Consider the following 55,359-nt stretch of genomic DNA (forward strand, 5'->3'; position numbering starts at 1 on the left):
GTAGGGGAGTAGGGGAGTAGGGGAGTAGGGGAAAAGTGTACACGCCGGAGACTGCAAACCTACTACCATACTCCCGTAACTCTACATCTTGTCGATCACCGACTGGACGCCTTCCGTCGGCGCGTCGACCGAGGACCCGGCCACCATGATGGCGGCGACGATTGCCTCCGGATCGTTGACGACCAGCGGCTTGACCCGTTGCGCCGTGTGAATGAAGCCCTCCGCCGCCATGTGGTCAAGCATCGCCGTCATCGGGTCCCAGAATCCGTTGATATTGCCGAAGACGATCGGCTTGCGGTGATGGCCGAGTTGCGCCCAGGTCATGATCTCGACGATCTCCTCGACTGTGCCGATGCCACCGGGCAGCGCCACAAAGGCGTCGGATTTCTCGAACATCTTGTGTTTGCGCTCGTGCATGTTGTCGGTGATCAGCAACTCGTCGAGCCGGTCAAGCGCGGTTTCGGTTGCTTCCTTGTTGATGAGGAAGCGCGGGATGATGCCCGTCACCTTGCCGCCGGCCTTGAGCGCGCCTTCGGCGACGGCGCCCATGATGCCTTTGGTGCCGCCGCCATAGACCAGCCGCAGTCCTGACTTGGCAATTGAGCGTCCAAGCAGGTGACCGGCCTTGACATAGATTTCATCGCGGCCCGGAGACGAGCCGCAATAGACGCAGACGGATCGAATCGTGTTCATACCGATGATTGGTGATTGGGTCTGAAAGCGCGGTCAAGCCCCAAGGGCTGAGAAGGCCGGGCTTTTTCTTGTCGGTCATGGCAAAACACGCTAGACCGGCGTTAGGTGGCTAAGGGGCAGGGAAGTACATGGCGATCAATCCATTGAAGGCGTTCTTGTTCGCGGCGGGTGGGACCGTCGCGGCCGCGGGAACCGCCTATGTATCGGGCGCACTCGACCCGTATCTTCATCGCACGCCGCCGGCGGAAGTCGCGGCGTTGACGCCGCCCGCGACGCCGAAGCCGGCCGATCCGGGCACGGAAGGGCGCCTGCCGGCTCCGGCGGTGCCGGCCGCTCCGGCCACGGCACCCCAGGCAGCAGCCCCGGCGGCGCCCGCAACCGATGCGGCGGCGCCTGCGGCGCCCGCGACGGCGGGTCCGATCGCCCCGACTTTCGACGTCGTGCGCGTCGAGGGCAACGGCTCGATCGTCATTGCCGGCAACGCGGCGCCCAACTCGAAGGTCGAAATCCTCAACGGCACGACGGTGATCGGCTCCACGGTGGCTGGTCCCGATGGCGCCTTTGTCATCGTGCTCGACGATCCGCTGAAGCCCGGCGACTATACAATCGCCTTGCGTTCGACGGTCGGCACGGTCGTGACCGCCTCGGCGCAGACCGCCGTGGTCTCGGTGCCGGCGAATGCGGCCGGCCAGGTGCTGGCCATGGTCGAGGAGCCAGGCAAACCGGCCGAACTGCTGACGGTCCCGGCGCCCGAGACAAAGCCTGCGCCGGCAACCGGCGACCAGGCTGCCGCTCCAGCGCCCGCCGTGCCGGCGGCGACCGCGCCAGGCGTGGTTGAAGCAAAGCCAGCTCCGGCGGCACCGGCCGCGCCCGCTGTGACCGAACCCAAGATCGTCGTCGAGGCGGTCGAGATCGAAGGCAACAAGATCTTTGTCGCCGGCCTCGCCGATCCGGGCCGCAAGGTGCGCGCCTATGCCAACGACATTCCGCTCGGCGACGCACAGACGTCGTCGGACGGCCATTTCCTGGTCGAGGCGACGCGCGACATTCCGGTCGGCAGCTACACCATCCACGTCGACGGCCTCGATGCCGACGGCGTGAAGGTGGTGGCTCGCGCCGCAGTGCCCTTCGAGCGCGAGGCGGGCGAGGCGGTCGCCGCCGTTGCACCCGCCGAGACCAAGCCTGCGGCCGCCGCTGCTCCGGCCGAGACCGCACCGGCCACCGATGCCCCGGCCGTCGTCGCGGCTGCCACGCCGCCGAGCGACGTGCCTGAAATCGTGTCGCCCAAGCTCGAACATGCCGCCGGCGCGGTCATCATTCGTCGCAACGATACGTTGTGGCGGATTTCACGGCGCGTCTATGGTCACGGCACGCGCTACTCCACCATATACCTCGCCAACCAGGACCAGATCAGGAATCCGAACCGCATCTGGCCGGGGCAGGTGTTCAAAGTCCCGGAAAAGTCGAAGGAAGGCGAAGCCGCCGACTTCAAGGCGATGGGTGAACAGGCGCCCACTGCACGGACGAAGACGGAATAGCGAGAGACCGGCAATTCCGGCGATCTACCCATCGGTCTAGCTTGCCCTGTCATCGGTCATCGTCTATCGCCGATGAACGATGACAGAGTGCATCCCCATACCAGACCACGCCGTCTCGGCACTGTCCGTCTGCATGCCGGACAGCCGCGCTGTCGCGGCGCGGTTCGCAGCACTTTCGCATCCGGCGCGGATCGAGATACTGAAGCATCTGTCCGCCAGCAATTCCTGCTGCTGCCGTGAGGTCGTCGACCATTTCGATCTGGCGCAGTCGACCATCTCCCAGCATCTGAAGATATTGGTCGAGGCCGGCCTGGTTCGGTTCGAGCCCGATCGTCAACGATCGCGCTATGCTGTCGATCGCGCGGCACTTGCCGATGTATCGGCATCACTGAGCGCACTCATCAAGTCCTGCTGCTCCGGCCGCTGACCCTCTCATCCAAAAGGCAAGAAAAGTGGCCGAAAAAACCGTATCCGCCGACACCTCGACACTCACGACATTGCGCAATCTCTGGCCCTATATGTGGCCGGCCGACCGCGCCGACCTGAGGGCACGGGTGACCTGGGCGACGCTGCTGCTGGTCGTGGCCAAGGTGACGCTGGTCGCCGGTCCCTATTTCTTCAAATGGGCAACCGATGCGCTGGCGGGAGGTTTCAAAACGCCCCCGCCGCTGCCGTCGTTCATGCTTGCCCCGGTGATGCTGGTCATTGCCTATAATGTACTGAGGCTCGTCCAGCTCGGCTTCAACCAGCTGCGCGACGCGCTGTTTGCCCGCGTCGGCCAGCATGCGGTGCGTCAGCTTGCCTTCCGCACGTTCGTGCACATGCATCAGCTGTCGTTGCGCTTCCACCTGGAGCGCCGCACCGGCGGCCTGTCGCGCATCATTGAGCGCGGCACCAAGGGCATCGAGACGATCGTGCGCTTCATCATGCTCAACACGGCGCCGACGATCCTCGAATTCGCGCTGACCGCCGGCATATTCGGCTTCACCTATGGCTGGAAATATGTGGCCGTGGTGGCGATCACCGTCTGCGTCTACGTCTGGTTCACCGTCAAGGCGAGCGACTGGCGCATCTCGATCCGCCGCGACATGAACGACAGCGACACCGACGCCAACACCAAGGCGATCGACTCGCTGCTCAATTTCGAGACGGTCAAATATTTCACCAATGAGCGCATGGAGGCCGAGCGCTTCGACCGCTCTATGGCGCGTTACGAGATCGCCGCCACCAAGACCTGGACCTCGCTCGGCTGGCTGAACTTTGGCCAGGGCTTCATCTTCGGTGTCGGCACGGTCGTCGTCATGTGCATGTCGGCGCTGGAGGTGCAGGCTGGCACCCAGAGCGTCGGCGATTTCGTTTTTATCAATGCCATGCTGGTGCAGCTTTCCGTGCCGCTCAACTTCATCGGCTTCATCTATCGCGAAATCCGGCAAGGGTTGACCGACATCGAGCACATGTTCGACCTGCTCGACGTGCCGCAGGAGATCATCGACAAGCCCAGCGCCAAGCCGCTGTCCGTCGGTGCCGGCAAGGTCGAGTTCCGAGACGTCCACTTTTCCTATGATCCGAACCGCAAGATCCTGAAGGGCGTCTCCTTCGAAGTGCCGGCCGGCAAGACGGTTGCCATTGTCGGGCCGTCGGGCGCGGGCAAGTCGACCATCTCGCGGCTGCTGTTCCGCTTCTACGACGTACAGGGTGGTCAGGTGCTGATCGACGGCCAGGATATCAGGGATGTGACGCAGGACAGCCTGCGCGCGGTACTCGGCATGGTGCCGCAGGACACCGTGCTGTTCAACGACACCATCGCCTACAACATCCGCTACGGCCGTGTCAGCGCCGGCGAGGAAGAGGTGCGCAAGGCCGCCGAACTCGCCCAGATCGGACCGTTCATCGAGAAGCTGCCCGACGGCTACAAGTCGATGGTCGGCGAGCGCGGGCTGAAGCTCTCCGGTGGCGAGAAGCAACGCGTGGCGATCGCCCGCACCATCCTGAAGGCACCGCCGATCCTGATGCTCGACGAAGCCACTTCGGCGCTCGACAGCCACACCGAGCAGGAGATCCAGGCCGCGCTCGACCTGGTCAGCAAGGGCCGCACCACCATCGTCATCGCCCACCGCCTGTCGACGGTGATTTCGGCCGACGAGATCATCGTGCTCAAGGATGGTCAGATCGCCGAGCGCGGCACCCATGTCGAGCTGATGCGAAAGCACGGCCTCTACGCCTCGATGTGGGACCGCCAGCGCGAGGCGACCGAAGCCGAAGAGCGGCTGCGCATTGCCCGGGAAAGCGACGAACTGGGTGTCGTAGTGCGCCGGCGCACGTCGGAGATGTCGTAGCTCGAAAAAAACCTCTTGACCTCAACTTAAGTTGAGATTGTAGACCGTGCCCGAGAGCCGAAAAACAGCATCCTCGAGGACGGAATCAAATGGATATCAGCGTTACGGATCAAAGTGTTAATGGCGGAAGCGTGTTTAGGGTCGACAAGTTCGTCGTACCCGCCAATGCTCGCGATGAGATCCTCGCAAAGGTGAAGATGACGCATGAGTTGCTGCGTCTGCAGCAAGGCTTCGTCCAGGATTTCCTGCTCGAGCAATTCTCCGGACCGGGGGAATTCAACCTCGTCACCATCGTCGAATGGGAAAGCCAGGCCGCCGTCGACAATGTGGTGCCGATCGTCAAGGCGGCGCACGAGCGCATAGCCTTCAACCCGCAGGAGACGATCGCCCGGCTCGGAGTGCGGGCTGATATCGCCAACTATCAGCGCGTGCCTGGACTCTAGGGAAAGCGCTACGCGCTTTTCCCGGGAAAACCGCTGCGCACTTTTCCTGGAATTGCCCTAGCCAGGCCAGCCCACGCCCGGTGCCGGCGCTTCAATGGCGAGCACCTGGCCGGTGCGGGCGTCGCTTGTCATATGCTCGAAGCCGCGCCACTCGGCGGCGGTGATGAACAGCGTTTTCCTGCCCGCACCGCCCAGCATGCAGGCAAAGCAGCCGCGATCGGCGATGACGGTCTGCAAGACGTCACCGCCTTCGCGCACCCGCACGCAGTGCTTGTTGGGAACATCCGCGTACCAGACAGTCCCTTCGGCATCGAGGCAGATGCCGTCGGGATATCCGTCGAGTTCAGCCCAGATGCGTCGGTTGGACAAAGCGCCGTCGGCGGCGATGTCGAAAGCGGTCAGCCTGTTGGCGTGGGATTCGGCGATGATCAGCGTCTTGTTGTCAGGGGTCACCGCCATGCCGTTGGCGAAGGCGATGGTGTCCGCCACTTGCCTGACCTTTCCATCCGGTGTGACCAAGACGATGGTGCCGGAGCCGAAATGCTGGTCGTGTGCCGGCGCGGGCCCGCCGCCATTGACATAGATGTTGCCCCGCCCATCGACGACGATCTCGTTCCATGGACTCTTCGACAGGCCGCGCAGATCGGCGTGGGTGACGAGCGAGCCATCGGCTTCCTGCCGCAACAGCAGGCCCTCGCGGCCTGAGACAACCAGCAGACGACCATCCGGCAGCCAGTCGATGGAGTAGGGCAGCACAGCCGGAACCCTGAGCATGATCTCGCTGTTGCCGTGCGCATCGACGGCAATGATCTCGCCGGTGCCCCAGTTGCAGACCCACAGGCGTCCATCATGCCAACGCGGCGATTCGCCGAAGGCGAGACCTTCCATGACGATATGCGCTTTGTTGCCGGATGATATTCGCATGATCAGGAACCTCCGTTGCGCGCGTCATCAGCCCTGTGATGAGGCGCTTCTCACCAAGGACGGGCGAGAAGACGATTTGCCGACAGCGGGCTTAATGTTTTTCGCTCACGAAGAAACACTCCATCGGCGTGACCGTTGGCGCCGCATGATGGCGGGTCTCAATTGCCATCCTTGATGACAAGCGCCTCGCCATCGCGGCGGAAGCTGAAGACAAACCCGCGCCGCCCATTGTCGCGTTGCGGGCAGGGGGTGTTTCGGCTATTGAGGCCGGACCTGAAACAGGGACCGCCCCATGAGCCTTGTCGACACGGTCAAGAACGCGTTCGTACCGATCCATCGCGAAGGTTATCCCTTCATCGCCGCCTTTGGCGCGGCGACGCTGTTCCTCGGCTATTTCTCCTCGATCCTCTTCTGGATCGGCCTGATCCTGACCGCCTGGTGCGTCTATTTCTTCCGCGATCCCGAGCGCGTCACGCCCGTCGATGATCGTCTCGTGGTGAGCCCCGCCGATGGCATCATCTCGGCGGTGGGACCTGCCGTGCCACCGCGCGAGCTTAGCCTCGGCAATGTCGAGATGACCCGCATCTCCGTGTTCATGAACGTCTTTTCCTGCCACGTGAACCGCTCTCCGGTGCGCGGCCGCATTGCCAAGATCGAGCATCGCCCCGGAAAGTTCCTCAATGCCGAGCTGGACAAGGCGAGCACCGAAAATGAGCGCAACGGCCTTGTCATCGAGAGCCCCAACGGCACGGTGGCGGCAGTCCAGATCGCCGGACTGGTGGCGCGCCGTATTGTCTGCTGGACCGAGGCCGGCGCTTCGATCGGCACAGGCGAGCGTTTCGGCCTGATCCGTTTCGGCTCGCGCGTCGACGTATTCCTGCCTTTGACCGCCACGCCGCGCGTTGCCGTTGGCCAGACCGCGGTCGGCGGCGAAACGGTGCTGGCCGAATTCGGCGGGATCGCCGGCACGCCCCTCGTGCGGATTTCCTGACGGTGGGCACGCAGTATAAAAAATTCGAAGCCCATGCCAGCGGCGGTCCGCGCATCCGCGAGATCCCGATGCGCATGGTGCTGCCTAATCTCGTCACCGTGCTTGCCATCTGCGCCGGCTTGTCGGGTATCCGTTTCGCTTTCGAAAATCGCTTTGAAACTGCGGTGGTGATGGTGCTGCTGGCCGCTTTTCTCGACGGCATCGATGGCCGCCTGGCTCGCATGCTGAAGGCGACCTCCAAATTCGGCGCGCAGATGGATTCGCTGGCCGACATCGTCAATTTCGGTGTCGCGCCGGCCCTGGTGCTCTATGCCTTCCTGCTCGACCGTGCCGGCTCGCCGGGCTGGATCGCGGCACTGCTGTTTGCGATTGCCTGCGGGCTTAGGCTCGCGCGCTTCAACGTGCTCGACGACGAGAAGACCGAACGCCCAATATGGCAGTCCGAATATTTCGTCGGTGTGCCGGCGCCGGCGGGCGCCGTGCTGGTGATGCTGCCGCTCTACCTCTATTTCCTGCGCCTTGGAGTGGAGCCCAGCAGGCCGGCCGCCTTCGTCGCCACAGGCTTCACCATCCTGGTCGCCTTCCTGCTGGTCAGCCGGTTGCCGGTCTATTCCGGCAAGAGCATCAAAATCCCCGGCGACAGGGTGCTGCCGGTCATCCTCGCCGTCGTGCTCTACATCCTACTGCTGATGACCTACCCCTGGTACACGCTGACGGCATCGGTGGCGGGCTACCTGATCTTCCTGCCGTTTTCCGTGCGCGCCTATTCCAAGCGCGCCAGGCTGGAGGGCGAGAAGGTGCCGCCTTCGGATATAGGTTAGGGCCTCAGGCCCCGGATCAGCAAATCGGTCCAGGCGGACGCGAAGCGGTCGTCGCTGACCTCGATCGAGCGCTCGGTCCAGATCGCTTCGAAGACGCGGAACATGGCGACGCTGCCGACGATGACGGCGGCGACCGCGTCGCTGTCATGGGGGCGCAGTTCGCCCTGGCGCTGACGCTCCCGCAGCCATTCGGCGACTGCGTGGTAGGTGTTCTGCATGATCTCGCCACGCGCCGAGGCCTTCAATTCCGGGAAGTGCTCGAGATCGCGCCACAGGATTCTGAGCATGTCGCGATTCGCGCCGAGTTTTTCCAGCATGCCCTCCACGACCCGGCGCGCCCCCTGATCGACAGCAAGCGCCTGTTCGCCAAGCTCGGCCCGTCCCTCCCGTGCCGTTCCGACAAACCGGTCGATAGCCGCGGCAAGCAGCGCTTCCTTCGAGGGAAAGTGCTTGTAGAGCGCACCCGAGCCACGCGACAGGCCGGCGGCCTCCTGAATTTCGGGAACGCTGGTTCGGTCATAACCGCGCTCGGCGAACAGGCGGATGGCTTCGCGTAGAATGCGCTCGCGTCCTGCGGATGGCGGCTTCATGGCTGTTCCTGTTCACTCCGATCCTGGTGGCGGGGATTCGGCGTCCGACAATAACATCCCCGTGCGAAATCAAGGATCGCTCACGGCGCGCCTCCGCCCTGCTCGGAAAGCCATGCCTTCCATGTTCTTTCTCCCAGCCGCTCGCTGGTTTCGACAAGGCCCAGGGCAAGGCTTATCTTTCGACTGACCGGAAACGGCAGAATGAGACGCCGCAGCCCGAGCACATCGCGATATTGTCGAGCGAATGTCGAAAACGGCATCACTTCGGGTCCGCCAATCTGCGGGCGGACGCCGCGTTCTCCATCGCTGACAGCCTGGGCCAGATAGCTGGCGACGTCGCGCGTATCGACGGTATTTGAGGGCGAGGTCGGCAGCGGCCAGACCGGCAGCCATCTCAGCCCGGCCAGCATCTGCGCCAGAAGGTAAAAGAATGGGGTCGCGCGGATGACCGACCACGAGAGCGGCGACGTCCGCACAAGCTGCTCGCCCGCCAGCTTCACGCGGCTATAGGGCAGGGTGCTGAAGTCGAGGCCGACGATCGACACGAAGATGAAATGTGAGACATCGGCGCGCTGCGATGCGGCAAGCAGCCGCCGCGTGCCCTCGACGTCGACATCCGACGGACTGGAGAAGAAATCGATCGGCCGCATACCGCGCCTGGCGATCGGCGACAGCGTCGCTGCATGGATGACCGTATCGATGCCGCCAAGGGCTTCTTCGACGCCTTCGCCCGTTGCGAGATCGCCGAGCGCCCATTCCACGGAGCGGTCCGGCCCGGCTTTCCTGGCCAGCAACCTGACGGCGTGCCCGGACGCAGTCAGTGCCGGCACGAGATCGCGTCCGAGATGTCCGGTGCCGCCGGTGACGAGGACTTTTGCCATTCGGGATCTCTTTCCCGTGCAAAGGAGGTGTCATATCGCGCTGGCTGAAACAGGCATGCCCAGCGTCTCTTGGCTCGGTGAGTGAGTAATCCCTCACCGATGATTTGTCCATCTGAATGGCTGCGTCACGACGGCGCAGTCTCGGTCAGGCGATCCCGAAAGGGGGCGTTTATACGAGTCTGGCGTGGGCGATCACTAAGCTGCGACGCCAAACCCCAGCCGGTCGATCGCCAGCTTCCTGGTCGACACATAATCGGTCTTGCCCGAACCGAGCACCGGGATTTCTTCGACCTTGACGATGTCGTTTGGCACCATCAGTTCGGCCGCTCCGGCCTTTTTGCCGAACTGTCGCAGTTCCTCTGCGCTCGCATCGTCAGCGGTGGTGACCAGCACGATGCGCTCGCCGCGCCTCTTGTCCGGCACCGCCACCGCCGCGTGGCGTTCTTCCGGCCAAAGCGACTGCACCAGCATCTCGACCGCGCCCAGTGACACCATCTCGCCGGCGATCTTGGCGAAGCGCTTAGCGCGTCCGCGAATGCTGATGAAGCCTTCGCGGTCGACGGCGACGATGTCGCCCGTGTCGTGCCAGCCGGTCAGGGGCTGTAGCTCGCCGGGGCGATCCGCGGTCATGTAGCCCATCATCATGTTCGGTCCTTCGAGCCACAACTGGCCGGCATCATTGATGCCTTCGACCGGCTCCAGCTTCATGCGGATGGCCGGCAGCAACCGCCCGACCGTGCCGTCGCGCCCATGGATCGCGGTGTTGACGGCAACCACGGGTGCGGCCTCGGTCAGTCCGAAGCCTTCGATGATCTCGGCCTGGAAGCGTTCGCGATAGACGCGGCGGGTATCCGGCTTCACCGCCTCGGCGCCGGCGACGACGAAGCGCAGGCTGGAGAAATCCCCGTCCTTGGCGGTGCGCGCATAGTTGGCGAGGAACGTGTCGGTGCCGAACATGATGGTCGGTTTCACCTTGCGCGCGATCTCGGGGATGATCTTGTAATGGAGAGGCGAGGGATAGAGGAACAGTTTTACCCCGGTGACCAGCGGCAGGATGGTGCCGCCCGTCAGGCCGAACGAATGGAACACCGGCAGCACGTTGAGCAGGATGTCCGCCGGCGAGATGGTGATGCGCGCCTCGGCCTGCATGGCATTGGCGAGAAGGTTCTTTTGCGACAAAACGACCGCCTTCGGCGTGCCCTCGGAACCCGAGGTGAACAGGATCACGCCCGGCTTGGCTGCATCCTGCCGCTGCAGCGGCAGGCGCCACAGCAAGGCGGCCGCAAGCTTGTCCAGCGTGGTGACGCTGGTCCGCAGATCCTCCAGCCACAGCAGCCTGGCGCCGCCCTTTTCGACCGCCGCGACGACATCGGCGAGATCGGCCTTCTCGACGAAGGCGCGTGAAGAGACGACGGTGCGGATGACGGCCGTGCGGACCGCCGCGGTGACGCTCGCCGGCCCGGCCGTGTAGTTGATCATCGCCGCCACTCGGCCCGCCGACAGAAGGCCGACGAACGACAATACGACGCCGTTGGCGTTGGGCAGCATCACTCCCACCGCTTCGCCCGGCGCCGTCACCGCCTCGAAGCGCCTGCCCAGCACGCGCGCGCCGATGAACATCTTGCGGTAGCTCAAGGCCCCCGAGATGACATCTTCGATGATGGTGTGCGAGGCGCCGACACGGTCAGCGGCATCGCGCATGGCCAGGAACAGGCCGCGATCGAGGTCGGTGCCGAAAAGCCGGGCCTCGGCGACGCGGTCGAACAGCGCATTGGTATTCGAGGCCTGGTCCGGGTTGCGCGCCACCAGTTCGGCGATCGTCATCGGCTCCAGAACACTGATCGAGAGCCGTGGAAACCAGTGACGCGGTGCCTTGTCCCTAGGTGTCAGCGAGACCGGCAGATTGCGTGCACCGGCGACGAAGATCGGCACCATGCGGGCATCGGCCTGCATGGCGATGCGGGTGACGGCGCGAAACAGCCGAAACGTCTTGACGTCGGGCTCGACCGCGTCCGGCAGGTAGACGGCCAACCGGCCCTTGCCCTTCAGCACGCGCACCAGCCGGCGGCTGACGAAGACATGTTCGGCGTTGAAGGCAATGGTGCGGCCAAGTTCGCGCCAGGGTTCGAGCCAAGGCGAGCGCGCCGAAACCTCGTCGAGTATATGCAGCGTGTCGTCGGGCAGCAGCGACAGCATCAGCGCCGGCTCGAAGCGCGACTGGTGCGAGATGACATAGATGACCGGCACCTGCGCCTTGCGGGCGACCCTGATGCGATTGTCGCTGATCCGGTAGGCGAGCTTGAACGGCACGTAGAGCAGCGCCTGGGTGAAGCGCAGGCCGAGGCGGAATTTCTCAACCGCCCCGATCAGCAGCAAGGCCACAACCAGACCCGCAAGCAGCGCCAGTGTCAGGATCATACCGCGTCTCTCCCAACGATTTTGTCATTGCGGCTCTTGTACGGCCGCTTCCGGGGGCAGAGCCTAGCGGAAGTCGAGGCAAGGTCAATGCGGAAGGGGCGCCCTCACGCCGCCTTCAGCCGCCCGCTGATGAAACGGAACTCCTGCGTCTTGCCGCCATAGCCATAGGCGGCTGCCGGGACCTCGTGCACGAAAGCATAGCTTTCCTGGTGCACGCCGCCCAGCAGGCGGCCAAAGGCGTCGAAGATCGTCTTGAGATAGGCCTCCAGTTCGAGCTTGGTGTTGGTGCCGTCGACCACCTTGATGTCGAGCCAGAATGTGTTGGTGCCGTGCTCGGCGAGCGACTTGCCGCCGGCGAACCAGTGCTGTGGGTCGAGATAGGAAACGGCAACCGCGGTGAGCGTCGGGTCCTTGCGCAGATGCGCGGCGGTGATCTCGGTTATTTCTCTGGCGATCTCGGCGGACAGGGTGGCGTCCGGCTTGCCGGTGACGCCGACATTGATGATGGGCATTTTTCTTCTCCTTTGTTTGACCGGCGTCGGTCGCCGTCGGAGAGACCGTGCCATCATTCCAGGATCAAAAAAATCGAATTGTTTTCAACTTAAGATTCGATAGTATCGAATTATGGAAACGCTCGATCCCGACCTCCTCAGAACCTTCCTTGCGTTCGTCGACAGCGGTTCGCTGGCGCAGGCGGCGGCCAATGTCGGCCGCTCACCGTCGGCGGTAACGGCGCAGATGCAGCGTCTGGAGGAGATAGTCGGCGAGCCGCTTCTGGCGCCGCAGGGCAGGGGGCGCGGCCTGACGCCCACAGGCGAGGACCTCGTCGGCCACGCCAGGCGCATTCTTGCGGTACATCGCGAGGCTTGGCTCGCGCTGAAAGGCGCACGCGCTGCCGGGCGCGTCGCCATCGGCACGACACAGGATTTCGCCGATAGCGGCCTGCCGGACCTGTTGCGTGCATTCGCCACCAGCCATCCGCGCGTCAGGCTCGAACTGCGTGTCGGCCGCTCCGCCGAACTGGCGCAGGCGCTGGAGGCCGGTAGCCTCGATCTGGCGACCGTCATGCGGCGGACGGCGGCGCCGGACGAGGTCGGCGTGCTGCGCGAGCCGATGATATGGCTGTGTTCGAGCAAGGGGCTGGCCTCGCGGCAGGAAGAATTGCCGCTGGCGCTGCTCGATCCCTATTGCGGGTTTCGCGAGGCGGCACTCGCCGCGCTCGATGCCGCGGGCCGCCGCTATCGCATCGCCGCCGGCAGTGCCAGCCTGGCCGGCCTGCGCACCGCGGTGAATGCCGGCGTGGCGCTGACCTTGCGAACCCCCCGCTTTGCCCATTCCGGCATTGTCGAGGCGCCCCGCGAACTTGGCCTGCCGCCTGTTCCGATGGCTGAGTTCGCGATCCGGCTGCGCGTCGGCGCCGATGCGTCCGCGAACGATCTGGCGGCGTTGCTGGCTGCCAACCTGGCTCTCTCCGGATCGCCTGGTTGATTTCAGCGAGGCCGCATTCCGCTATCAGCCTGTTGGCAAGGAAAAGCCGACCTGCGGTCGAGCCGGTCTACACAAAGAAAAAGCCGACCTTGCGGTCGGGCTGGTCTTGGCAAAGAAAAAGCCGACCTTGCGGTCGGCTTGGAGGTAGGACGGGCCGAGGGGTTTGGGGGGACTTGGGGGGTGGCCCGTCGCACCAACAATGTCCGGGCAAGGTGATGGTTCCGTGACTTCCGAAATTTTTTAAGAAATATCTGACGACGCTTGCCGGGAGCGTGCCATCAGCCAGTCGCGGCCGGCGTGGGCAAAGACCGCGCAGAGCACGATCGCGCCGCCGACCATGCTGGCCACCGGGGGTATTTCGGCCAGGAACAGAAATGCAAACAAGATCGCGAACGGCACTTCCGCCGAGCCGAGCAGGCCGGATTCAGGCGCCGGGATAAGCCGCGAGCCTTCCGTCCACAGGATGGAAGCCAGCGCGAAGGACGCGCCGAACGTGGCAAGCAGAACCGAGTCCCTTGCTGAGACCGCCAGGGGATCGGTGACGAACCAGCCGAGTATGAACAACAGAAAGGCCGAAACCGCGCCGGCCCACACCACAGGCGTGTCGCGGAAGGCGCGCACCATGATCATGTAGAGCGCACTGCCGGCCGTCATCAGCAGCGCCAGCCCGTCGCCGAACAGGTTGCCGGTGCCGAAACCCGACCACACCATGATGGCGACCCCGCACAGCGACACGGCCGCGGCCACCATCGTTTGCAGGCGGAAAGGCTCGCGCACCAGCATCCAGGCCAGTACGGCGGCAATGAAGGGCGAGGTCGCGTAGATCACCGCGACATTGGCGACGAAAGTAAACTTGAAAGCCGAAATGAAGGCGATGCTGGCCAGCGCGCCTTCTACCGCCAGCAGCCAGCCGCGCCAGCCAAGCCGCAGCGGTTCGCGGTTGCCGGCACGGCGGCGGCGCCACAGCACGTAGAGGCTGATCAGGATCGCGCCGACAAAGCCGCGCCAGCAGGTGATCGTCAGCGGATCGGCATGGATCGACTTGGTCAGCACGCCGGTCAGGCCGAATACAGCCGCCGAGGATGACACGAGAATGATGCCCAGCGTGCGCTCGGCGACAGTGTCGGTGGTGGCTGTCAGATCAGTCATGCCGCAAGACTACGCCACTCCATCCTGACATCGTAGCGTCAGCAATAACGAACATCAAAGCCGCTTGCGAAAATGCTCGCCGCCGACGATCAGCAGGCCGGCGGCGACGATAAGGGCAGCACCCAGAAAGACCTCGCGGCGCGGCACGTCGCCCCAGATCGCGAAGCCGAGCGCGAACGCCCACAACAGTGAGGTGTATTCCAATGGCGCCAGGATCGATGCCGGCGTGCGCTTCATGCCTTCGAAGAGAAGATATTGCGCCATGCCGCCGAGTGCACCGACGCCGGCAAGAAGCAGCAATTGCGTCGGGTCCGGCGTATGCCACCACAACAAAGCCGGCACCGCCGAAAACACCAGGAAATAGAAATTGTTGAGGAGCAGCTGGATCATCGAGCGCTCGGTAAGCGCGGTCTTGCGCAGGAGCACGATGGCGATGCCCCACAGGAAGGCCGCCGTCAGCACCAACAACACGGGTACCGACAGGCCGAGATGGGCGGGGTCGCAGGCGACAAAGACGCCGACAAAGCCGATCAGAACCGCCAGCCAGCGCAGAACAGGCACCTTTTCGCCGAGCAGGGCCACCGAAAGCACGGTGACGATGATCGGGGCCGCGTAATAGACGGTGGTCAGTTCGGCGAGCTGCAGGCTGCGGGCGGCATTGTAATAGCAAAGCCATGCGGCAAGCGTGAAGGCACTGCGCACCAGCATAGGCCGCACGATCGGCGAGCGCACCGTGTCGGCGAACAGCGCCCGCCCACCGATGGCCGCGCAGGCACCAAGAATGGTGATGCTGCGGAAAAACATGATCTGCCAGACGGTCATGCCGGTGACCAGCAGCTTGATCGAGGCATCCTGCGTCGAAAACAACAAGTAGGCGGCGCCGGTCAAAAAGATGCCGGCGAGAACCCTTTCGCGTGTGTCGAGAATGGCGATATCGGCCATAAGGCGTGCGCCTGCTTGAGTGAAGGCGGCTCCAGCCCCAGTCGGCTCCGCTCCTGCCAGCTATACGGGCGAAATCCCGCACGGCGCTGCTCCAGCGCCGTGCTTGCGTTTGGGGCAGGGAACGGCGGCGCGAAATACAGCCTGTCCCGGATGCGGCTTCTGGCGCGGCACGGCTGATTGGTTTAGCATCGTCGCATAAAGCGAAGGCCGAAGGGCAGGCGCGCAGACGCCGGGGAACGGACAGGGAGTTGGCGCTCAGCTCATGCCAGATGTAGCATGTGCAGGCGCGGCCTGACGGCCCGCCTCTGCCAGAGCAGATATTTCGGGGGAGAAGGCCGATGCAGAAATTGCAGTCGCAAGGCGTCCATCACATCACGCTGGTCGGTGCCGGCCGCCAAACCTCTATCGATTTCTGGGAAGGTGTGCTGGGCATGCCTTTCATCTTCGAGCAGCCCAACCTCGACAAGCCGACCGAAAGCCATCTGTATTTCGATCCGGGCGACGGCCGCCTGATCACCATCTTCACCGACGAGACCCGCACGGCCGAGAAGCGTCGCACCCCGACCGACCCGGGCTGCGTTCATCACATCGCCTTTTCGGTGTCGCGCGTCACCTTCCTGCAGGCGGTCGCCCGGCTCGACGAGCGCGCCATCAAGCACAGCGGCGTCAAGGATCGCGGCTTCATGGATTCGATCTATTTCGAGGATCCGCTCGGCCTGCTGATCGAGCTTGCCTCCTACCGTTTCGAGCCGCCTGCCGGCTTCACCCATGCCGACGTCCTGATGAAGGCGCATAAGCTTCGCGTGTCGCGTGGCGACTACAACATCGCCGAAGTGCATCTGGCTGACGCCATCCAGGCGCTGGTGGAACACGCGCGCGCGACATTGTCGGCCGACCGGGCACCCAAAAATCCATATTGAAGACTGAACAGGCAAGGGGAGGAATACGTGGCAAAGGCAGTGACGAAGAGCGCAAGGAAACCGGCGGCCAAACCAGCGCCAAAACCGGCGGCCAAAGCCGCCGCGAAGCCGGCAGGGAAAGCAGCGGCCAAACCAGCGGCCAAGACGGCGTCAAAGGCAGCCGCCGGCAAGACCGCGGCCAAGGCCAAGGCAAAACCGGCACTGACCATCAGCATGCTGAAGCCGAGCGTCAACAACATGACCGTTCGCGTCTTTGCCCGCGCCGCCGGGCTCGACCATGCCGAGACCGATGCGTGGGGGCTCACGCGCTCGCCGGAATACATGGCGCGCAATCCGGCCCATCTGACGCCGATGATCGAGGACAAGGGCCTGCCGCGCGGCGTGCTTTGGGAGAGCTGCGCCATCATGCAATATCTTTCCAACAAACATGGGTTGGAGAAATTCTACCCCAAGGCGCCAGCCAAGCGGGCGATGATAGACAGCGCCATGTTCTATCTGATCGGCACGCTCTATCCCTATGTGGCGCGCGCCACCTATCCGGCGCTCGGCTTCCCGCAATATGCCGGCGAGGTTGGTCACAGTGACGCCCACCCGGACAGGAAATCGGAGGCGCAGAAGGCGGCGGTCGCCGCCATTGCCGAACCGCTCGAGGTCTTCCATTCCTTCTTCCGCGACGGCAAGCCGTTCATCGGCGGCAAGACCCCGTCGATCGCTGACATCCGCCTGGCAGCGACCCTCGAGTTCCTCGCCGTCATCGACTATGCGTTGCCCAAATGGGCGAGCGAATACATGGCGGCAATGGAGAAGAAGCTCGGAAAGGCCTATGCCGGCCCTGCCGGCGACGTGCGCGGCTACATCGCCCATGTGAGGTCGCAGGCCAAGGCGTGATTCCAACCATCGATGGGCCATGAGCTGCGGAGGCGGCCGCAGGACTGATTTCACCGGTGGCGTCGCGGTTCCCCGCCAGCTTGAAGTTGGCGGGGCTTGCGTTAGTCTGGGTGCGGATGCAGTCGAATTTTTCTCTCGACCGGCTTGAACGTTGGAGCGGTGGCGTGGCCGCCGCGGCCCTGGCGGCAACGCCCGAAGACTTGTCCGCCCGCTTCAGCGCGGCGGCAAGCATGCTGCTTGGCTCGGATCGTGTCTATGTTGGATTCTATCGTCGCGATATAACGTCCGTGACCATCGACGATGCCGGACCCGATCGCTGGAACCGCGACTATGATGCACGCATCTATCGCCAGGATCCCTTCTTTCAGAGGTTCGCCAGCACCAGACAGGATTTCCTGCTGCCGTTGTCGGCTCTCAGCCACGCCGATTTCCAGCGCACTCCGTATTATCGCGAATTCTATGGGCCTTCCGGCAGCTTCGATGAAATAACCGGCGTGTTCAACCTCGACGGACTGACCGCCGGCTATGTGACCTTTCTGCGCCGCGACGGCGCGCCGCGTTTTGGCGAGCATGATCTGGCGGTGGCCGGCGCGGCGAGCAGCGCGACAAAGCTCATTCTGCAAAGGCTGCTTCATTTGTGCCGTCTTCGAGACAAGGGGTCTGCAATCGAAGCCGCAGGGTCGCAACTCAGCGGCCGGGAAAGGCAGATCGCACGGCTCTTGGTCGAGGGCGGCAGCGCCAAGACGATTTCGCGAAACCTGTCGATTTCACCCGGCACCGTGCGCAACCACATCAAGCAGGTCTACCGCAAGCTCGGCGTGCACTCCCAGGTCGAGTTGCTGGCCGCCGGCTGGGAGGCTCCGCGCGACTGACGTTTCGCCAGCTTCACTGTCCCGTCACGACGCGTGTCCACATGCGGTTTTGCAGTCGCAGCAACTTTGCGTCGTTGTTCTCGACCACGAACAGCTTGGCCTTTACGTCATCGGGCGGGAAAACGCCGGGATCCCTGGCGACAGCCTGATCCATCAGCGGCAGGGATTCCGGAATCGCATTGGCATAGGAAACATAACTGGAATTGGCCGCTGCGATATCGGGCCGCAAATTGAAATCGATCCAGGCCTGGGCATTCGCCGGATGCGGCGCATCCTTCGGCACCGCCATCGTGTCGAAGTTTATCAGCGTGCCTTCCCTGGGAATGGAATAGGCAATCTCCAGCTTCTTGGCGGATTCCGCCGCACGGGTCTTGGCCTGCAATATGTCGCCCGACCAGCCCAGCACGACACAGATGTCGCCATTCGCCAAGTCGTTGATGTATTTCGACGAGTGGAAGTAACGGATATAGGGCCGCACCTTGCCCATCAGGTCCTCGACCTTGGCGAGGTCGTCCGGACTGGTCGACCTGGGATCGATGTGGAGATAGTTCATAGCCATTGGAATGATCTCCGCCGGAGCATCGATCATGGCGACGCCGCAATCGGAGAATTTCTTGACGACGTCGATGTCGAAGACCATGGCGAAGGAATCTATCGGCGCGTCCGGCATCCGTTGCTTGACGGCAGCGACATTGTAGCCGATGCCGTCCGTGACGGCCATGTAAGGCACGGCGTGCAGGTTCTGCGGATCCGCGCCCGCGATCAGCGACAAGGCTTGCGGATCGATTTTCGAGTGGTTTGAAAGCTTCGATCTGTCGAGCTGCAGGAAAACGCCCGCCTTCACCTGGTTCTTGAGGAACGGAAAGGCCGAGGGATAGACCACGTCATATCCCGAGCCGCCGGTGAGCAGTTTCGTCTCAAGGACCTCGTTGCCGTCATAGACATCGTAGCGGACCTTGATACCTGTCTCCTTCTCGAATTTCTCAGCCGTGTCCGGTGCTATATAGTCGGACCAGTTGTAGACGTTGACGACCTTCTCATCGTCCGCCCGAGCGACGCCGAAGCAGATGTCGCAGGCAAGCGCAACAGTCAGGATTGGGAAGAGCAGAGCGCGCATTGGGGGCCTCCTTTCGCTGGCGGCGGCCGATGCGGCGCACCGTTCCAAGTTTCACTTTCGGCACGCTTGCCGCTCAACGCCGCTGCGGCGCATAAACGGGTAAGGTGATACAGGCGACGTTGCCGCCGCCGAGCAGGATTTCGCGGGAGTTCTCGATGCCGACCACCTTGTGGTCGGGGAACAGCGTGGCCAGCTGCTGCTTTGCCTGCCGGTCGAGATCGCAGCCGAATTCCGGCACGACCACGACGCTGTTGCCTGGATAATAGTTGATGTAACTCGCCGCGATCCTGTTGCCGGCCGGCCGCGCCCAGGTCGAATCGACCCGGTCCACGCTCTCGCTCTCTTCCATCGTCGTCTCGATCGGCAGGGGATGATGCAGCCGATGCACCTCCAGGCTGCGGCCCCGCGCATCACGGGCCGAGCGCAGCACCTCTTCGGCTTCGCGCACGATCTCATATTGCGGGTCGTCCCGGTCTTCGGTCCAGCTCAGCGCGACCACGCCAGGGCGCACGAAGCAGCAGAGGTCGTCGACATGGCCATCCGTCTCGTCGAAGGCAAAACCACGCGGCAGCCAGATGACGTGATCGACGCCGAGATAGTCGCCAAGCCGGCTTTCCACCTCAGCCTTGCCGAGATGGGCATTACGATTGCGATTGAGCAGGCACTGCTCGGTCGTGATGAGCGTACCTTGGCCATCGCATTGCAAACCACCACCTTCGGCGATCAGCGGCGCGCGGTAGCGATCCATTCTCTCGACCTCGAGTACTTTTTGTGCAGCGAGGTCGTCCAGATCCCAGGGCGAATAGAGGCCGCCGTCGAAACCGCCATAAGCGTTGAAGATCCAATCGACGCCGCGCACTTCGCCTCGATCATTGACGACGAAATTGGGGCCACTGTCGCGGAGCCAGGAATCGTTGGTGGACATCTCTACGACGCGCACATGGCTGGGCAATCGCGCTCTTGCGTTCTGCCACTGGCGGCTGGATGCCGCCACCGTCACCGGCTCGCTTTGTGCGATCGCGGCGGCGACGTTGGCGAATAGCTTCTGCGCCGGCTTGGCGCCCAGACGCCAGGTGTCCGGCCGTTCCGGCCAGATCAGCCAACAGCCTGATTTGGGTTCGAATTCGCCAAGGGCGCGAAACCCATCCTGTCTCGGTGTGGTCGAGAGCGTGTGTGACATTGCGAACTGCCGGAAAAATGGAACGACGAAACCTTCCCGGATCAGACGGTTTTGGGGCCTTGTCCGTCAATGTCCCATTTGGGATAGCTTGATCACTGCGCCAGCCACTGGACCTGCGTTCGGCTGGGGCGAGCACCATTGGCGCCGGCCTTGGTTGCCCGCAAGTTCGATGCCCCTATCGTTTACTGCGTCGCCTGATAAAGCTCCGAAGCGGCCTCTTTCAGCGCGCGCCGGCCGTCCGGCCCGAGATACATCATGTGCCCACCTTCAACGACGTCGAGGCGGATCGGCCTGGCGCCGGCGAGCGAGGGGATCTGGCCGACCAGATAACGCGACGCCAGGTAGGGAGTGACGAGATCGGTGTAGCCGTTGACGATGACGACGCCCAGGGAAGGATTCAAGGAGCGCGCCCGTTGCAAATCGTCCATCACGCCGGCGTAGCCTTGGCGCGAGGCGCTCGTGCCATAGTCCCAGTTGTGGCTGATATCGCCGTTCAGCAAGCGGTAGCTGACGTCGGTGCGAAAGTTCAGCTCGTCGCGTGCGTAGCCGACAAAGGCTGAGGTCAGCGCCGGCACACTGCGGTCCAGCACCGGATCGGGACCGGCGATGCGGGCGCTCTGGGGAGCGATGTCCGCCGTCGCGATCATGCCGTCATAGGGGCTGAGCACCTTGCCGGTGGCACGGGCAAACTCCCTTGCGAAGAGCGAGGTCGGGACGCGGGCGAAGTTGCGGTGAACGAGGTCGGGCGGCAGATCGGTGATCTCGGCCACGCGATCACTCGCCAGCCGCCCCCCTTGCTCCAGCCCACTGCTGAGCGCGGTGAGGTACTCGCCAAGTGCATAATGCTCGATCCCGGCGAGCTTTTCCCGCAGTGTATCGCCGCTGACACCCTCGCTGCGCAGGCGGACCGCCGCGAGCGAGGGGAGTTCGAGAGCCCAATGAAGCGGCTCGAATTCGTCGGGCTGGACGAGGGTGAATTCCAGCGCCGGCGAGATCAGCACGATGCCGCTCGGGCTGATGCCGATATCTTCCTGCAGCGTCCTGGCAAGCAGCGCCGCCCGGAACCCGCCATAGCTCTCACCGGCGAGGAACAGCGGAGATCCCGTGCGGCCGTTTTGGGCGAGATAGAGCCGGATGAAGGCGCCGATCGAACTGGCGTCCTGGCTGACGCCCCAGAAGTCGTGCGTATCTTGGCCAGGCGCCTCGCGACTGTAGCCAGTTCCCACCGGGTCAACGAAGACGAGATCGGTCATGTCGAGCCAGCTGTCGGGATTGTCGATGAGCTTTTGCGGCGAGGGGAGGAATTCCCCGTCGGCTCCGGTCGCCACGATGCGCGGTCCGAGCGCGCCGAGATGCAGATAGGCTGAAGCGGCACCCGGGCCGCCGTTGAACACGAAGGTGATTGGCCGCGGCGCTACCGTCGCGACGCTCTCCCGCGGTTTCAGCGTATAGGCTACATAGAAGATCTCCGCCGTGACCTCGCCTTTGCCGGAGAGCAGCGGAAGCGTGCCAGCCTTTGCCTGGTACTGCAGACTGCGCCCGGCAATGGTGATCGAATGGTCGGTGATCGCGGGCGGCGGCAGCAGCGACAGCACGCCGCCCGCGGGTGCCGACCGCTCTGGCGTTTCGGCCACGAGTGGCTGCACGAAGCCGGCAAGCAGGAAGAGGGCAAGGGGGACGAGTTTCAGCTTGGAATGCATGAGGCCTCCGCGGGAACGACTCCCGCATAGGTATGGCCGAGGCGAATGAAGTCAAAAAGAATAGGGATGGCGAGCCCTCTGCTGTCCCGCCGACACCAGTTACTGATAGCTCGGGTCGCCCTGCTCGGATTGGCTCACACGTCTTGCACGACCGTGCTATCAAGGCAGAAAGCCGTTCGAAAGGAACGAAAATGGACGCAACCGAGCTCAAGGCCATCCAGGCGCCGCTGAAGCAGGCCTACCGCGACGACGCCGCGCAAGCACTGATCACGCTGAGGGCGAAGGGCTCGATCGACGAACAGTCGGTGGCCTGCAAGGTCGAGACGGGCAGGGCGTTGGCAATCGCCGGCCTGCATCCGGCAACAGGCGGTTCGGGGCTCGAACTGTGCTCCGGCGACATGCTGCTCGAGGCGTTGGTGGCGTGCGCCGGGGTGACGTTGAAAGCGGTGGCGACGGCACTCGAATTCAAGCTCGGCGCCGCGACCGTTGAGGCCGAAGGCGACCTTGATTTTCGCGGCACGCTCGGCGTCGCCAGGGACGCGCCGGTAGGCTTTCGCGCCATCCGGCTCAATTTCGATCTCGACACGGATGAGCCGCAGGAGCGGATCGATTCGCTGCTGAAGCTGACCGAGCGCTATTGCGTGGTGTTCCAGACCATCAACCAGAAGCCTGACCTGACGGTGAGCGCGCGGTGATGAATCACACGGCCCGCGGCGGAGGCCGCGGGCCTTGTGATTCCTGATGCTTACTGAGCTGACGGTGCTTCGGCGTCGCCTTCGTCGGTGAAGGGCGAGGCGCTCGGCACGCACTGCACGGACCAGCCGGCGGGTGTCGGCTGCTTCTGATACTCGGTGATGGCGGCGGTGCATTGTTCGCGCTTGTCGAAGGTGCTGGGCAGCACGACCATGCCGCCCTGCGGGCCGGCGATTACCAGATACCAGACCAATGCTGCGGTCGTAGCCATGGAGTTTTCCTTGTCTGCCCAGCAGGGCGCTTGGTGTGGGAGTCGTCCAATGCTAACAACTCCTCGGAAATGACGAAAGCATGACCACCGCCTTAGATCACAGGCGCGTCATGATTCGGCAGGTTTTCGGGCTGGGCGTGTTGCAACCGCCACAATTCAATCGGTCGCAAAGCAATGGAGCATCGAGAACTGTGCGGTCGTGATGACCCGTCATGGCCGCCTCTTCGGCACCGTCAAAGGCTCGAGTTTTATTCCGGTTGCCGGTAGGCGACGAAGCGGTTGTGCTTGGCCTGGAAGATCAGCCCGGTCTCTTTGAGGTCCGGGCTGGCCAGCGGCACGATGCGTTTGGCGATCTCGGAGGGGTGCGGCAATGTCTCGGGATCTTCACCGGGCACGGCTTGCGCGCGCATCGCGGTGCGGGTGGCGCCGGGGTCGGCGGCATTGACGCGCAGCGGCAGGTTTTGCGTCTCATGCGCCCAGGAGCGCATCATGGTCTCCACTGCCGCCTTCGATGCAGCGTAAGGCCCCCAGAAGGCGCGCGCCGAATGCGCGACGTTCGAAGACAGAATAATCGCCCGGCCGGCATCCGAAAGCCGCAGCAGCGGGTCGACGGAGCGGATCAGCCGCCAGGTCGAGGTGACGTTGATGGTCATCACCTTTTCGAAGGTCTTGGCCTCGACATGGCCGATCGGCGAGATGACGCCGAGCACGCCGGCATTGGCGACGAGGATGTCGAGCTTGCCCCAGCGCTCATGGATGGCGCCGCCCAGCCGGTCGATGCCGGCCATGTCTGCGAGATCGAGCGGGACCAGCGTCGCCTGGCCGCCGGCCGCCTTGATCTGGTCGTCGAGCTCTTCCAGTCCACCGACGGTGCGGGCAACCGCGATGACGTGCGCACCGGCGGCCGCCAGTTCCCTGGCGATGAAATAGCCGATGCCGCGCGAGGCGCCGGTGACGACCGCAACGCGGCCGGTAAGATCGAGGGTCATGCGATGGCTTCCGGAAATCTAACTAGCGCTGGTGACGGTCCGGCAATCCTACGCCCCGCTCGTCGCCAGCAGCGACAGCGTGCGCACATTGTCGTGGCCTTCGAAGTCGAGCAGGCGGGTCGGGTACTGGCCGGTGAAGCACGCATCGCAGAACTGCGGCTGTTCGTCGTCGCGGCTGGCCTCGCCGACGGCTCGGTAGAGCCCGTTGATCGACAGGAAGCCGAGCGAATCGACGCGGATGAACTCGGCCATTTCTTCCACCGACATGCGCGATGCCAGCAGCTTCGACTTCTCCGGCGTGTCGACGCCGTAGAAGCACGACGCGCTGGTCGGCGGCGAGGCGATGCGCATGTGCACTTCCTTGGCGCCGGCGTCGCGCACCATCTGCACGATCTTCTGGCTGGTGGTGCCGCGCACGATGGAATCGTCGACCAGCACCACGCGCTTGCCCTCGATCATGCGGCGATTGGCGTTGTGCTTGAGCTTGACGCCCATGTGGCGGATCGAATCGCCGGGCTGGATGAAGGTGCGGCCGACATAGTGGTTGCGGATGATGCCGAGTTCGAAGGGAATGCCCGCCGCCTGGCTGAAGCCGATTGCCGCCGGCGTGCCCGAGTCCGGCACCGGCACGACGATGTCGGCCTCGACCGGATTCTCCTGCGCCAGTTCGGCGCCGATGCGCTTGCGCACCTCATAGACATTGCGGCCCTCGACCGAAGAGTCGGGCCGGGCAAAATAGACATATTCGAAAATGCAGAATCGGGTCTTCTGTGGTTCGAACGGGAACAGGCTCTCGATGCCCTTGGAAGTGACGACGACCATCTCGCCCGGCTTCAGGTCGCGCACGAAGCGGGCACCGATGATGTCGAGCGCGCAGGTCTCGGAGGCCAGGATCCAGGCGCCGTCGAGATCGCCCAGCACCAGCGGGCGGATGCCGAGCGGGTCGCGGCAGCCGATCATCTTCTTGGCCGTCATCGCCACCAGCGAGAAGGCGCCCTCGACCTGACGCACGGCATCGATGAAGCGCGAATTGAGGTCGCGCTCCTTGCTTGTCGCGACCAGATGCAAAAGCGTCTCGGTGTCGGAGGTGGAGGAGAAGATCGCGCCCTGCTTCTGCAAGGCCCGTTGCACGGTCATCGCGTTGGTGAGGTTGCCGTTGTGGGCGACGGCGAAGCCGCCATCGGCCAATTCGGCGAAGAAGGGCTGGATGTTGCGCATGCCGGCGCCGCCAGTGGTGGCGTAGCGCGTGTGGCCGATCGCGCGGTTGCCTTGCAGGCTGTCGATGACGCGCTGCTTGGTGAAGGTGTCGCCGATCAGGCCGACATGGCGTTCGACATGGAACTGGGTGCCGTCGTAGGAGACGATGCCGGCCGCTTCCTGGCCACGATGCTGCAGCGCATGCAGGCCGAGTGTGACGATGGCTGCCGCATCCTGCCGACCAAAGATGCCGAAGACGCCGCATTCGTCATGGAAATGATCGTCAGCCTCAGCGGAAAGCACGTCGTCTGCGTCTGCCATCTGTTCGAGCCTCGCTGCGGAAAGGCGTCATATAGTGCAGTCAGGCTTGTAATGCCACTGGAAATCAGAACGCCGGCTTGTGATCGCCGTCACTTGTCCGGTAGCGTTTCTCTCGCAAAGAGGACTTTGCCGATGAACGATACATCCGACGAAGCTGAAGAGCCCAGTGAGGCCGAAGAAGAGGCGTGGTGCGAATCACAACGCCAGTATGTGATCGCCTATTTGGCACGCGAGCACTTGAAACACGGAAGGGTGGGCGAGTGGCCGGCTTGGCACGTCTATCCCTACGTTGCCATTTGGGCCATTGAGAGCGCCACTCGACCTGAATGGATCGGTTGGTGGGCAATCTCTGGTGATCTCCCCGCCGATTTTATTCCCTGCGGACAGGACCCCACCCCGCGCGCCGCAGTCCGGGAGTTTGGCTTGCGTTGGAAGGAAGCGGCTGCGGCAATGGCCCAAGGCCGGGAGTCCGAGGAATTTGCGATCGGCAGGCCCGAGGATGCCGCAACGCTAGCGCCTCTGCTTGCGTCTAGAGCAAGGATACTCCTCGGTTGGGCTGAGGACGACGAAGCTTGGGACGACGATTCGGACGACCAGTCGGGAACTTGATCCGTCGCTGCGGATCTATCGCCACCTGCCTCAGTTTGCCGGCGCCGGCGCCGGATTGGCTGGAGCCGGGGCGTTGTCGGCCGGCGGCGTTTCGTTGTCGTCAGGCGCCGGCGCATTGGCATCGTCACCTGTTGCCGGCGCATCCGCCGCTGGCGCATCCGGGGCAGCCGGGGTTTCGGCTGTTTTCGGGCTGAGCTTCTTGAGGATTGCGTTCTCGGTGTCGGCGGGCAGCAGACTCTCAATCTTGGCGCCGATCTGTTCCAGCAGCGGCCGCGACTTGGCTTCCGTCACCCAGGCCGGGGCCTTGGCACCGGCCAGCCAGTTGAAGAACAGCAGCGCCACAGCGACGACCAGGATGCCGCGCGCGGCACCGTAGAGGAAGCCGAGCGTGCGGTCGAGCGCGCCGATGCGCGAATCGATGATCCAGTCGGCGAGCTTCATGGTGATGACCGAGACGACGATCAGTGCGACGATGAAGACCACTCCGGCGGCAGCCGCCATGGCGATCTTCTCATTGTCGATATAGGGCTTCAGGTAGGGCAGGACCGGTTTGTAAAAGAAGAAGGCCGCCGCCGCTGCCGCCGCCCACGAAACAACCGACAGGACCTCGCGTGAAAAGCCGCGAACCATGGCGAGCATCGCCGAGACCAGGGTGAAGCCGACCAGAATTCCGTCAAGCAGCGTAATCGGCATGTCTTTGGCCCCACTCCGATCTCATTTTCACGGCTCGGCGAGCCGCGTCATTCTTCATCGTCGGCACGGCTGCGCCGTGAGCCGGCTATGCGCGCCACGAGGTCGGCAAGCTCGGTGGGCTGGAAAGCGCCGGCCCCGATCCCCCCAGCAAGTTCCTCGCTGCCCAAGGGCAGAACCGCGCTACCAAAACCCAGCTTTTCGGCTTCCTTGAGGCGCTGCTGCGCATGCGCAACCGGCCTCACCGCGCCCGAAAGGCTGATTTCGCCGAAATAGACGCAATCGGCGGGAAGGGCAAGGCCGGTGAGCGAGGAAACCAGTGCGGCGGCGACCGCGAGATCGGCCGCCGGCTCGCTGATGCGATAGCCGCCGGCGACGTTGAGATAGACGTCATGCTGCCCGAAACGGACACCGCAATGCGCCTCCAGCACCGCCAGCACCATCGACAGCCGCGCGCCGTCCCAGCCGACCACCGCCCGGCGCGGCGTGCCGAGCGAGGAGGGTGCGACCAATGCCTGGATCTCGACCAGAACGGGCCTTGTGCCTTCCATGCCGGCGAAAACCGCCGCTCCCGGCGATTTCGCGTGCCGTTCGCCAAGAAAAAGTTCGGACGGGTTGGAGACCTCGCGCAGACCCTTGTCCGACATTTCGAAGACGCCGATCTCGTCCGTCGGTCCGAAGCGGTTCTTCACCGTGCGCAGGATGCGGAAGTGGTGGCCGCCTTCGCCCTCGAAATAGAGCACGCCGTCGACCATGTGCTCGACCACGCGCGGACCGGCGATCTGGCCTTCCTTGGTGACGTGGCCGACCAGCACGATCGCGGCCCCCGTGGATTTCGCATAGCGGATCATTGCCTGGGCGGCGGCGCGTACCTGGGTCACCGTGCCCGGCGCCGAATCGGCAAGGTCCGTCCACAGCGTCTGGATCGAATCGAGGATGACCAGATCCGGCCGCTTGCCGTCGGCGATCGTGGCGAGAATGTCCTCGACATTGGTCTCGGCCGCCAGTTCCACGGGCGACGACGCGACGCCGAGCCTCTGCGCGCGCAGCCTGATCTGGGCAACCGCCTCTTCGCCCGAGACATAGACGATGCGATGGCCCTTGGAGGCAAGAGCGGCCGCCGCCTGCGTGAGCAGCGTCGACTTGCCGATGCCGGGATCGCCGCCGACCAGAAGTGCAGAGCCGCGCACGAAACCGCCACCGGTGGCGCGGTCGAGTTCGCCGATGCCCGAGACGATGCGCGGTGCGTCCTCGATGTCGCCCGAAAGCGTGGTCAGCACCACGGCCCGGCCCTTGCGGGCATTGCGCGTGTTGGCCGGCCCCGAACCGATGCCTCCTGATGTGCCTTCCTCGACCAGCGTGTTCCACTCGCCGCAGGCGTCGCATTTGCCGGCCCAGCGCTGATGCACCGAACCGCAATTCTGGCAGATGAACTGGACGCGGGACTTGGCCATCAGGAGCGGCCTGCGTATTTGGCCATTGCAAGCGATCTCAGGGTTGGCGGGACAGCGTGGCGGAACGAGGCTTTTCTCAAGAGATCACTCAAACCTCTCCGCGATGTGGTGTTCTTCCGCGAGATCCGAGAAGCGGGTGAACTCGCCGTGGAAGGCGAGCGTGACCGTGCCCGTCGGCCCGTGGCGTTGCTTGGCCACGATCACCTCGGCCTTGCCGCGCATCTCGTTCATCTCGTTTTCCCACTTGACGTATTCCTCGGTGCCGAGCTTCGGCTCGCGGTTCTTGAGGTAATATTCCTCGCGGTAAACGAAGATGACGACGTCGGCGTCCTGCTCGATCGAACCGGATTCGCGCAGATCGGAGAGCTGCGGGCGCTTGTCGTCGCGGCTTTCGACCTGACGCGAGAGCTGCGACAGCGCGATGATCGGCACGGTCAGTTCCTTGGCCAGTGCTTTCAGGCCCGTGGTGATCTCGGTGATTTCCTGCACGCGGTTCTGCGAGGATTTGGCGGATGAGCCCTGCATCAGCTGGATATAGTCGATGACGATCAGGTCGAGGCCACGCTGGCGCTTCAGGCGACGCGCGCGGGCAGACAACTGAGCAATGGAAATACCGCCGGTCTGGTCGATGAACAGCGGGATCTTCTGCATGGTCTGCGAACAGGCGACCAGCTTTTCGAAATCCATTTCGCTGATTTCGCCGCGGCGGATCTTCGATGAGGAGATTTCCGTCTGTTCGGAAATGATACGGGTCGCGAGCTGTTCGGACGACATTTCGAGCGAGAAAAACCCAACGACGCCGCCATTGGCCGCCTTGAACGAGCCGTCGGCTTGTTGTGCCGGCACATAGGCCTCGGCGACGTTGAAGGCGATGTTGGTGGCGAGCGAGGTTTTGCCCATGCCCGGACGGCCGGCAAGCACGATCAGATCGGAGGGCTGCAGGCCGCCCATGCGGCGGTCGAGATCGCGCATGCCGGTGGCGAGGCCCGACAGACCGCCGTCGCGCATATAGGCGGCATTGGCCATGTCGACCGCGGTCTTGACCGCGTCGGTGAAGCTCTCGAAGCCGCCGTCATAGCGCCCGGTTTCGGCCAGTTCGAACAGGCGGCGCTCGGCATCCTCGATCTGTTCGGAAGGCGACATGTCGACAGGTGCGTCATAGGCGATGTTGACCATGTCCTCGCCGACCGTGATCAATGCCCGGCGCGTCGCCAGGTCATAGATGGCGCGACCGTAGTCGGTGGCGTTGACGACGGTGACGGCTTCCACCGCCAGCCGTACGACATATTGCGCCACCGTCATGTCGCCGACCTTTTCGTCGGCCGGCAGGAAGGTCTTCAGCGTGATCGGCGTCGCCGCCTTGCCCATGCGGATCAACTCGGCCGCGACGTCGAAGATCTTGCGGTGCAGGGGTTCGTAAAAATGGCCGGACTTCAGGAAGTCGGACACTCGGTAGAAGGCATCGTTGTTGACGAGGATGGCGCCAAGCAGCGCCTGCTCGGCCTCGATGTTGTTGGGCGATTCGCGATAGAGCGGTTGCTCCGCGACGCCGAATTTTCGCGCTGCCTCTGCCATGATGTCCCCGATTTAAATCCCGGCCTTTGGATATCAGAACTGGACAAGTCGGTGCTGACTTATCTGCAACAGCCCGTGTCGAAGCGACTTTGATACTCGCGATTCACAGCCAAAATTTTTCCGTGGAAAGAATCGCAATTGACTCGAATCGAGGGTTGCGAGTTTAGCGTTTCTCGAAAGAGAACAAAACAGGAAACTGGAGCTACGGTGGACACCGGTTTGCAGAGCGAGGGTATTAGTTTCATCTCACGCCAGCGTATCGCCCCAGTCCAGCCGCCGCGCCACCTTGAAGGCCTCGCCGTCGCGTTTGGTGAAGAGCTTTTCGTCGGCGCTGCCGTCTGCCTCGCAGAGTTTCAGCGCAATCTTGCCGGAGCCTGACTTCGGCGGCGCGATCACCCGTGCGGCGCGGGAGGCTGCCGGCTGGCGCGAAGCGGCGACATAGATGAATTTCTCGTCCTCCCACGGTACCTCCGCCTCTTTGGCTAGCCGGTGCAGGCGCGAGCGGGCGACGCGGCGGGAAAAGTGGCACCAGTCGGGCGGATTGAGCGGGCAGGGTGCTTCGTGCGGACAAGGCGCCAGCACATGCGCGCCGGCATCGATCAACTGCTGGCGCACCGCCAGAATTCGCAGCCAGCCCGCCGGCGTGCCCGGCTCGACGACCAGCAACGTGTCGGTCGTGAGTTGCCACAGCCGGTCGACCATTTTGGGCAGGGATGCCGGCACGATCTCGTCCAGCACATAGGCACATGTGACGAGATCGGCCGGTTGCAGGTCGCCAAGGTCTGTCGTGACATCGCCGGCCCGCCAGACGGTCCGGGCCGCGATTGCATTGGCGGCAAGCGTCTCGCCGATCTTGCGCACCGCGGCACTCGCCTCCAGCAATGTGGCCAATTCCAGTTCGGGCCAGAGGTCGCTGGTGGCCCAAAGTACCGTACCAGGGCCGGCGCCAACGTCGAGCAAGGTCGCGGGCGTGAAATCCGGCCGGGCTTCGGCGAGCGCATCGAGGCTGGCGCGGACCGCCGCATAGGTCGCAGGCATCCGTGTCGTCAGATAGGCTTTGACCGCCATGTCCTGCGCCATGTGCAGGCGGCCGTCGCGCAGTTCGGCGCGGTAGCGGTCGGACAGGATTTTCGCGGCCTGCTTCAGGTCCAGCAGCGGCACCCTTTCCAAAATACGATCGACAGCCTGTCGAAGTGTGGCCGGCAGTTCCACGGCCTATGCCCCTCTCGGCGCAAGCAGGATGATCGAGGCGCCGGCCATGCAGAGCGCCGCGCCGGCAAGGTCCCAGCGATCGGGCCGCACACCCTCAACCAGCCACAACCAGGCGAGCGCGGCAGCGATGTAGATACCGCCATAAGCGGCATAGACGCGGCCGGCCGCACTGATGTCGACCAATGCCAGAAGCCAGGCGAACACAAGCAGCGAGGCAAAGCCCGGCAGCAGCCAGAGCGGCGACTTCTCCAGCCGCCACCACGCCCACACCGAAAAGCAGCCGGCGATCTCGGCCAGCGCCGCGGCTGTGTAGAGGAGATAGGTCATGAAAAAAGCCTCGCGACGATTCACGAGGCCTTTTTCGGGGCAGGAGCCTGCAATGGCAAGCGCCAATAATGCGTCCTGACAGCGCCGTTCCTATTCCGCCACCTTGCGTCGGCGGGCGGCCTTGGCGGGCTTCTCGACCGGAGCCGCCTCGCGATGGCCCATATCTTCACGGTGCGCCATGTCGCGCATTTCCAGCGCCTTTTCGCATTTGGCCATATAGTCGCGCGCCACCGGCAGCGTGTCGTTCTTCTTGGCGATCTGAAACTGGAAAATCACCAGGTCCTGCCAACGGAAGGCGGCTTCCGAGGCGGCCAGATAGAACTCCCACATGCGGCAGAAGCGTTCGTCATAGATAGCCTTGGCCTTGTCGCGGTTGGCGGCGAAGCGCTGGCCCCAGTGCTTCAGCGTGTCGGCATAGTGGAGCCTCAGGATCTCGACGTCGGTGACAACGAGGCCGGATTTCTCGATCGCCGGCAGCACCTCTGACATCGCCGGGATGTAGCCGCCCGGAAAAATATACTTGCGGATGAAGGCGCTGGTCGCCCACGGCACGCCGGAACGGCCGATCGTGTGCAGAAGCATGACGCCGTCAGGTTTGAGCAATGTCGCCGCCTTGTCGAAGAAGGTGCGGTAATGGTTGACGCCGACATGCTCGAACATGCCGACCGAGACGATGCGGTCGAAGCGTTCGTTGAGTTCGCGATAATCCTTCAGTTCGAAATGGACGTGGTTTTCCAGCCCTTGCGCGTGCGCCCGGTCGGTGGCGACGCCATGCTGTTCGGTCGACAGCGTCACGCCCTGCACGTCGACGTCGAAAGCCTTGGCGAGATACAGGCCGAGCCCGCCCCAGCCGGAGCCGATGTCGAGCACCGTCTGGCCGGCCTTCAGCCGGAGCTTGGCGGCGATATGGCGCTTCTTGGCTGCCTGAGCCTCGTCCAGCGTCATGTCCGGTTGCTCGAAATAGGCGCAGGAATACTGCATGTCCTCATCGAGGAAGAGCCGGTAGAGTTCGCCCGATAGATCGTAGTGACGCTGCACGTTGCGGCGCGAGCGCGAGGCGGTGTTGATCTGCTGCAGGCGGCGGAAGGCATGGCGCAGGCCCTCGATCGCCTTCGACCAGGTGGCGTCGATACCGCCGCTGCCCATGTTCTGGAAGGCAATGCGCATCAGTCCGAGCACGCCGCCTTCAAGAATGTCGAGCTCGCCGTCCATGTAGGATTCTGGCACCGCCAGCATCGGATCGAAGGCGATGGCGCGCTCGGCATGCCGGGTCTTGATGTGCATATGCACCGGCTCGCCGCTGCCGTCGCCGAAGACGAATGTCGAGCCTTTCGGCCCGGTTACACTGAGACTGCCCGTGCGCACCAGGCGGTCGAGAACGCGCTTCAACAGAATATTCATGGTCCGATGTCCCCTCACGGTCAGACAGACTGTCCTACTCTGCATCAATATATAGGGTTTCGAAAAGTTCCTTTTGGCACAAAAATGCCCGGGCGAGAGGCCCGGGCATTGGTCCAGAAATGGCTGGAGAGCGGGTCCGAGGACCTGTGCGATCAGGCGTTTTCTTCGCCGCCTTCGAACTCGGCGTTCGGATCGAAGAAGTTTTCCGGCCGCGCATTGTCGTTGATGTCTTCGCCGTAAATGGCTTCGGCGGTGGTCAGCGTCTCGCCCTTGGCCTGGCGTTCGGCCTCGTCGGCCGTGCGGGCGATGTTGAGCGTGATGGTGACTTCGACTTCCGGATGCAGCGCGATCGCCACATTGGTGAGGCCGATGGTCTTGATCGGCTGGTTGAGCTGGATCTGGTTGCGGTTGACCGTGAAGCCTTCCGCGATCAGCAGGTCGGCGATGTCGCGGGTCGACACCGAACCGTAGAGCTGGCCGGTCTCACCGGCCGAACGCACCGCGATGAAGCTCTTGCCGTCGAGCTTTTCGGCGACCTGGGTCGCTTCCGACTTGCGCTCGAGGTTGCGGGCCTCGAGCTGGGCGCGCTGGCCTTCGAACTTCTTCTTGTTGGCTTCGTTGGCGCGCAACGCCTTGCCTTGCGGCAGCAGGAAGTTGCGGGCAAAACCGTCTTTGACCTTGACGGTATCGCCCATCTGGCCGAGGCGGGAAACGCGTTCGAGAAGAATGACGTCCATGGCTATGTTCCTTTTGGTTGGGCGTCCGTCCACAAGGCCGACGCCGAATTCTCTGGAACAGGTCAGGAAGCAAAGGGCGTTGCCGCCGGTGTCGCTGTCCTGCCTGTCGCGGCAGTTAGAGGTTTTTGACCTCAACTCGGGATTTGATGCCTAACCGGTCATGCCCGTCATGGCCGGTGATAAGGAACGGGCGGCGAACCGCCCGTTCGGAAGAATTAGCGAACCACGTAGGGCAGCAGGCCGAGGAAACGGGCGCGCTTGATCGCCTTGGCGAGCTCGCGCTGCTTCTTCTGGCTGACGGCGGTGATGCGCGACGGCACGATCTTGCCGCGCTCGGAAATGTAGCGCTGCAGCAGACGCACGTCCTTGTAGTCGATCTTCGGTGCGTTGGCGCCGGAGAACGGGCAGGTCTTGCGGCGGCGATGGAAAGGGCGCCGGGTGGGGATCTGGTTGATGTCGACCATTATTCTGCACCCCCTTCAAAACCTTCGCGCGGACGGCGCGGACCACGGTCGCCGCCTTCGCGATCGCCGAACGAACGCGGGCCACGATCGCCGCGGTCGCCGAAGCTGCGCGCCGGACGATCGCCACGGTCGCGATCGCCGAAGCCACCGCGCTCGGAGCGCTCTTCGCGCTTCTGCATCATGGCCGAAGGGCCTTCCTCATGCGCCTCGACCTTGATGGTCAGGAAACGCAGCACGTCCTCGGATAGGCCCATCTGGCGCTCCATCTCGTTGAGCGCTGCCGGCGGGCAGGTGAGGTCCATCAGCGTGTAGTATGCCTTCCGGTTCTTGTTGACCCGGTAGGTGAGGGACTTCAGTCCCCAGTTCTCGACCCGGCCGACGGACCCGCCATTTGCTGAGATGACGCCCTTGTACTGTTCGACAAGCGCATCGACCTGCTGCTGCGAGAGGTCCTGCCGGGCAAGAAACACATGTTCGTAAAGAGCCATTATGTATCAGTGCCTTTCTTCGTTTCTCTCCCGGTTCCCGGCGGCAAAAGCCTCTGCAACTTCTCTGACCCGCATGTGCCTCGAAAGGTGCGGGGAAGAAAGGAGCATGACGAGACGGTCGAGAGCGGAGACACGGGAGGCGGAAGCGCTTCTGGCTTCACACGAAGGTTCTAGAAAAAACCTCCGGCCCTCCGTTCAGCCCCCAGCTGGGACCGGCAGATTGGCGGCGTCTTTACAGCAATCCGCTGATAAAGCAAGGGCAAGCGGCGTCCCCGATGTCGCAGCCGCCGGAAAATCGAGCAGCGGCGCCGGCAAGACCTGACGATTTTCCCGGCAACCGGCGCTTAACCACAATATCAGCTTGCGCCGGGTTGAGTCCGGCCGTCAACGGTCGATTCATCATGCAACATGCAAAAGACCGGGCAACCGCGCATATCAAGCGGCAAGCATTTCCGGGGGTAAGGATGCTTCTCAACAGGTTCTGGCGCTCGAAGAGCGGCAATTTCGCGCTTCTGATGGGGTTGGGGCTGCCAGCCATTCTGTCGGCGGTGGCCTTCGCGACCGACGTCTCGACCATGATGCGGGCGAAGAGCAACCTGCAGAATGCGCTCGATGCGGCAAATCTTGCCTCGTCGCATCTTGGCGATCTGGACATTACCCGCACCGACGCCTTCGACCGCTATTTCCAGGCCAACATCGTTGGCCATGGCGAACTCGTCAACGCGCAGGCGACCCTGACCGTCGACAAGGGCGTCAATTTCATCAAGACCAAGGCGGTCGCCTCGGCCGACGTCAATCTGAACTTCGCTTTCCTGTTCGGCCAGAGCAAGCACATCGTGGTCGATGCCTCGGCGGTCGAATCGAACAACCAGCTCGAAGTCGTGCTGGTGCTGGACAATACCGGCTCGATGCACGGCGCCCGCATGACGGCGCTCAGGGCCGCGACCAAATCATTGCTCGACACCCTCGAATCGACAAAATCGCCGACGCGCCAGGTCCGTGCCTCACTGGTTCCCTTCGTCACGGCCGTCAATGTCAATGGCGACGGGTTCGACCCGTCCTGGATCGACATGGACGGCAAATCCTCGACCAACGGCATCAACTTCCCCATCATCGACGGCAAGCGCCCGAACCACATGGCGCTGTTCAAGCAATTGGGGCTGAAGGGCGGGTGGAAAGATACCGGATGGAAAGGGTGCGTCGAGGCTCGCCCCGGCACGTATAACATCTCCGACACGCCACCGGATCCAAGCAAGCCCGACACGCTCTTCGTGCCTTATTTCGCCCCCGACGATCCGTCGTCCGCTACCAAGCCGTCGGCCTCCTATGGCAACTCAGCCACCGGCTACAACAACTCCTATCTCGACGACACCATCAACAAGGACAAGCTCAAGCAGCCCGGTGTCAATATTCTTGGCATCGACCTCAGCGGTCTGCTTGGCGGCGTGCTCGACGCATTGCTGCGTGAGGACCTCGAAAAGGTCGCCAAATACGTCGCGTCAACCAACCAGATCGTCACCGAAACCGGCACCGCGATCACCGTTGGTCCCAACCGTTCCTGCCCGACCCCCATCGTCCCGCTGACTGACGATTTCGACAAATTGCGCAAGGCAGCGAGCCAGATGATGGAGTGGAACGGCTCCGGCACCAATGTGTCGGAAGGGCTGTCCTGGGGCATGCGGGTGCTCTCGCCCGGCGCGCCCTATACCGGCGGTGCGCCGTTCAAGACGCCTGGCATCAGCAAGATCGTGCTGTTGCTCACCGACGGTGAGAATGTCGTCTATGGCGCCAGTGATGAACAGCCGACGAAGTCCGACTACACATCCTATGGCTATCTGGCGGGTGGCCGCTTCGGGTCGGATAACCAGGCGACGGCGGCCCGCAATGTCGACGGCTGGACCAAGAGCGTCTGCACGCAGTTGAAGAACGAGGGAGTGCAAATCTATACGATGGTGCTACAGGCCGACACCGCCGCAAACCGTACGCTTTACAGCGCCTGCGCTTCCGACCCGAGCGATTATTATGCCGTCAACGACCCGGCCAAGCTGCCGAACGTTTTTCTGCAGATCGCCAACAAGTTCTCGAAGCTGCAACTGACGAATTGAGCACCGATACCGAGAGCGCGCATTGCTGAGGGGATCGAGCCCCTCAGCTCGTATGGGCGACAACCTTTCCGACCGTCTCGGGGAAGAAGTCGGGCGCCGCATGGCGCTTGCCGAACATCATGTCGTACTGGATCAGCCGGAAATCGCGGATCGCCGGGTCGATCTCGTTCTGCCGCGCCCAGTCGGACGTGGCCTCGCCCGTCGGCGTGAGCAGCAGGTTGCGGTCGACAACGCGATAGCGCTCCCGCATCTCGCCCAGGAAACCGGTGTAGTAAGGGTGGGTGATGCCCGCCGCGGTCAGGATATGATAGGGCAGGAAGGCAGGGCTCACCGTCCCCAGATTCTCGACCGGGCCAGAACGGTTCGACCAGATGATCAGCGGTGTCGCGTGATGTTCGAGAGCCGCCTCCGGTGTCGGTTCCTTGCGGGGCGCGACGTTGTCCTTCAGGAAGCCGGTCTCGACATAGACCGGTCCAAGTGGCGGCAGATGGTCGCCGAAAAAGACGACAATCGTCGGCCGCTCGCGCGTCTTGGCCCATTCGACCAGCCGTTCGAGGCCGTGGTCCGCGTCGGCTGAACCCTCGGCATAGGAGAGCAGCGACTCACGCGCCCACTGGCTGATCGGGGCTTGCACCGAGTGGGTCGGGTTGGAATAACGTCTCGGTTCATAGGGGCCGTGGTTCTGCAGGCTGACCGCGAAGAAAAACACGGGGTCGTCGCTGGCATCGGCTTCGCGGATGATTTCGTCGGTCATCGCGGCGTCGGATGCCAGCGGTCCGCGCTTTTGCATGGGCGGCAGCGTCTCTTCCGATTTGAAGTCGTTGAAACCGAAATCGGCATAGACCGCGCCGCGATTCCAGAACCAGTTGGTGCCTGGATGGATGGCGCGCGCCTTATAGCCTTCGCTCTTCAGGAAGGTCGCCATCGACGGTGTCGGGGTGCGCACATATTGCTGGTAGGGGATGCTGCCGGCCGGCAGGAATGCATTGGAAAAGCCGGTCAGCGCCTCGAATTCGATATTGGCGGTCATGCCGCCGAATTCAGGCGAGAACATCGAACCCGACCGAAGCGCCCGCACATTGGGCATCGGATCGGGGGTGATGGTGACGCCGGGCAGCTTGGTAGGATCCCAGAAGGATTCGCTCATGACGACGATGATGTCTGGCTTCTGGGCCGGCACCGAGGCGGTCACATTGGTTCGGTCAATGGCCGCAATAGCCTTGTCGGAATAGCCTGGCGGGGCCGAGACATGCGCCATCGGCACGTTGAGCGCGAAGGCGAGCGCAAAGCCGTTGGAGGCATAGTTTTCCTTCTGGTCCCACATGATGGGGATGATCTGCAGCCGGTCCCTGGTCCACGAGAAAGTGGCGTAGTCCATGATCGAGACGAAGAAGGCGAGCAGCGGCACCGCCAGCGTCAGCCGGGCAAGGCGGCCCTTGTGGCTGAGGGCCGGAACCTTGCGGCGCCAAAGGCGCCAGCCGTAGACGAGCAGGGAAAGGCCGGCGACGATGCCCACGACCATGGCGAGCGCGGTCATCGGCCGGTCGCGCACTAGGAGCGGCAGCAAGGCGAAGATCTGGCGGGCATAGAGAAAATCGGTAGGGTAGAGCGGATCGCCGAGATAATGCGATTTCTGGTGGCCGACAAAGGCCAGCGACAGGGTCAGCGGCGCCACGATCATCAGGCTTTGATGACTGCGGCCGAGCACGGCATCCAGACCGATCAGGATCAGCGCGAACACGACGATGGTGGTCCAGCCGGGCTTGAGCGGCTGCAGGAAGAAGAAAACGGTGCCGGCGACATCACCCCGCACGATCAGTTCGATGGCGAACACCAGGACGGCCGAGATCGCCAGGCTGATCAGTCCGTAGCGGACGACCGGCCATTTCCGGCCCGGCAGATAGCCCGTGGACGGATCGTCTTCCAGGAATTGCGGCGCGGCGTTGCCGGTACGTTTGAAACTCTTTGCCACTTTAACTTCCCACCCAAAGACGACCCACGTCATTCGATTGTCATATAATTGTCACGCAAGGCTAGCGCCTGTGGCGGAAATAAGAAGAGCCAGCAAACGATTCGTGAGCGGTTTTCATCAGGTGTGATCGCCAAAAAGCCTTTTGGAACAGGCACGCGCGCGCGGATACGGCGTTCGGCATGGGCTGAAGTGGCTTGACTTGGCAGGCTGCCTTGCGTCACAGGCAGGGAAAATTCGTAGTATCAGGCAAGCAAAACCAGTTTGGGGAGCCCTCGCATGGCCGTTGCATTCACCTTTCCGGGACAAGGCAGCCAGGCTGTCGGCATGGGCAAGGATCTCGCCGATGCCTTTCCCGAGGCACGCAGGATTTTCCAGGAAGTCGACGACGCGCTCGGCGAAAACCTGTCGAAGCTGATCTGGGAAGGTCCCGAAGAGACCTTGACGCTGACAGCCAACGCGCAGCCGGCGCTGATGGCGGTGTCGCTGGCGGCGATCAGGGCGCTGGAAGCGCGCGGTTTCTCGCTGAACGACAAGGTCGCCTATGTCGCCGGCCATTCGCTGGGCGAATATTCGGCACTCGCCGCCGCCGGCTTCGTTTCTGTTGGCGATGCCGCCCGTCTGCTGCGCATTCGCGGCAACGCGATGCAGGCAGCGGTGCCGGCCGGCGAGGGCGCCATGGCGGCGATCATCGGGTTGGAGCAGGCCGATGTCGAAGCAGCCTGTGCCGAGGCCGCAAAGGGCTCGATTTGCCAGATCGCCAACGACAATGGCGGCGGCCAGCTGGTCATCTCAGGTGCGAAGGCCGCGGTTGAACTGGCAGCGAAACTGTGTACCGAAAAGGGCGCCAAACGGGCGCTGATGCTGCAAGTGTCGGCGCCCTTCCATTCCGCGCTGATGGCACCTGCGGCCAACGTCATGCGCGAGGCTCTTGCCGGCGTGGCAAAGACTGCGCCAGTCGTTCCCGTCCTTTCCAACGTATCGGTACAGCCGTCGACCGATCCCGACGAAATCGCCCGGCGTCTGGTCGAGCAGGTGACCGGTCGCGTGCGTTGGCGCGAAACTGTGGAATGGTTCGGCGCCAACGGTGTCTCGACGCTTTACGAGATCGGCGCCGGCAAGGTGCTTTCGGGACTGGCTCGTCGCATCAACCGCGACATCGCCACCGCCTCTGTAGGTTCCGCGGCCGAGGTCGAGGCGGCATTGGCGGCGCTTGCATAAAACGCCATTTGATACCATCCCTATATGGGGTGCCCTCTTCTCAACCTGGAGACAAAAATGTTCGAATTGACCGGCCGCAAGGCGCTTGTCACCGGCGCATCGGGGGGCATCGGCGAGGCGATCGCCAGGGTGCTGCATGCACAGGGCGCGATCGTCGGCCTGCACGGCACGCGCGTCGAGAAACTGGAGACGCTGGCCTCCGAACTGGGCGACCGGGTCAAGCTGTTCCCGGCCAACCTGTCGAACCGCGACGAGGTCAAGGCACTCGGCCAGAAGGCGGAGGCCGATCTCGAGGGCGTCGACATCCTGGTCAACAATGCCGGCATCACCAAGGACGGCCTGTTCGTGCGCATGTCGGACGCCGACTGGGATACGGTGCTGGAGGTCAATCTCGCCGCCGTTTTCCGGCTGACCCGTGAACTGACCCACCCGATGATGCGCCGCCGCCATGGCCGCATCATCAACATCACTTCGGTGGTCGGGGTGACCGGCAATCCTGGCCAGGCGAACTACTGCGCCTCCAAGGCCGGAATGATCGGCTTGTCCAAATCGCTGGCGCAGGAGATCGCCACCCGCAACATCACCGTCAACTGCGTCGCTCCGGGCTTCATCGAATCGGCGATGACCGACAAGCTCAACGACAAGCAGAAAGAGGCGATCATGGCGGCGATCCCCACCAAGCGCATGGGCACCAGTGCCGAAGTGGCGTCCGCCGTTGCCTATCTGGCTTCGAACGAGGCCGCCTACGTAACCGGGCAGACCATTCACGTGAATGGCGGCATGGCGATGATCTGAGCGAGGTTCGGCAGCATTATCGCCGTGCTGTGAAAACCCACCATTTCGGCTTGGACCTCGGCTATTTTTCGTGTAATGCGGCCCGCAACCCGGCGGTTCGGGCAAAACCGGTCCGTGGCCGTTGCGTTACCGGCAGGACCATCTTTCAGCTTGATTAGCGGCATTCCGCCCGCTAACGAAGACAGACAAACAAAAGACGAGGATGCCCCAAATGAGTGACACCGCAGAGCGCGTCAAGAAGATCGTCATCGAACACCTTGGCGTCGATGCCGACAAAGTGACGGAGCAGGCGAGCTTCATCGATGATCTGGGCGCTGACAGCCTCGACACGGTTGAACTCGTCATGGCGTTCGAAGAAGAATTCGGCGTCGAGATCCCCGACGACGCAGCCGAGACCATTCTGACGGTCGGCGATGCGGTGAAGTACATCGACAAGGCTTCGGCCTGACGCTTTCCGCAGTCATCACTGGGGAGGACCTGCGATGAGGCGTGTCGTCGTAACGGGCCTTGGCCTGGTTTCGCCGTTCGGTATGGGCTTCGAGCACGGCTGGAAGGAACTGCTGACCGGCCGCAGCGCTGCCAAACGCGTCACCGAGTTCGAGGTGGACGATCTTGCCTGCAAGATCGCCCACGTCATTCCGCGTGGCGACGGCTCCAACGGCACGCTCAATCCCGAAGCCATTCTCGAGCCGAAGGAACTTCGCAAGATCGGCGACTTCATCCTGTATGGGATCGCGGCCGCCGATGAAGCGTTGAAGGATTCCGGCTGGAAGCCTTCAACCGAAGAGGAGCGTTGCGCCACCGGTGTGCTGATCGGCTCCGGCATCGGCGGCCTTGAGGGCATCGCCGAGAACGCGATCATCCTCAAGGAACGCGGCCCGCGCCGCATCAGCCCGTTCTTCATTCCCGGAAACATCATCAATCTCGTATCGGGCCAGGTTTCGATCCGGCACGGATTGAAAGGCCCCAACCACGCTGTCGTCACCGCTTGCTCGACCGGCGCGCACGCCATTGGCGACGCCGCCCGGCTGATCATCTTCGGCGATGCCGACATCATGCTGGCTGGCGGCGCCGAATCGCCGGTGACCCGGCTGTCGCTCGCCGGCTTCGCCGCCTGCCGGGCACTCTCGACCGAACGCAACGATGCCCCGCAAACCGCCTCGCGGCCCTACGACCGAGACCGCGACGGCTTCGTCATGGGCGAGGGCGCCGGTGTCGTCGTGCTGGAGGAACTCGAGCACGCCAAGGCGCGCGGCGCCAAGATCTATGCCGAGGTGATCGGCTACGGTCTGACCGGCGACGCTTATCACATCACCGCACCGGCCGAAGATGGCGACGGGGCGTTCCGTTGCATGACGGCGGCGCTGAACCGGGCAAAGCTTACGCCAGCCGACGTCGATTACATCAATGCGCACGGCACCTCGACCATGGCCGACACGATCGAACTCGGCGCCGTCGAGCGGCTGGTCGGCAATGCGGCGTCCAAGATTTCGATGTCGTCGACCAAGTCGTCGATCGGCCATCTGCTGGGAGCGGCGGGCGCGGCCGAAGCGATCTTTTCGATCCTCGCCATCCGCGACAATATTGCACCGGCGACCATCAACCTGGACAATCCCGAGCGCGAAACCGCGATCGACCTGGTGCCGAACAAGCCACGCGCCCGCCAGATCGACGTGGCCCTGTCCAATTCCTTCGGCTTCGGCGGCACCAACGCTTCGCTCGTCTTCCAGCGTTATAATGGCTGACCGAGCTGCCGGGCGATGCTTTGGCGTGTCGTCAATTTTGCCATATTCGCCCCTACTCTGCCGCAGGGGATTCGTTGAGAGATCAAACGGTAGGGCGAAATGAACACAAATCCGTCAGGCAACGGAGAATTCGGGCAAAGGCCGGCGAACACCGGGCCGATCGTGCCGAAGACAGCCAGCGAGGCGCTGCGGCCGGAGGCCGGAACGCCGCCGCCGAAACGGTCGCGCGCTTCGCGCAGCCAGATCGTCGTGTTCATGAACTTCGTCATCTCCTTGGTGGTGCTGATGGTTCTGGCGGCGGGCATGGCCCTCTATTTCGGCAAGCAGGAGTTTACCGAACCCGGCCCATCCGCCAATGGCGACACCTTCCTCGTCAAGCCCAACACCGGCGTCCAGGACATCGCCGACCAGCTTGAGCGCCGCGGACTGATCAGCGACGCGCGCGTATTCCGCCTCGGGGTGCGTGCCTTCGGCAACGATTCCGCGCTCAAGGCCGGCGAATACGAGATCAAGCCCAGGGCATCCATGCGCGACATCATGGAACTCCTGAAGAGCGGCAAGTCGGTGATGTACTCGCTGACGGTTCCGGAAGGGCTGACGGTCGAGCAGGCCTTGCAGCGCATCGCCGAAGAACCCGCCCTGAGCGGCGACATGCCGGCGAAGACGCCCCCCGAGGGCAGCCTTGCCACCGACACGCTGCGCTTCACGCGTGGTGCGACGCGTCAGCAGATGGTCGACAAGCTGCTCGCCGATCAGAAGAAACTGGTCGATGAGGTTTGGCAGCGGCGCGCGCCGGATCTGCCCCTGGCCAACGTCGAGGACTTTGTCACCCTGGCCTCTATCGTCGAGAAGGAAACCGGCAAGGGCGATGAACGCTCACGCGTGGCCGCCGTCTTCCTGAACCGGTTGGCCAAGGGCATGCGCCTGCAGTCCGATCCGACTATCATCTATGGTTTGTTTGGCGGCAAGGGCAAGCCGGCGGACCGCCCCATCTACCAGTCCGACATCCAAAAGCAGACGCCTTACAACACCTATGTCATCAGCGGCCTGCCGCCGACGCCTATCGCCAATCCGGGCCGCGCGGCCCTCGAGGCCGTGGCCAATCCGTCGAAGACCGACGATCTCTATTTCGTCGCCGACGGCACGGGCGGCCACGTCTTTGCCTCGACCCTCAACGAGCATAATGAAAACGTCGCCCGCTATCGCGCGCTGCAGAAGAAGCAGGCCGATGAAGCAGCCAAGGCAGCCGCTGCCGCCGGCACCAGCGGCAGTGCCGACAAGCCTGCAGCAGCAGCAGATAAGCCTGTCGACGGCAGCGATGGTACCGGTGGCGACAATGGCGATGCCGGCGGTGATGCCGGCGCGGCCCAGTAAGGTGAAGAAAGGCGTTGCCTGGAAGGCGACAGCCTGACATTTGAAAGAACGCCAGGCGTCCGATTTCGACGCATTCGCGGCGTGGTCATTTTAAGCCGCGCTTGCCCCTCCGGAAAACCGGTTTGGGGTGAGGCTTCAGGGATGTGCAGGCGACATGAATTTGCAGAGCATGACCGGTTTTGCGCGGGCCGTCGCCGAGCATGACGGCACCTCGATTGCCTGGGAGGTCAAATCCGTCAATGGCAAGAGCGTCGAGGTGCGGCTGCGGCTGCCGCAGGGGTTCGAGCGGTTGGAGCCTGTAGTCAGGCAAACGCTGCAGAAGCGTTTCGCGCGCGGCAATTTCCAGGCGACGCTGACCATCGGCCGCGCCGCCGGCGCGCAGGCGCAACCCATCGTCAACGAGGCGTTTCTGAAAGATCTCGCCGGCCTGGCCAAGCGGCTGCAGGAACAGTTCGGCGTTGCGCCCGCGACGGCTGATGGATTGCTGTCGCTGCGTGGTGTGCTCGACGTTGCCGAAACCATCGAAACCGAAAAGGTGCGGGCCGTGCTCGACACCGCCATCATAGGCGCGCTCGACGCGGCGCTGAACGATCTGGAACAGGCCCGCCAGGGCGAGGGCGCCGCGCTGGCCCTGCTTTTGTCCGGCCATATCGACACCATCGAGACACTGACCCTGCGCGCGGAAGCCGACCCGTCACGCGATACGGCGGCGATCCGCGAACGCATCGCCGAGCAGGTCAGGCTGCTGATGGACGCATCCGCCAATCTGGATGCAAGCCGGCTGCACATGGAGGCGGCGTTCCTTGCCACCAAGGCCGATATTCGCGAAGAGATAGACCGGCTGAAGACGCATGTCGCGTCTGGCCGGACCTTGCTCGTGGGTGGCGGCGCCGTCGGCCGCAAACTCGATTTTCTGGCACAGGAATTTAACCGCGAATCAAATACGCTGTGCTCTAAGTCGAACGCCGCGGCGGTCACAGCGATCGGGCTGGAATTGAAGGCCGTGGTCGACCAGTTCCGTGAACAGGTCCAGAATCTGGAGTAGCCGATGGTTGCCAAGGAACCGATGGTTCCCAGGGATTTGGGGTCCCGCATCCGCCGCCGGGGGTTGATGCTCGTCCTGTCGTCACCATCGGGTGCCGGCAAGTCGACGATCGCGCGCAATCTTCTGGAGAGCGATTCAAGCCTCGAATTGTCGGTCTCGGTCACCACAAGGCCGCGCCGCGGCTCGGAAATCGAGGGCGTTCACTATCACTTCCGCACGATGCGCGAATTCGAGCGGTTGCGCGATTCCGACGCGCTGCTCGAATGGGCGGAGGTGCACGGCAATTGCTATGCGACACCGCGCGAGCCGGCCGAACTGGCGCTGGCCCAGGGGCGCGACATGCTGTTCGACATCGACTGGCAGGGCGCTCAGCAGCTCAAGGAGAAGATGCGTGCCGACATCGTCTCGATCTTCATCCTGCCTCCGTCCATGAAGGAATTGAAGGCGCGGCTGAAGCGCCGCGCCGAGGACCAGGAGACGGTGATCGAGACGCGGCTGAAGAACGCCCGCAATGAGATCGAGCACTGGAAGGAATATGATTTCGTCATCGTCAATGACGATCTCGACCGCGCCTTCGCAGAAGTGCGCGGTATCGTCGTGGCCGAGCGGCTGCGGCGCGACCGCCGGCCCGGTCTGTTCGATTTCGTGTCGGGATTGTTGGACGAAAAAACCGTCTGACTGGCGTCAGGGCGCCATGCCGTCGACCAGGATCAGACGTCGGTCGAGCGCGGCATCGCGCACCTCCAGCGCCGTCGCATATTCGGCGGATGCGTACCAGCGCCGTGCTTGCTCGATGTCAGGAAATTCGACGACGATCAGCAGCTCCGGATGCCACTCACCCTCCAGCGTCTGCACCTGACCGCCGCGCACCAGATAGCGCCCGCCATACCGGGCGATCGAGGCCGCGGCGCGGGAGCGGTATGTCTGCAACGCCTCTTCGTCGCGGACCGTGACATCGGAAATGACATAGGCGGGCATTCTTGGTTCTCCGGCATGTTCGCCAGACTACCTATGTCTTGATCGTGGCAATTCCAGACTTGCCGGCGCTAGACCGCATTCGTCAGCCGCACGAACTCCTCGACGCTGAGTGTTTCCGCCCTGCGCGTCGGGTCGATCCCCGCTCGTTCGAGCAAGGCCTCGCCGCCGAGGCTTTTCACGCTCTGCCGCAGCATCTTCCGGCGTTGGCCGAAGGCGGCTTCCGTGACCCGGCCGAGTTTCTTCACATCGGCGGGCAGCGGTGTCGTGCGCGGCTCCAGGTGCACCACCGAAGAGGTGACCTTGGGTGGTGGCGTGAAGGCCTGGGGCGGGACGTCGAAGGCGATTCTGGCCTGCGTGCGCCAACCGGCGAGCACACCCAGCCTGCCATAGGCATCGCTGTCGGGTGCCGCGACGATGCGCTGGGCGACTTCACGCTGGAACATCAGCGTCATCGAGGCGTAGAAGGGCGGCCAGTCCGGAACCGTCAGCCATCGGACCAGCAGTTCGGTGCCGATGTTGTAGGGCAGATTGGCTACGATCCGGACAGGACCGTGGTCGGCCCCCGAGGCGAGGGCGGCGAAGTCGGTCTTCAGCGCGTCGCCCGAAATCACCTCCAGCCGACCGGGGTAATGAGCCGAGACTTCGGCGAGCGCTGCCAGGCAGCGTTCGTCGCGCTCGATGGCGACGACCCGGCGGGCGCCGTTCGATAGCAGCGCCCTTGTCAGCCCTCCAGGCCCAGGCCCGACCTCGATCACCGTGGCATTTGTCAGGTCGCCGGCGCTGCGTGCGATCTTGCCGGTCAAATTGAGATCGAGCAGGAAGTTCTGGCCGAGCGCCTTCTTCGCCTGCAGCCCATGGCGCTCGATGACGTCGCGCAACGGCGGCAGCCCATCGATGCTCATGCGCGAAGACCGGAAGCGGAAGCACTCATGCGGCGACGGCCTTTGCGTCGATGTCGGCGAGGTTTCTGGCGAGCTTCAGCGCCGCGATCAGGCTGTCGGGTCGCGCCACGCCCTTGCCGGCGATGTCGAAGGCGGTGCCGTGGTCGGGCGAGGTGCGGATGAAGGGCAGGCCCAGCGTGACGTTGACCGCCTCGTCGAAGGCCAGCGCCTTGGCCGGGATCAATGCCTGGTCGTGATACATGCAAAGTGCCACGTCGTAGCCCGCCCGCGCCCGGGCATGGAACAAGGTGTCGGCGGGCAGGGGGCCGAAAGCATCGATGCCTTCAGCGCGCAGGATGTCGACCGCCGGGCGCACGATATGCTCGTCTTCCAGGCCCATGGAGCCGCCTTCGCCGGCATGCGGATTGAGGCCGGCAATGGCGAGCCGCGGCTTGGCGATGCCGAAGCGGTTGGCAAGGTCGGCCGCGGTGATGCGCGCGGTCGCGACGATCAATTCGGTGGTCAGGGCCTTCGGCACCTCGGCCAGAGCGATGTGGATGGTGACGGGAACCGTGCGCAAGTCGGGACCTGCCAGCATCATCACCGGCATCGCCTCGAGGCCGCTGTGCCGAGCAGCCAGATGCGCCAGATATTCGGTATGGCCGGGAAAACGGAAGCCGGCATCGTAGAGCGGTTTCTTGGCAATCGGGCAGGTCACCACGGCCGCGGCCTCGCCGGCAAGGCAGGCGGCGACCGCGCGGTCTATCGCCTCGATGGTGCCGGCTGCGTTGGCCGGGTCGGGTCGGCCGGGGCTGTCGATGAAGCGCGCCGTCAGGGGAACGATCGGCAAGGCACGGCCAAAGACCTCGATCGCCTGCACCGGCATCACCTCCTCGACAGGCAGTGAGACGCCCAGGTGGCGTGCGCGAGAGGCGACCACGGCCGGGTCGGCCAGCAGGTAGAAGGGGGGCAAGCCGACGGCGTTGCGCGCAAGGAAGGCGGCGATGGCGATCTCAGGGCCGATACCGGACGGATCGCCGACGCTCAACGCCAGCGCGGTCATCGCGCTGCCCACGTCAGCGCTTGACGATGCGGGCTTTCGCCTTCAGCTCGTCGACATATTTCTTGCTGAGATCGTCGGCGGCCTTGTCGTTGGAGCCTTCGCTCTGGAACACCATCTGGGCCGTCTTGTCGTCGGACACTTCGCGCGACGAGCAGATGCCGATGAATTCGACGCCGCGTTCGGTCTCGCGCGTGACGGTGGCGCCACCGACCTTGGTCGCTTTGATCTGCTCGGCCCAGTCCGGCGGCAGTTGCGGCGCCAGAACCCGACCGAGGTCGCGAACGGTGACGTCGATCAGGCCCTTGGCGAACTCGCGCGTCGTGTTGCAGCCGTTGAAGCGGGCACGCATGGCGTCGGCCTCACGCTTGCGTTTGGCCAATGTCGCGCTGCGTTCGGCCGCTGGCACGACGAAGATGACCTGCTGCAGCATGTATTCCATCGCGCTCGGCTTGGCTCCGCCCTTGTCAAGCATGCGCCGCACCGCGTCCTGTTCGGTCACGCTGCCACCTTCGCCGGACCGATAACGTGCGCTCAGGGCCTGGTTCCATGCCATCTGGGCACGGATGAATTCCTTGAAATGATCCTTGCCGACGCCGGATTTTTCCATGACGCCGTCGAGCTGAGCGAGTTGCATCTTGTTGTTGGTGGCAAAGCGCTGGTAGGCGGCCGCGACCTGTGCATCGCTGATACGGATGCCGAGCCGTCTGGCCTCGGCGACGCGCAGTGTCTGGTCGATCATTTCCTGGGCAGCGTCGCCCTTCTTGCGCTGTAGCTTCAGGAAGGCGGCACGATGGGCGATATCACCACTGGTGATTGCTATGTCGTTGACGACGTATTTGATCTCGCTGGCGAAAGCCGGCGGCGTCATCACGGTCATCGACACGGATGTCGCCGCCACAAGCAGCGCGAACCCTGCTGAAAAGAGGTATTTCCTCATCGTAGGCATCCCAATTCTATTCCGGCTCCGCCCAATTCCGTCCCTCTTCCGGATACGCGAACCCGTGCCAGCCCTATGCGGCGAAACGATGTCGCCGCTTATTGGATGGTGTCGAGTGCGTTGGTCGACGAGCCGAAGTCGCCGAGGGTGCGGAACGACAGGTTGAATCCGATGCTCTGCGTCACTTCCCTGGTGTTCAGGTCACGCGACTGCGCGTACGTCATCAGATAGGTGAAGCAGGAATCGTTGTAGGCGAAACCGACCCCGTCCTTGACCAGCAGGCCCTCCTGCAAATCGTAGGTTCCTGTCCCGAACACGCGCCAGTTCTCGGCAAGATGCGTCGATGCGCCGAGCGTGACCTCGTGACGGTCGGTCGTGAAACCATAGAGCGGTTGGGCCTGGATGAAGGCGTACTTGGCGCTCAACGACACCGGCAGGCCGGAATAGGCAGCTTTCAGCTCGGCGCGGCGGATCTCGAAGCTCTGTTCGTCGAAACGACCGCTGACCGAGGCGGCGAAGCCATTGGGGCTGGTTATGCCAAACAGGCCGACATAGTCGGACTTGGTGGTTTCAAGCCCTGAATTTGCGCCGACATTGACCAGATCGGGTGCCGCGAAGGAGTTTTCGCCGCCGATCTGATAGGACTGGCCGAAGATCGCATTGGTGCCCCAGCCATTGATGTAGGAGCCGGAATAGCGCAGCCCGACATTGGCACGCGAGCCGCCCTCGATGCGGTCATAACCGGAGAACTTGTCGCGTTCGAACAGCGTGGTCGCGTCGAAAACCATGCTTTGAGCATCTTCGTTCGGAATGGAGAGACCGCCGACATATTGTTCGTTCGGACGCAGGAACACCTGTGCCATCGGCTCGACAACGTGGCTCGACCCGCTGGCCAGGGAGAACAACAGCGGCCAGCTCATCTCGAGCCCGGCGGTCGCCATGTAACGGGCAAAGGACGAGCGCATGTCTTCGCTGGTATTTATCACAGGGTTGGCGGCCATCTCCTGAATGGCCGCCAGCGAAGCCGATGAAGCGCGGACGTAGTCAACATCGCCCTGGAGTGCCAGCAGCGGTGTCAGTACCAGCCCATCATCGGTAACGAATGTCCGCTTCCATTCGGCTTCGGTGGTGAGTCGGCCAGACTCGCCTTCTATGCCACGGACACGCTGTGCCAGCGTGGCAGGGTCGTATGGCTTGTTGAAAGCCTCGTCGAGATCTTCGCGACGGATGACGTGCGTATTGACGTTGAGCGACAACTGGCCGCCGGCGACCGATGTGTCGGGGATATAGGCATAGTCGAGCGAGGGCAGCACCCACGGCTGCTGGCCGCTTCGCGCTGCTGGATTGCTGTTGAGCGTGTTTTCCTGGACTTCGAAATGCATGGCGCGCACGTCGAAATAGTTACGGTCATTGAGACCGGTCAGGTAGACCGACGACTGGTGAACGTATTCGTTGTACTTGGCGATGTTGTAGGTGTGCGAGAAATCCTTGTCGGTCTGCAACAGCACGTCCCAGCCGAAATTCCAGCGTTCATTGATGGCGAACTGCCCCTGCGTGCCCATCATGCCGCGGAACTTGTTGGAATCGCCCACTGCGCCCGAATCGATATTGCGGCCGGCGCTGTCGATGAAGGCGTCGGGATTCTGCTGCTGGATGCCGGCGACCTTAAAAGTGTATTGGCCGTTGTTGAAGCGCTGGCGCCATTCGGCTTCGCCGAGGAAGCCCTGCTTGGTGTAGCCGCTTCCGGTCACCGTCAGATCATATGTCGGCGAAAGGGCGAAATAGTAGGGAACCTTGACGCTGTACCCCAGATGGCTGTTGTAGCCGATGCTGGGGATCAGGAAGCCGCTCTTGCGCTTCACCGTCGGGTCGGCGATCTCGAACGCCGGCAGGTAGGCCAGCGGAAAACCGAAGAACTCGAAATTCGCGTTCTCGAAACGAACCGTCTTCTTTTCGCCGTTCCAGATGATCTTCCTGGCTTTGACGCGCCATGTCGGTGCCTTGTCGGGCTTGTCCTCGCACGGTTCGCAGGCGGTGTAGACACCATTGTGGAAGGTGGTCAGCACGCCGCCCATGCGTTCGGCGCTTTCGGCAGCGAAATAGGCCTTGTCGACGGTTTCAACGCGTAGCGCGTTGACGAAACCGTCGGCGAAATCGTCGGTGATGTCGATGTGCTGTGAATTGATCTTGGTGCCGTCGCTGTTGACGATCTCGACATTGCCACTGGCAACCATCCGCTTGGTGTTGCGGTTGTAGACGACCTTCTGGGCAACGAGCCGGTTGCCGCCATAGTCGATCTGCACGCCGCCGATGGCGGTCACGGTCTGGTTGTCGTTGTTGTATTCCAGCGTGTCGGCGGCCAGCAGCATCTGCGAGCCGGACGGAACCGTGGCCGCCATGTTGCCGACATCCTGCGCGAACGCCGGCAGCGGGACGCCGCAGGCAAGCAGGCACGCCAAGGCGCTCGCCGCATAGAGGCGCGCCAAACGGGCCTGCCTGTCGCTGGGCAAAAACGCCTCCCTCACTAGCCGTCTTCCTTGTATAGCAGGAAAGTCACCCCGAAGAACATAGCTACCACGACCGGCACCCAGGCGGCTATCGCAGTCGGCACGAACCCCGCCACGCCGAACGCCTTCACCAGCACCGAAACGACATAAAGCAGAAACCCGGCAACGACACCACCCAGAATCATCGTTGCCGACTGCCCCATTCGCGCAAATCGCATTGAAACTGTTGCCGCAATCAGCGTCATGGCGACGAGCAGGAACGGCAACGCCACCAGCGAATCAAACTGCATGGCAAAGGCATTTGCCTTGAGGCCGAAGGAACGGGCAACCTCGATTTTTCCGGGCAGCTCATAGAAGGGAATCGTCTCCGGGCGCGCCAGCCGCTCCTGCACGAATTCCGGCTTCAGATTGGTCGGCACACGATCGTTCGCGACGGTCTGGATGGTGCCGTTCCTGAAGGTCTTCACATCCTGCAATTCCCAATAGCCGTCGCGCAGGTAAGCACGCGCCGCATCCTTGCGCTCGACGATATTGCCCTGCTGGTCGAGGATGAAAAAGACCGCGTCGGCCATCTCCAGACCCTGGCCGAGGATGGCGCGCGCGCCGATGATCGTGTCGCCGGAACTGGTTTTCTGGCGAATCCATGGAGCGGCATCGGCCGAAACCGTGTTGGATTTGCCGGAGCGCAGCTCGGTCTCGATCTGTTCGGACAAGGAGAAGGCGTGCGCGGCGAGCGGGTTGATGATCCCGACCGACACGGCGCCAAACAGCAGTGCGCCGATGCAGCATGGCAAAAGGAACTGCCAGGCGGAAACGCCCGCGGACCGTGCGATGACGAGTTCGTAACGTCGGTTGAGCGAAACCAGCGTCGCCATCGCCGAGAACAAGCCGACGAACGGCACCGTCTGCAGCATGATCATCGGCATTCGAAGGCCTGAAATGGCCATTGCCGTGCCATAGGTGAAGCCCGGCAGGCCGGTGGTGCGGCCCGACAGTTCGGTGAAATCGATCAGGAATACCAGCGCCAGAAGGCCGAGGAAGAACCAGATCGTGATCGCCACGTAGCGGAAGAAGAAGTAACGGCCCAGAGTCCAGCCCATCAGCCTGCTCCCTGGCCCGAGGTGTCACGCCTGGATAGACGCAGTTTGAGGGCATTCCAGCCGTCGCCGATGCGGCTGGCCAGGTTTGTCATCCAGTCCGCCCAGGCGACCGGCAATTCCATGGTCCGGTTCGACACGATGAACCAGATCGCCACCGCGGCGGCCACGATCGGTACGCCATAGACCATATAGGAATATTGCGGGACCTCGTCGGCCTTGCTGGCGGCGAAGAAGCCCAGCCAGCGCACGAACAGCGATATCGCGATGGCCGTGATCAGCGGATTGACGCGCGCCTCGCGATGCGAACGCGCGTCTCCCGCGACCGCGAGCGCGATCAGCGCGAAAACCATGGAGTACGTCCATTCCGTAAATCGCTGGTCGACCTCGGCCCGGTATTCCTGGGGATTTTGCTGATAGTTCTTGTCGTTGGGGCTTGGATTGAGAAGGTACTGCGTCGTCTGGTCCTTTGGAAGGAGCGTCACCTGGTTGGCCGCCGACATGAAAGCCGACATGTCGAAGGCATAGGACGTGAACCGGATGACACTGAGGTCGCCCGTCAGCGTTTTGCGATGGATGACGCCGTCATTCATCATCAGCACCTTTTCGCCGCCGCGCTCGATGATGCTGCCGGTCTTGGCATAATAGACAAGATTGACGCCTTCCTCGCGCGAATCGGCGACGAAGATGCCACCCAGCCGGTTGTCGGGAAGCCGCTCGCCAATCTGCAGGAACAGTCCGTCCTCGATCTTCCGGAACGTGCCTTCCTGGATGATCAGCGACAAAAGATCGGCGCGCGACTCCGCCACGAGCGCGCGGTTCTTCTGTCGTGCATAGGGGTCGATGCCGTTGTCCACGGCAAACGAAAAGACGCTGGCGGCCAGCGCCAGCAGCATGATCGGCCGCACGATGGTCCAGCGCGAGGCCCCCGATGCGTTGACCACCGCGAGTTCCGAATCCGAATTCATCACACTGAGCGTCTGGGCGACGGCCACCACGAGCGCGAAAGGCACGACGATCGGAACGATGGAGGGGAGAATAAGAGACGCGACCTCGAAGAAGGTCAAGGCTGACTGACCGCTGTCGGTGACCAGGTTGATCTTGGCCAGTACTTGCGTCGTCCACACGATGGCCAGCGTCCAGACCAGTGCTGCCAGGAAGACCACGAAAGCGCGGCGCATGATGTAGCGTTCAACGACCTTCATGAAGGCTTTACTCGATTTTCTCGAACGGCATCATGCCACCACGCCAAGGGTAGCTGTCCGGCGACGCCCGCACAACTGGCTCCGTTGGGCTGCATTGGCAGGCGAGCCGGTTCCCGTCCCACGTCGCGTGCCGCGGTAGGCCGGAGTGTCGGCGGCAATGGATAAGAAAGGACGAACATCGATGGTTAACAACAGGTTGCGGCTTGAAGCGGGCCGTGCCGCGACGAATCGCCATCGATTCCGTGTCTCATATGGGTAGCCATTTTGGCAAAGTCTTGCCAAATGCCGGAAAACGACCAAATGTCGCGGATCGCTTCAAACCGCTTCGCGCATCATCGCGCAATCCCCGAAAGCAGGACATGATGAACCCGAGACCGTCGATCGCCTTTGCAAAATTCGCCGCGCCCCAGTCGGCAGCGAACAGAAAGGGCACGGTCTTCGTGCTGTCGGCGGATGATGGCTTGAGCGATGCGGCCAGGGCTTACGATCCGGGCAAGACGCTGGATCGGGCTTTCCCGGTCGCCGAGTTTGCCGGCAAGTTCGCCAGCACTGTCGAAATCCTGGCGCCGGAAGCAACATCGCTCGACAGGTTGGTCGCGGTCGGCGTCGGCAGGGTGTCGGGGCTCGACGAGTATGCCTGGCTGAAGCTCGGCGGCACCATTGCGGCATCGCTGCGCAAGGCAACCGACGTCGCCGTGGTCCTCGACCTGGCCGGTGCCTCGCCCGATGGCAAGGACGCCGCGAACCTCGCTGCGGGCATTCTTTTGCGCGGCTATTCCTTCGACAAGTACAAGACCAGGAAGGATAAGGACGACGGCCAGGGGGGCGGTAAAGCCGACCCGAAAAAGCCGGTCAAGGTGACCGTCCATACCGCCGACCCGGCAGGCGCCAAGAAAGCCTTCGCCGATGCCGAGGCGGTGATCGACGGTGTGCTTCTGGCGCGCGATCTCGTCAATGAACCGGCAAACGTGCTGGGACCGGTCGAGTTCGCCGCCCGCGTCAAGGACCTCGAGGCGCTCGGCGTCAAGGTCGAGATCCTGACCGAGAAGGAAATGAAGAAGCTCGGCATGGGCTCGCTGCTCGGTGTCGCGCAAGGCTCGCCCCGGGGCGCCCGTATGGCGGTCATGCAATGGAACGGCGGCAAGCCCAAGGACAGCCCGATTGCCTTCGTCGGCAAGGGCGTCACGTTCGACACCGGCGGCAATTCGATCAAGCCGGCGTCGGGCATGGAGGACATGAAAGGGGACATGGGCGGCGCTGCCGCCGTGACCGGGTTGATGCATGCGCTCGCCGCGCGCAAGGCCAAGGCCAATGTTGTCGGCATCATCGGTCTTGTCGAAAACGCGGTCGATGGTCATGCCCAGCGCCCGGGCGACATCGTCACCTCGATGTCGGGACAGACCATCGAGGTGCTCAACACCGACGCGGAGGGACGCCTCGTTCTGGCCGACGCGCTGTGGTACTGCAACGACCGCTTCCAGCCGAAATTCATGGTCAACCTGGCGACGCTGACCGGTGCTATCATGGTTGCGCTCGGCCTGCATCATGCCGGCCTGTTCTCAAACAATGACGAACTGGCGCAAAGGCTGACCGCGGCCGGACAGTCAACGCAGGAACGGCTGTGGCGCATGCCGCTCGGCGCCGAATACGACAAGCTGATCGATTCCAAGAATGCCGACATGAAGAACATCGGTGGCCGCTATGGCGGCGCGATCATCGCCGCGCAGTTCCTGCAGCGCTTCGTCAAGGACACGCCCTGGGCGCATCTCGACATCGCCGGTACCGCGATGGGCTCGCCATTGAACGAGATCAACCAGTCATGGGCTTCGGGTTTCGGCGTGCGGCTGCTGGACCGGCTGGTGCGTGATCACTACGAGAGCTGACGTCGATCCATGGCCGATGTGCTGTTCTACCATCTAACCGAATCGACGCTGGAAGATGCGCTGCCAGGCCTGCTCGAGCGCAGCCTCGATCGCGGCTGGCGCGCCGTGGTGCAGACCGGCACCGAGGAGCGGCGCGACGCGCTGGATCAGCATCTGTGGACTTTCCGCGATGATTCCTTTCTGGCACACGCGACCGATCGCGAAGCTTATCCAACCGAACAACCAATCCTGTTGA

The 55,359-nt window shown here is 63.2% G+C and carries 54 protein-coding genes (1 of these 54 only partly in view); 22 read left to right on the top strand and 32 right to left on the bottom strand.

Annotation, left to right across the window (positions count from 1 at the left end):
• Window positions 1–81: 81 nt before the first annotated feature.
• On the bottom strand, window positions 82–693 hold the full coding sequence (locus FJW08_RS23630) for a TIGR00730 family Rossman fold protein (protein WP_140759323.1): 612 nt from the start codon (window positions 691–693) through the stop codon (window positions 82–84).
• 128 nt (window positions 694–821) lie between these two features.
• Between FJW08_RS23630 and FJW08_RS23635 the strand changes: the two genes are divergently transcribed.
• The 4 genes from FJW08_RS23635 (at window position 822) to FJW08_RS23650 (ending at window position 5,010) form a co-directional block, all read left to right on the top strand.
• Complete coding sequence (locus FJW08_RS23635) at window positions 822–2,231, top strand: LysM peptidoglycan-binding domain-containing protein (RefSeq protein WP_140812515.1); 1,410 nt, start codon at window positions 822–824, stop codon at window positions 2,229–2,231.
• 79 nt (window positions 2,232–2,310) lie between these two features.
• Window positions 2,311–2,658 (top strand): metalloregulator ArsR/SmtB family transcription factor, encoded by a 348-nt coding sequence (locus FJW08_RS23640; protein WP_181183025.1) that lies wholly within the window; start codon window positions 2,311–2,313, stop codon window positions 2,656–2,658.
• A 25-nt stretch (window positions 2,659–2,683) separates the two neighbouring features.
• Window positions 2,684–4,567 (top strand): ABC transporter ATP-binding protein/permease, encoded by a 1,884-nt coding sequence (locus tag FJW08_RS23645; RefSeq protein WP_140759327.1) that lies wholly within the window; start codon window positions 2,684–2,686, stop codon window positions 4,565–4,567.
• An 89-nt stretch (window positions 4,568–4,656) separates the two neighbouring features.
• Window positions 4,657–5,010 carry an antibiotic biosynthesis monooxygenase gene (locus FJW08_RS23650; RefSeq protein WP_181178640.1) on the top strand — a complete coding sequence of 118 codons (354 nt, stop codon included), beginning with the start codon at window positions 4,657–4,659 and terminating at the stop codon, window positions 5,008–5,010.
• Between the two features lie 57 nt (window positions 5,011–5,067).
• Here FJW08_RS23650 and FJW08_RS23655 read toward each other — a convergent pair whose 3' ends face one another.
• A complete protein-coding gene (locus FJW08_RS23655) occupies window positions 5,068–5,934 on the bottom strand; it encodes an SMP-30/gluconolactonase/LRE family protein (protein ID WP_140812516.1) in 867 nt (288 codons plus the stop codon).
• Window positions 5,935–6,226: 292 nt separating this feature from the next.
• On the opposite strand from FJW08_RS23655, the gene FJW08_RS23660 reads away from it, so the two are divergent.
• The gene (locus FJW08_RS23660; RefSeq protein ID WP_140812517.1) at window positions 6,227–6,925 is read left to right on the top strand and encodes a phosphatidylserine decarboxylase; all 699 of its coding nucleotides are present in this window, start codon (window positions 6,227–6,229) and stop codon (window positions 6,923–6,925) included.
• Between the two features lie 2 nt (window positions 6,926–6,927).
• Window positions 6,928–7,746: a phosphatidylcholine/phosphatidylserine synthase gene (locus FJW08_RS23665; RefSeq protein ID WP_140759333.1), complete on the top strand. Its 819-nt coding sequence runs from the start codon at window positions 6,928–6,930 to the stop codon at window positions 7,744–7,746.
• Here the strand turns inward: FJW08_RS23665 and FJW08_RS23670 are convergent.
• The 4 genes from FJW08_RS23670 to FJW08_RS23685 form a co-directional block, all read right to left on the bottom strand.
• Window positions 7,743–8,336 (bottom strand): TetR/AcrR family transcriptional regulator, encoded by a 594-nt coding sequence (locus tag FJW08_RS23670; RefSeq protein WP_140812518.1) that lies wholly within the window; start codon window positions 8,334–8,336, stop codon window positions 7,743–7,745. The two genes, FJW08_RS23665 and FJW08_RS23670, sit on opposite strands and share 4 nt — an antisense overlap.
• Window positions 8,337–8,416: 80 nt before the next feature.
• Entirely contained in the window at window positions 8,417–9,217 is an 801-nt protein-coding gene (locus tag FJW08_RS23675; protein ID WP_140812519.1) for an NAD(P)H-binding protein, read from the bottom strand.
• A 195-nt stretch (window positions 9,218–9,412) separates the two neighbouring features.
• Entirely contained in the window at window positions 9,413–11,635 is a 2,223-nt protein-coding gene (locus tag FJW08_RS23680) for an AMP-binding protein (RefSeq protein ID WP_140812520.1), read from the bottom strand.
• A 104-nt stretch (window positions 11,636–11,739) separates the two neighbouring features.
• Window positions 11,740–12,147 (bottom strand): 4-oxalocrotonate tautomerase family protein, encoded by a 408-nt coding sequence (locus FJW08_RS23685; protein WP_140812521.1) that lies wholly within the window; start codon window positions 12,145–12,147, stop codon window positions 11,740–11,742.
• 112 nt (window positions 12,148–12,259) lie between these two features.
• Between FJW08_RS23685 and FJW08_RS23690 the strand changes: the two genes are divergently transcribed.
• Window positions 12,260–13,123, top strand: coding sequence for a LysR substrate-binding domain-containing protein (locus tag FJW08_RS23690; RefSeq protein WP_140812522.1), 864 nt, complete (start codon window positions 12,260–12,262; stop codon window positions 13,121–13,123).
• Window positions 13,124–13,363: 240 nt separating this feature from the next.
• Here FJW08_RS23690 and FJW08_RS23695 read toward each other — a convergent pair whose 3' ends face one another.
• Window positions 13,364–14,272, bottom strand: coding sequence for a DMT family transporter (locus tag FJW08_RS23695; RefSeq protein WP_140812523.1), 909 nt, complete (start codon window positions 14,270–14,272; stop codon window positions 13,364–13,366).
• A gap of 54 nt (window positions 14,273–14,326) precedes the next feature.
• Complete coding sequence (locus FJW08_RS23700; RefSeq protein ID WP_140812524.1) at window positions 14,327–15,214, bottom strand: DMT family transporter; 888 nt, start codon at window positions 15,212–15,214, stop codon at window positions 14,327–14,329.
• 338 nt (window positions 15,215–15,552) lie between these two features.
• Between FJW08_RS23700 and FJW08_RS23705 the strand changes: the two genes are divergently transcribed.
• The 3 genes from FJW08_RS23705 (at window position 15,553) to FJW08_RS23715 (ending at window position 17,894) form a co-directional block, all read left to right on the top strand.
• Window positions 15,553–16,134, top strand: coding sequence for a VOC family protein (locus FJW08_RS23705; RefSeq protein WP_140812525.1), 582 nt, complete (start codon window positions 15,553–15,555; stop codon window positions 16,132–16,134).
• Window positions 16,135–16,161: 27 nt separating this feature from the next.
• Complete coding sequence (locus tag FJW08_RS23710; RefSeq protein WP_140812526.1) at window positions 16,162–17,022, top strand: glutathione S-transferase family protein; 861 nt, start codon at window positions 16,162–16,164, stop codon at window positions 17,020–17,022.
• Between the two features lie 164 nt (window positions 17,023–17,186).
• A complete protein-coding gene (locus FJW08_RS23715) occupies window positions 17,187–17,894 on the top strand; it encodes a LuxR C-terminal-related transcriptional regulator (RefSeq protein ID WP_246682522.1) in 708 nt (235 codons plus the stop codon).
• A gap of 13 nt (window positions 17,895–17,907) precedes the next feature.
• On the opposite strand, the gene FJW08_RS23720 is transcribed toward FJW08_RS23715, so the two are convergent.
• The 3 genes from FJW08_RS23720 to FJW08_RS23730 form a co-directional block, all read right to left on the bottom strand.
• Window positions 17,908–19,011, bottom strand: coding sequence for a polyamine ABC transporter substrate-binding protein (locus FJW08_RS23720; protein ID WP_140812528.1), 1,104 nt, complete (start codon window positions 19,009–19,011; stop codon window positions 17,908–17,910).
• Window positions 19,012–19,084: 73 nt separating this feature from the next.
• On the bottom strand, window positions 19,085–20,191 hold the full coding sequence (gene aguA / locus FJW08_RS23725; RefSeq protein ID WP_140812529.1) for an agmatine deiminase: 1,107 nt from the start codon (window positions 20,189–20,191) through the stop codon (window positions 19,085–19,087).
• A gap of 182 nt (window positions 20,192–20,373) precedes the next feature.
• Window positions 20,374–21,891, bottom strand: a complete 1,518-nt coding sequence (locus FJW08_RS23730; RefSeq protein ID WP_140812530.1) for a peptidase S10 — start codon at window positions 21,889–21,891, stop codon at window positions 20,374–20,376.
• Window positions 21,892–22,082: 191 nt separating this feature from the next.
• On the opposite strand from FJW08_RS23730, the gene FJW08_RS23735 reads away from it, so the two are divergent.
• The gene (locus tag FJW08_RS23735) at window positions 22,083–22,586 is read left to right on the top strand and encodes an OsmC family protein (RefSeq protein WP_140812531.1); all 504 of its coding nucleotides are present in this window, start codon (window positions 22,083–22,085) and stop codon (window positions 22,584–22,586) included.
• Window positions 22,587–22,636: 50 nt separating this feature from the next.
• On the opposite strand, the gene FJW08_RS23740 is transcribed toward FJW08_RS23735, so the two are convergent.
• The 3 genes from FJW08_RS23740 to purF form a co-directional block, all read right to left on the bottom strand.
• Window positions 22,637–22,855 carry a hypothetical protein gene (locus FJW08_RS23740; protein ID WP_140765447.1) on the bottom strand — a complete coding sequence of 73 codons (219 nt, stop codon included), beginning with the start codon at window positions 22,853–22,855 and terminating at the stop codon, window positions 22,637–22,639.
• A 248-nt stretch (window positions 22,856–23,103) separates the two neighbouring features.
• Window positions 23,104–23,844 (bottom strand): SDR family NAD(P)-dependent oxidoreductase, encoded by a 741-nt coding sequence (locus FJW08_RS23745; protein ID WP_140765445.1) that lies wholly within the window; start codon window positions 23,842–23,844, stop codon window positions 23,104–23,106.
• A 48-nt stretch (window positions 23,845–23,892) separates the two neighbouring features.
• The gene (gene purF, locus FJW08_RS23750) at window positions 23,893–25,362 is read right to left on the bottom strand and encodes an amidophosphoribosyltransferase (protein ID WP_140765443.1); all 1,470 of its coding nucleotides are present in this window, start codon (window positions 25,360–25,362) and stop codon (window positions 23,893–23,895) included.
• 132 nt (window positions 25,363–25,494) lie between these two features.
• On the opposite strand from purF, the gene FJW08_RS23755 reads away from it, so the two are divergent.
• Window positions 25,495–25,971 carry a DUF4826 family protein gene (locus FJW08_RS23755; protein ID WP_181183026.1) on the top strand — a complete coding sequence of 159 codons (477 nt, stop codon included), beginning with the start codon at window positions 25,495–25,497 and terminating at the stop codon, window positions 25,969–25,971.
• Window positions 25,972–26,001: 30 nt separating this feature from the next.
• Here FJW08_RS23755 and FJW08_RS23760 read toward each other — a convergent pair whose 3' ends face one another.
• The 9 genes from FJW08_RS23760 to rpsF all read right to left on the bottom strand — a co-directional run bounded on the left by FJW08_RS23760 (window position 26,002) and on the right by rpsF (window position 34,319).
• Window positions 26,002–26,664, bottom strand: coding sequence for a CvpA family protein (locus FJW08_RS23760; RefSeq protein WP_140812533.1), 663 nt, complete (start codon window positions 26,662–26,664; stop codon window positions 26,002–26,004).
• A gap of 47 nt (window positions 26,665–26,711) precedes the next feature.
• Window positions 26,712–28,115, bottom strand: a complete 1,404-nt coding sequence (gene radA / locus FJW08_RS23765; protein WP_140812534.1) for a DNA repair protein RadA — start codon at window positions 28,113–28,115, stop codon at window positions 26,712–26,714.
• Between the two features lie 84 nt (window positions 28,116–28,199).
• Window positions 28,200–29,690, bottom strand: coding sequence for a replicative DNA helicase (locus FJW08_RS23770; RefSeq protein ID WP_140765437.1), 1,491 nt, complete (start codon window positions 29,688–29,690; stop codon window positions 28,200–28,202).
• Window positions 29,691–29,936: 246 nt separating this feature from the next.
• Window positions 29,937–30,902 carry a small ribosomal subunit Rsm22 family protein gene (locus tag FJW08_RS23775; protein WP_140765435.1) on the bottom strand — a complete coding sequence of 322 codons (966 nt, stop codon included), beginning with the start codon at window positions 30,900–30,902 and terminating at the stop codon, window positions 29,937–29,939.
• Window positions 30,903–30,905: 3 nt separating this feature from the next.
• Window positions 30,906–31,229, bottom strand: coding sequence for a YnfA family protein (locus FJW08_RS23780; protein WP_140765433.1), 324 nt, complete (start codon window positions 31,227–31,229; stop codon window positions 30,906–30,908).
• A gap of 90 nt (window positions 31,230–31,319) precedes the next feature.
• Window positions 31,320–32,630: a cyclopropane-fatty-acyl-phospholipid synthase family protein gene (locus FJW08_RS23785; protein WP_140812535.1), complete on the bottom strand. Its 1,311-nt coding sequence runs from the start codon at window positions 32,628–32,630 to the stop codon at window positions 31,320–31,322.
• 152 nt (window positions 32,631–32,782) lie between these two features.
• Window positions 32,783–33,367, bottom strand: coding sequence for a 50S ribosomal protein L9 (rplI, locus tag FJW08_RS23790; protein ID WP_140765429.1), 585 nt, complete (start codon window positions 33,365–33,367; stop codon window positions 32,783–32,785).
• A 215-nt stretch (window positions 33,368–33,582) separates the two neighbouring features.
• A complete protein-coding gene (gene rpsR / locus FJW08_RS23795) occupies window positions 33,583–33,831 on the bottom strand; it encodes a 30S ribosomal protein S18 (protein ID WP_006203718.1) in 249 nt (82 codons plus the stop codon).
• Window positions 33,831–34,319, bottom strand: coding sequence for a 30S ribosomal protein S6 (gene rpsF, locus FJW08_RS23800; RefSeq protein ID WP_015318508.1), 489 nt, complete (start codon window positions 34,317–34,319; stop codon window positions 33,831–33,833). The genes rpsR and rpsF overlap by 1 nt, the downstream gene beginning before the upstream one ends.
• Before the next feature lie 464 nt (window positions 34,320–34,783).
• Here rpsF and FJW08_RS23805 point away from each other — a divergent pair, with 464 nt between their 5' ends.
• A complete protein-coding gene (locus FJW08_RS23805) occupies window positions 34,784–36,424 on the top strand; it encodes a pilus assembly protein (protein WP_140812536.1) in 1,641 nt (546 codons plus the stop codon).
• A 43-nt stretch (window positions 36,425–36,467) separates the two neighbouring features.
• On the opposite strand, the gene FJW08_RS23810 is transcribed toward FJW08_RS23805, so the two are convergent.
• Entirely contained in the window at window positions 36,468–38,429 is a 1,962-nt protein-coding gene (locus FJW08_RS23810) for an LTA synthase family protein (protein ID WP_140812537.1), read from the bottom strand.
• A gap of 243 nt (window positions 38,430–38,672) precedes the next feature.
• Between FJW08_RS23810 and fabD the strand changes: the two genes are divergently transcribed.
• The 4 genes from fabD (at window position 38,673) to fabF (ending at window position 42,154) form a co-directional block, all read left to right on the top strand.
• Window positions 38,673–39,614, top strand: a complete 942-nt coding sequence (gene fabD, locus FJW08_RS23815; RefSeq protein WP_140762061.1) for an ACP S-malonyltransferase — start codon at window positions 38,673–38,675, stop codon at window positions 39,612–39,614.
• A 57-nt stretch (window positions 39,615–39,671) separates the two neighbouring features.
• Window positions 39,672–40,409 carry a 3-oxoacyl-[acyl-carrier-protein] reductase gene (gene fabG, locus FJW08_RS23820; RefSeq protein WP_140762058.1) on the top strand — a complete coding sequence of 246 codons (738 nt, stop codon included), beginning with the start codon at window positions 39,672–39,674 and terminating at the stop codon, window positions 40,407–40,409.
• A gap of 211 nt (window positions 40,410–40,620) precedes the next feature.
• Window positions 40,621–40,857: an acyl carrier protein gene (locus tag FJW08_RS23825; protein ID WP_006203723.1), complete on the top strand. Its 237-nt coding sequence runs from the start codon at window positions 40,621–40,623 to the stop codon at window positions 40,855–40,857.
• Between the two features lie 34 nt (window positions 40,858–40,891).
• A complete protein-coding gene (gene fabF / locus FJW08_RS23830; protein ID WP_140762056.1) occupies window positions 40,892–42,154 on the top strand; it encodes a beta-ketoacyl-ACP synthase II in 1,263 nt (420 codons plus the stop codon).
• Here fabF and FJW08_RS33055 read toward each other — a convergent pair.
• Window positions 42,142–42,411 carry a hypothetical protein gene (locus FJW08_RS33055; RefSeq protein WP_224612028.1) on the bottom strand — a complete coding sequence of 90 codons (270 nt, stop codon included), beginning with the start codon at window positions 42,409–42,411 and terminating at the stop codon, window positions 42,142–42,144. The genes fabF and FJW08_RS33055 overlap by 13 nt on opposite strands.
• On the opposite strand from FJW08_RS33055, the gene mltG reads away from it, so the two are divergent.
• The 3 genes from mltG (at window position 42,410) to gmk (ending at window position 45,251) form a co-directional block, all read left to right on the top strand.
• Window positions 42,410–43,528 (top strand): endolytic transglycosylase MltG, encoded by a 1,119-nt coding sequence (gene mltG / locus FJW08_RS23835; RefSeq protein WP_246682524.1) that lies wholly within the window; start codon window positions 42,410–42,412, stop codon window positions 43,526–43,528. The two genes, FJW08_RS33055 and mltG, sit on opposite strands and share 2 nt — an antisense overlap.
• 154 nt (window positions 43,529–43,682) lie before the next feature.
• Window positions 43,683–44,573: a YicC/YloC family endoribonuclease gene (locus FJW08_RS23840; RefSeq protein WP_140812539.1), complete on the top strand. Its 891-nt coding sequence runs from the start codon at window positions 43,683–43,685 to the stop codon at window positions 44,571–44,573.
• A gap of 21 nt (window positions 44,574–44,594) precedes the next feature.
• Complete coding sequence (gene gmk, locus FJW08_RS23845; protein ID WP_140812584.1) at window positions 44,595–45,251, top strand: guanylate kinase; 657 nt, start codon at window positions 44,595–44,597, stop codon at window positions 45,249–45,251.
• Between the two features lie 6 nt (window positions 45,252–45,257).
• Here the strand turns inward: gmk and FJW08_RS23850 are convergent, their stop codons facing one another.
• The 7 genes from FJW08_RS23850 to lptF form a co-directional block, all read right to left on the bottom strand.
• A complete protein-coding gene (locus FJW08_RS23850) occupies window positions 45,258–45,551 on the bottom strand; it encodes a DUF1330 domain-containing protein (RefSeq protein WP_140812540.1) in 294 nt (97 codons plus the stop codon).
• 68 nt (window positions 45,552–45,619) lie between these two features.
• Window positions 45,620–46,453, bottom strand: a complete 834-nt coding sequence (gene rsmA / locus FJW08_RS23855; RefSeq protein ID WP_140812541.1) for a 16S rRNA (adenine(1518)-N(6)/adenine(1519)-N(6))-dimethyltransferase RsmA — start codon at window positions 46,451–46,453, stop codon at window positions 45,620–45,622.
• Window positions 46,454–46,478: 25 nt separating this feature from the next.
• Window positions 46,479–47,495: a 4-hydroxythreonine-4-phosphate dehydrogenase PdxA gene (gene pdxA / locus FJW08_RS23860; RefSeq protein WP_181183027.1), complete on the bottom strand. Its 1,017-nt coding sequence runs from the start codon at window positions 47,493–47,495 to the stop codon at window positions 46,479–46,481.
• 13 nt (window positions 47,496–47,508) lie between these two features.
• A complete protein-coding gene (locus FJW08_RS23865; protein WP_181183028.1) occupies window positions 47,509–48,441 on the bottom strand; it encodes a peptidylprolyl isomerase in 933 nt (310 codons plus the stop codon).
• A gap of 89 nt (window positions 48,442–48,530) precedes the next feature.
• The gene (locus FJW08_RS23870; RefSeq protein ID WP_181183029.1) at window positions 48,531–50,957 is read right to left on the bottom strand and encodes an LPS-assembly protein LptD; all 2,427 of its coding nucleotides are present in this window, start codon (window positions 50,955–50,957) and stop codon (window positions 48,531–48,533) included.
• Entirely contained in the window at window positions 50,957–52,042 is a 1,086-nt protein-coding gene (lptG, locus tag FJW08_RS23875) for an LPS export ABC transporter permease LptG (protein WP_181183034.1), read from the bottom strand. Before lptG ends, FJW08_RS23870 begins: the two co-directional genes overlap by 1 nt.
• Window positions 52,039–53,241, bottom strand: a complete 1,203-nt coding sequence (gene lptF / locus FJW08_RS23880; protein ID WP_140812546.1) for an LPS export ABC transporter permease LptF — start codon at window positions 53,239–53,241, stop codon at window positions 52,039–52,041. The genes lptG and lptF overlap by 4 nt, the downstream gene beginning before the upstream one ends.
• A gap of 362 nt (window positions 53,242–53,603) precedes the next feature.
• On the opposite strand from lptF, the gene FJW08_RS23885 reads away from it, so the two are divergent.
• Together FJW08_RS23885 and FJW08_RS23890 are read left to right on the top strand one after the other, a co-directional pair.
• The gene (locus FJW08_RS23885; protein WP_140812547.1) at window positions 53,604–55,124 is read left to right on the top strand and encodes a leucyl aminopeptidase; all 1,521 of its coding nucleotides are present in this window, start codon (window positions 53,604–53,606) and stop codon (window positions 55,122–55,124) included.
• Between the two features lie 9 nt (window positions 55,125–55,133).
• Window positions 55,134–55,359, top strand: partial view of a DNA polymerase III subunit chi gene (locus tag FJW08_RS23890; RefSeq protein WP_140812548.1) — the 5' portion only. Its footprint extends 224 nt past the window's final position; the window shows 226 of its 450 coding nt (coding positions 1–226); its start codon is at window positions 55,134–55,136; its stop codon lies beyond the right edge, outside the window.

The sequence above is a fragment of the Mesorhizobium sp. B3-2-1 genome (assembly GCF_006439515.1).
Lineage (GTDB): Bacteria > Pseudomonadota > Alphaproteobacteria > Rhizobiales > Rhizobiaceae > Mesorhizobium.

What these genes read in the sequence shown, in the direction of transcription:
- FJW08_RS23630 (WP_140759323.1), bottom strand. Translation starts at nt 693, where the DNA reads ATGAACACGATTCGATCCGTCTGCGTCTATTGCGGCTCGTCTCCGGGC.
- FJW08_RS23635 (WP_140812515.1), top strand. Translation starts at nt 822, where the DNA reads ATGGCGATCAATCCATTGAAGGCGTTCTTGTTCGCGGCGGGTGGGACC.
- FJW08_RS23640 (WP_181183025.1), top strand. Translation starts at nt 2,311, where the DNA reads ATGACAGAGTGCATCCCCATACCAGACCACGCCGTCTCGGCACTGTCC.
- FJW08_RS23650 (WP_181178640.1), top strand. Translation starts at nt 4,657, where the DNA reads ATGGATATCAGCGTTACGGATCAAAGTGTTAATGGCGGAAGCGTGTTT.
- FJW08_RS23655 (WP_140812516.1), bottom strand. Translation starts at nt 5,934, where the DNA reads ATGCGAATATCATCCGGCAACAAAGCGCATATCGTCATGGAAGGTCTC.
- FJW08_RS23660 (WP_140812517.1), top strand. Translation starts at nt 6,227, where the DNA reads ATGAGCCTTGTCGACACGGTCAAGAACGCGTTCGTACCGATCCATCGC.
- FJW08_RS23670 (WP_140812518.1), bottom strand. Translation starts at nt 8,336, where the DNA reads ATGAAGCCGCCATCCGCAGGACGCGAGCGCATTCTACGCGAAGCCATC.
- FJW08_RS23675 (WP_140812519.1), bottom strand. Translation starts at nt 9,217, where the DNA reads ATGGCAAAAGTCCTCGTCACCGGCGGCACCGGACATCTCGGACGCGAT.
- FJW08_RS23680 (WP_140812520.1), bottom strand. Translation starts at nt 11,635, where the DNA reads ATGATCCTGACACTGGCGCTGCTTGCGGGTCTGGTTGTGGCCTTGCTG.
- FJW08_RS23685 (WP_140812521.1), bottom strand. Translation starts at nt 12,147, where the DNA reads ATGCCCATCATCAATGTCGGCGTCACCGGCAAGCCGGACGCCACCCTG.
- FJW08_RS23690 (WP_140812522.1), top strand. Translation starts at nt 12,260, where the DNA reads ATGGAAACGCTCGATCCCGACCTCCTCAGAACCTTCCTTGCGTTCGTC.
- FJW08_RS23695 (WP_140812523.1), bottom strand. Translation starts at nt 14,272, where the DNA reads ATGACTGATCTGACAGCCACCACCGACACTGTCGCCGAGCGCACGCTG.
- FJW08_RS23700 (WP_140812524.1), bottom strand. Translation starts at nt 15,214, where the DNA reads ATGGCCGATATCGCCATTCTCGACACACGCGAAAGGGTTCTCGCCGGC.
- FJW08_RS23705 (WP_140812525.1), top strand. Translation starts at nt 15,553, where the DNA reads ATGCAGAAATTGCAGTCGCAAGGCGTCCATCACATCACGCTGGTCGGT.
- FJW08_RS23720 (WP_140812528.1), bottom strand. Translation starts at nt 19,011, where the DNA reads ATGCGCGCTCTGCTCTTCCCAATCCTGACTGTTGCGCTTGCCTGCGAC.
- aguA (WP_140812529.1), bottom strand. Translation starts at nt 20,191, where the DNA reads ATGTCACACACGCTCTCGACCACACCGAGACAGGATGGGTTTCGCGCC.
- FJW08_RS23730 (WP_140812530.1), bottom strand. Translation starts at nt 21,891, where the DNA reads ATGCATTCCAAGCTGAAACTCGTCCCCCTTGCCCTCTTCCTGCTTGCC.
- FJW08_RS23735 (WP_140812531.1), top strand. Translation starts at nt 22,083, where the DNA reads ATGGACGCAACCGAGCTCAAGGCCATCCAGGCGCCGCTGAAGCAGGCC.
- FJW08_RS23740 (WP_140765447.1), bottom strand. Translation starts at nt 22,855, where the DNA reads ATGGCTACGACCGCAGCATTGGTCTGGTATCTGGTAATCGCCGGCCCG.
- FJW08_RS23745 (WP_140765445.1), bottom strand. Translation starts at nt 23,844, where the DNA reads ATGACCCTCGATCTTACCGGCCGCGTTGCGGTCGTCACCGGCGCCTCG.
- purF (WP_140765443.1), bottom strand. Translation starts at nt 25,362, where the DNA reads ATGGCAGACGCAGACGACGTGCTTTCCGCTGAGGCTGACGATCATTTC.
- FJW08_RS23755 (WP_181183026.1), top strand. Translation starts at nt 25,495, where the DNA reads ATGAACGATACATCCGACGAAGCTGAAGAGCCCAGTGAGGCCGAAGAA.
- FJW08_RS23760 (WP_140812533.1), bottom strand. Translation starts at nt 26,664, where the DNA reads ATGCCGATTACGCTGCTTGACGGAATTCTGGTCGGCTTCACCCTGGTC.
- radA (WP_140812534.1), bottom strand. Translation starts at nt 28,115, where the DNA reads ATGGCCAAGTCCCGCGTCCAGTTCATCTGCCAGAATTGCGGTTCGGTG.
- FJW08_RS23770 (WP_140765437.1), bottom strand. Translation starts at nt 29,690, where the DNA reads ATGGCAGAGGCAGCGCGAAAATTCGGCGTCGCGGAGCAACCGCTCTAT.
- FJW08_RS23780 (WP_140765433.1), bottom strand. Translation starts at nt 31,229, where the DNA reads ATGACCTATCTCCTCTACACAGCCGCGGCGCTGGCCGAGATCGCCGGC.
- FJW08_RS23785 (WP_140812535.1), bottom strand. Translation starts at nt 32,630, where the DNA reads ATGAATATTCTGTTGAAGCGCGTTCTCGACCGCCTGGTGCGCACGGGC.
- rplI (WP_140765429.1), bottom strand. Translation starts at nt 33,367, where the DNA reads ATGGACGTCATTCTTCTCGAACGCGTTTCCCGCCTCGGCCAGATGGGC.
- rpsR (WP_006203718.1), bottom strand. Translation starts at nt 33,831, where the DNA reads ATGGTCGACATCAACCAGATCCCCACCCGGCGCCCTTTCCATCGCCGC.
- rpsF (WP_015318508.1), bottom strand. Translation starts at nt 34,319, where the DNA reads ATGGCTCTTTACGAACATGTGTTTCTTGCCCGGCAGGACCTCTCGCAG.
- FJW08_RS23805 (WP_140812536.1), top strand. Translation starts at nt 34,784, where the DNA reads ATGCTTCTCAACAGGTTCTGGCGCTCGAAGAGCGGCAATTTCGCGCTT.
- FJW08_RS23810 (WP_140812537.1), bottom strand. Translation starts at nt 38,429, where the DNA reads ATGACGTGGGTCGTCTTTGGGTGGGAAGTTAAAGTGGCAAAGAGTTTC.
- fabD (WP_140762061.1), top strand. Translation starts at nt 38,673, where the DNA reads ATGGCCGTTGCATTCACCTTTCCGGGACAAGGCAGCCAGGCTGTCGGC.
- fabG (WP_140762058.1), top strand. Translation starts at nt 39,672, where the DNA reads ATGTTCGAATTGACCGGCCGCAAGGCGCTTGTCACCGGCGCATCGGGG.
- FJW08_RS23825 (WP_006203723.1), top strand. Translation starts at nt 40,621, where the DNA reads ATGAGTGACACCGCAGAGCGCGTCAAGAAGATCGTCATCGAACACCTT.
- fabF (WP_140762056.1), top strand. Translation starts at nt 40,892, where the DNA reads ATGAGGCGTGTCGTCGTAACGGGCCTTGGCCTGGTTTCGCCGTTCGGT.
- mltG (WP_246682524.1), top strand. Translation starts at nt 42,410, where the DNA reads ATGAACTTCGTCATCTCCTTGGTGGTGCTGATGGTTCTGGCGGCGGGC.
- FJW08_RS33055 (WP_224612028.1), bottom strand. Translation starts at nt 42,411, where the DNA reads ATGAACACGACGATCTGGCTGCGCGAAGCGCGCGACCGTTTCGGCGGC.
- FJW08_RS23840 (WP_140812539.1), top strand. Translation starts at nt 43,683, where the DNA reads ATGAATTTGCAGAGCATGACCGGTTTTGCGCGGGCCGTCGCCGAGCAT.
- gmk (WP_140812584.1), top strand. Translation starts at nt 44,595, where the DNA reads ATGGTTCCCAGGGATTTGGGGTCCCGCATCCGCCGCCGGGGGTTGATG.
- FJW08_RS23850 (WP_140812540.1), bottom strand. Translation starts at nt 45,551, where the DNA reads ATGCCCGCCTATGTCATTTCCGATGTCACGGTCCGCGACGAAGAGGCG.
- rsmA (WP_140812541.1), bottom strand. Translation starts at nt 46,453, where the DNA reads ATGAGCATCGATGGGCTGCCGCCGTTGCGCGACGTCATCGAGCGCCAT.
- pdxA (WP_181183027.1), bottom strand. Translation starts at nt 47,495, where the DNA reads ATGACCGCGCTGGCGTTGAGCGTCGGCGATCCGTCCGGTATCGGCCCT.
- FJW08_RS23865 (WP_181183028.1), bottom strand. Translation starts at nt 48,441, where the DNA reads ATGCCTACGATGAGGAAATACCTCTTTTCAGCAGGGTTCGCGCTGCTT.
- lptF (WP_140812546.1), bottom strand. Translation starts at nt 53,241, where the DNA reads ATGAAGGTCGTTGAACGCTACATCATGCGCCGCGCTTTCGTGGTCTTC.
- FJW08_RS23885 (WP_140812547.1), top strand. Translation starts at nt 53,604, where the DNA reads ATGAACCCGAGACCGTCGATCGCCTTTGCAAAATTCGCCGCGCCCCAG.